Genomic DNA, 57,671 nt, shown 5'->3' on the forward strand with positions numbered 1-57,671 from the left:
ACGATTTCATCCGCGGTCTCGTGGGCTCTGATATGTGTAGAAGAGACAGGAACTGAAGGCCAGTTGGAACCAGCACCCACTACATTAGATGATGACCCATGAAAAACCCATTCCCCTCTACCCCAAGTTCTGGTCATGGAGTTACTTCCGGCTTCAAGCTTCCGGCTTCAAGCTAATAGCGGCATCGCCACGATCCAACAACAAAAGGAGCCGCCATGTTAGGCCACATCAGTTATGTCAGCGGTATCAGCGACACACCCCTGAAGGGGCAGACCATCGGCGACTGTTTCGACGATACCGTAGCCCGCTTTCCCGAACGCGATGCCCTGATCTGTCGCCATCAGCAACTGCGCTACAACTGGCGCAGCCTGCAAGACGCCGTCGACCGTGCGGCCCGTGCCTTGACCGCTCTGGGCGTCGAGAAAGGCGACCGAGTGGGCATCTGGTCACCCAATTGCGCCGAATGGACCATCACCCAGTTCGCCACCGCCAAGCTCGGCGCCATTCTGGTCAACATCAACCCGAGCTATCGCACTCACGAGCTGGAATATGCCCTTCGTCAGTCGGGCACCTCGACGTTGATCCTGCAGGGTGCCTTCAAGGGCTCGGACTACGTCGCGACCCTGGCCGAGCTGGTGCCCGAACTCGAGGACGCCGGAAGCACCTCCTCGCTGCACTCGCAACGCCTTCCCGAGCTGGCACGGGTCATCTGTCTCGACGATGAGCGCGCTCTGCCCGGCATGTGGCGCTGGTCAGCCATGCTCCAGCGCGCCGACGAGGTCTCCGTCGAACGCCTGGCCGAGATCCAGGCCAGCCTGGACTTCGACGAACCGATTAATATCCAGTACACCTCCGGCACCACCGGCGCGCCCAAGGGCGCCACGCTTTCCCATCACAACATCCTCAACAACGGGTTCTTCGTGGCCCGCACCATGAAGCTCGACGAAACCGATCGGATGGTGATTCCGGTACCGCTCTACCACTGTTTCGGCATGGTCATGGGCAATCTCGGCTGTGTCACCCACGGGGCCGCCATGATCTATCCCGGCGATGGCTTCGACCCTCTCACCACGCTCGAGGCCGTCAGCGAGGAAGCCGCCACCGCCCTCTACGGCGTCCCCACCATGTTCATCGCCGAGCTGGAGCATCCCGAGTTCGAACGCTTCGACCTCTCCTCGCTGCGTACCGGCATCATGGCCGGCTCCATCTGCCCCATCGAGGTGATGCGGCGAGTCATCGAGCGGATGCACATGCAGGAAGTCACCATCTGCTACGGCATGACCGAGACCAGCCCGGTGAGCTTCCAGACCCAGACCGATGCGCCGCTCGAGAAACGCGTGACCACGGTGGGCACCATTCACCCTCACCTCGAGGTGAAGCTGGTCAGCCCGGACGACGGTGCCGTGGTACCGCGAGGCGAACCCGGCGAACTCTGCACCCGCGGCTACAGCGTGATGCTCGGCTACTGGAACAACGCCGAGGCCACCGCCGAGTCCATCGATGCAGCCGGCTGGATGCACACCGGCGACCTTGCCACCATGGACGACGAGGGCTACGTGGCCATCGTGGGCCGCATCAAGGACATGATCATCCGCGGCGGCGAGAACATCTACCCGCGGGAGATCGAGGACTTTCTCTACACACACCCAGCCATCTCCGACGTCCAAGTCATCGGCGTGCCCGATGAAAAGTACGGCGAAGAGATCATGGCCTGGGTCAAGTTGAGCGAGGGTGAAACCCTCGACGAGGAAGGACTCAAGGCGTTCTGCCAGACACGCATCGCCCACTTCAAGGTTCCCCGCTACGTGAAGTTCGTCGACGAATTCCCGATGACCGTCACCGGCAAGGTCCAGAAGTTCAAGATGCGCGAGGAAGCCGTGCATGAGTTGGGGCTCTGAAGCTTGAAGAGCGCCGCTTCGCGGCTGGAAGCTGGAAGTAACCCCAAGGCCCAAACCAAACGGACCAGGTGGGGAGGCAGCTGATTTTTCTTCCAGCTTCAAGCTTATCGCTTACAGCTCCAGGCCGTGCCCGGGCACGGCCTGGTTAGTGCTCCCTCGTATGATTGAAGCGCACATCCGGCCAGCGCTCCTGGGTCATCTGCAGGTTGACCCGGGTCGGGGCAATGTAGGTGAGGTAACCGCCGCCGTCGATAGCCAGGTTGCCGCTGACCTTGCGCTTGAAGTCCTCCAGCATCTTGGGATCGTCGCACTGGATCCAGCGCGCCGTCTGCACGTTGATGCCTTCGTAGATGCAGTCGACCTTGTACTCCTGCTTGAGACGATGAGCCACCACATCGAACTGTAGGGTACCCACCGCACCGAGGATCAGGTCGTTGTTGTCCAGCGGCATGAACACCTGAGTCGCGCCCTCCTCCGAGAGCTGCTGAAGCCCCTTCTGCAAGGCCTTCATCTTCAGCGGATCCTTGAGGCGCACGCGCTTGAACAACTCCGGGGCGAAGTGAGGAATGCCGGTAAAGCGCATGTTCTCGCCCTGGGTGAAGGTATCGCCGATCTGGATGGTGCCGTGGTTGTGCAGGCCAATGATGTCGCCCGGCCAGGCCTCCTCCACATGGCTGCGATCCGAGGCCATGAACGTCAGGGCGTCGGCGATCTTCACATCCTTGCCGATCCGCACGTGCCGCATCTTCATGTGTCGTTCGTACTTGCCGGAACACACCCGCAGGAAGGCTACGCGGTCGCGATGGTTGGGATCCATGTTGGCCTGGATCTTGAAGACGAAGCCGCTGAAGCTGCCGTCCTCGGCCTCGACGACTCGCTGGTCGGTCTCGCGGGGCTGCGGGGACGGGGCATACTCGACGAACCCGTCGAGCATCTCGCGCACGCCGAAGTTGCCCATGGCTGTGCCGAAATAGACCGGCGTCAGCTCGCCCCTCAGATAGGCGCCGTGATCGAAGGTGTGGGACGCCCCGCGCACCAGCTCGACCTCCATGCGCAGTTCCTCGGCGGCATCCTCACCGAGGACCTTGTCGACCTCGGGATTGTCGAGCCCCTCGATCCGCTTGTCTTCGGGGATACGGTTGCCCTGTCCCTGGGTATAGAGGTGAATCACGTCATTGTAGAGGTGATAGACCCCCTTGAAGTGACGCCCCATGCCGATCGGCCAGGTCATGGGAGCACACTGGATGTTGAGCACCTCCTCGACCTCGTCCATCACCTCGATGGGGTCACGGATGTCGCGGTCCATCTTGTTGATGAAGGTCAGGATCGGCGTCGTGCGCAACCGGCACACCTCCATCAGCTTGATGGTGCGGTCCTCGACACCCTTGGCGCCATCGATCACCATCAAGGCCGAATCCACCGCCGTCAGGGTGCGGTAGGTATCCTCGGAGAAATCCTCGTGCCCCGGCGTGTCGAGCAGGTTGACGATGCGCCCGCCATAGGGGAACTGCATCACCGAGGTGGTCACGGAGATGCCCCGCTCCTGCTCCATCTTCATCCAGTCGGAAGTGGCATGACGATCGTCCCGCTTGCTCTTCACCGACCCCGCCATCTGAATGGCATTGCCGAACAAGAGCATTTTCTCGGTGATGGTGGTCTTGCCCGCGTCGGGGTGCGAGATGATCGCAAAGGTACGTCGAAGCCCGGTTTCATGGGCTTGCTTGGCGTCTGTCATTACAACGTGGCTCTACTTTGTACTTGCCCCTGTACTCCAATCCGAAAGCAGCCAGGCGAGTATGGATGAGGAATGCGCCGATTGTACCGGCAAGCCCGAGCCGGTGCTACGCTGCACCGAGCAGCAGACGCAATTCTCGTATCACTGCGCGGCGCCCAACCCACGGACAGGAGCCCACAATGCATCGACCCGGCCGGCAAGATGTGATGCTTGCCTTCCTGCTACTCCCGTTATGCGGCTCGCTTGCCGCCTGCGCCCCCGAAGCCACAATGCCGGAGCCACAACCAGCGCCTGCCGCCGCGACCACCCCCAGGGGCGGCGTTTCCGCAGGCGACCCCGCCTCGATCAGTGAACGCTACTTCCATCGGCTCGAGACAGGGGCATTCGATCAGGCCTATGACATCTGGGCCACGGACACCCCAACTCACGAGGGCGGACGCGATCTCTTCGCGACATCCATGCTTGCCTACCGGTCATTCGACGGCGAGGTGACGGGCGCTGCCCGGACGGAAGGTGCGGCGGGAACCCTCTATGCCAAAGTCCCGATTCGCGTATCAGGCACACGACGTGGCGAGCCGTTCTCGCATGCAGGCACGATGACGCTGAAGCGCTGCAACGATGTACCGGGCTGCAGCGAGCAGGCCCGGCATTGGCGCATCCACGCGATCGACCTGGATCGCGAATGACGCGCCCACCCAGCCGGTTGACGCGACCTGCATCCGCACCGACACCAATCGCTCACGCCACGTCAGCGTCTCTCGATACCCCTTGATGCCTCGTTGCCTTCCTCCCGACTCAGCACACCGACGACCTTCTGCTCCCGCGTCCACTTGCCCTGGGGCTTGTCGACATACTGGAAGCGTTCGTTGGTGAAGCTGCCCTGCAGGCAGAAGAAACGATAGGAGGCGCTGTCCACCGACGCGATATCCAGCACCCGATTGAAGACGCCGGGCCCGGTCATGTCGAAGACGCCGCACTCACGGTTACCGGCGATATTGTCATCGATCGCCTCGCACACGGCCTTCAATTCGGCCGTTCCTGGCCGACTGGCGATGAAGTAATTGGTCAATCCGCCCTTTCGGGAGCGCACGAACAAGGCCTCTCTCTCGGCCCCCAACACCCGGTCCAGCGGCCAGGTCAGATGGGCGTCGATGTCCATGTAGACGCCCCCTTGGGCATGCAGCACCAACACCCGCCAGAAATCCGCCTGGGCGGCACCGATCTGGAGGCGTGAATAACGTCGCAGCACATCGGCCGGATAATTCGCCTCGATGAAGTCGGCACGCGCCTCGGTCGAGACGAAGCGATACTCGAAGGTCGGCGCCATCAAGCGGTTGCAGAGATAATTCAGATAGACCGGCAGCGTCACCCGGTTCGTGAAGTTCGTCTGCCACAGGGTTCTCGGAATGACGGAAGGGCGGCGCGGCTGAATCAGGGGCGCGGCCTGTGCCGGCAGGGTGAAGCGCTTGTCGGGCAGCAACCAGTGAAAGGGATAGCTCAGCAGCTTGAAGACATTGCCCGTCAGCTTGATCAGACGACCGACGACGTGTCTCGACAACATGGCCCCGGCAAAAGGCGAATGCCTTGTCATGTCGTCGGCTCCCCATTGGCAAGGTTCTCGTTCTTCACTTTCCCTCTCCCTGGACGTCTCGCAGCGGCACTTCGGGCAGAGCTGTCACACCCCCGGAATACCGATCGGTCCCGGGGCATCCGGAATGGGCGAACACCCACTCACGACCTGCACCCCGAGGACGATGATCGCAAAACACCACAGTATACGCGAAATTGACATGGCGAGATTGCTACCCTTGCGCGATCTTGAACAAAACTTGCGGCCTTCACGCGCTCCAGCGTGACAGACCAATATGGCAGTTCCACGACAACTCGGGCGGATCGATCACGATCCGGACACCTCGACCACCGCCCCGCCCCTCATGGCTTCAGGGCCAGCCAGGGCGCTGCCCCGGCCCTGTCCAGCGCCTGCAGCTCGACACGATAGGTCAGGGCCAGACGCTCGACCTCGAGCACCTGGCTCGGCGCGCCATGCGCCACCCGCTTGCCCGCCGCCATCAGCCAGACCCTATCGGCGTAGGTTGCGGCCAGGTTGAGATCATGCAGCACGCAGACCACCGCCATGTGGCGTTCCACGGCCAGCCGCCGCAGCAGGCGCATCATGCGTTGCTGCTGGCCGATGTCCAGGGCGCTGGTCGGCTCGTCCAGCAGCAGCAGGCCGCCATCCCGGTTTTGGTCGCGACGCGCTGCAGCCAATTGGCACAGGGCCCTGGCCACCATGACCCGCTGACGCTCGCCCCCGGACAGGCTCAGCACACCTCGCTCGGCGAGGCAGGCCAGTTCCAGCTGTCGTATGATCTCCGCGACCGCTTCGGGTCCCGGGTCACCCCCCAGCACCACCAGGTCGCGCACCCGCCAGTCGAACCCGCTCGGCTCGAACTGGGCAACCAGCGCCCGGCGCCCGGCCAGCGCCGCTGGCGTCCATGCCTCCAGGGACCAGCCATCCAGGGTGACCGGCCCCAGCTGCGAATACCGAAAGCCCGACAGCATCGTCAACAATGTCGTCTTGCCGGCGCCATTGGGGCCGACGATGGCCAGCACCTCGCCAGGCGTCACGTCACCGTGCAGCGGCGACAGGCTGGGAAGATCGATCAAGCCAGCATGATGGAGACTCAGCATCCCTGCCTCCCGCGCAGCAGCAAATAAAGAAAGTACGGTCCTCCCAACAGGCTCGTCAGCAACCCCACCGGCATTTCTGCCGGCATTGCCATCACACGGGCCAGTCCATCGGCCACCACCAGCAACAGCGCCCCTCCCAGCATGGAAGCCGGCAACAGCAGGCGATGCCCCGGCCCCAGCCACAATCGGAGGCAATGCGGCACCAGCAGGCCGAGAAACCCGATGATTCCGCTCACCGCCACACAGACGCCGACGCCCAATGAAGTCGCGGCCACCACCTGGCGCGTCAGCCGCCGGCCATCCAGACCAGCGGCATGAGCCGTCGCCTCGCCGAGTTGCAGCAGGTCGAGATCCTGCGAGCGGCGCAGCAACACCAGCAACGCCGGCGGCACCAGCACGAGCGCCACCAGGGTTGCGCCCCAGAGCGAATGCGCCAGGCTGCCCATGCCCCACAGGCTGAGCTGGCGCAGCTGCTCGTCACTGGCCAGGAAGGCCAGCAAGCCGCCACCGGCGCCAGCCAGGGTATTGATGGCCAGCCCTGCCAGCAGCAAGGTGAGCACGGCACCGTTGCCCACGCGCCGCCGCGCCAGTCCGAAGACCAGCAGGCACACCCCGAGCGCGCCCAGAAAACCGGCCACGAACTGGCCATAAAGCCCGAAGGCGTCACTCGCGGGGAACAGCACCACCCAGACCGCCACGCACAGCCCCGCGCCACTGGCCAGCCCCAGCAGGGTCGGATCAGCCAGCGGATTGCGGAACAGTCCCTGCATGGCCGCACCACTGCCTGCCAGCATGGCGCCGACCAACACACCCAGCAGCAAGCGTGGCAGGCGAAGTTGCCACCAGACCTGCCAGTCCATCGCCGGTACTTCACCCATCACGAGCTCGAGCGGCGATAGGCCCAGCGAACCGGAAGCCGCGGCCCAGGCCAGGGCCAGCAGAAGGGCCACCGACAGGCCACCCAACGCGCCGAGTCGGCGCCTGAGGCGACGCCGCGGCACCCTATTCTGCCCGGTGCGTGGCAGCGTCATGTCCATGGCGGTGCCTCCCGCTCGAGCAGCGCCGTGTCGTCCCCGGCCAGCAAGGCATCGAGACGCTCGCGCAGTGCCAGCAACAGCGAAGGCGTGCGCGGCCCGAACCCGAGCAAACCCTGATCGTCGACCACCAGCAAGCGCTTGTCGCGACCGGCCGGCGTCATGTCGAGCCCCGGCATCGCCCATAGCGCGTCTTCACCGCCCAAGGCATCCAGCCCGCGGCGCGATATCAACACCAGTTGGGGAGCCTGGCGCGCCAGGGCCTCGGCACCGACCGGCTTGTAGCCTTCCATGCCCGAAAAGGCATTTTCGACCCCCACCGTCTCCAGCATTTCCTGTGCCGCGGTGTCTCGCCCCGCCACCATGGGCGTCATGCCACCATGGCTGAGGATGAACATGGCCCGAGTCGCCGGCAGTTCGGGCAGGGCGGCCAGCGCCTCGAGCTCATGATCCAGGGATGCGATCAGTTCACGCCCCCGTGCGTCGAGGGACAGTGTCCCGGCGACGGCCTTGACCTTGCCGGGAATCGACGACAGCGTGTCAGGGCTCTCGATCACCTCGACGCTGACGCCGGCGGCTCTCAACTGATCGAGAGTTTCCGCCGGGGCGGCATCGTCGCTGGCCAGGATATGATCCGGCTTCAGCGACAAGACGCTCTCCGCCGAGAGGCGGCGCAGATAGCCTACCGAGGGCAAGGCGGCCACCTCGTCGGGATACAGGCTGGTGTCATCCCGCCCTACCAGGCGGTCGGTCGCGTCCAGCGCCGCCACGGTTTCGGCGATATCGCCTCCCAGGACCACCCAGCGGTCATCGTCAGCCAGCGCCGGCATCGTCATGCACAGCCAGATGCCGAGCAGAACGGCCTGCCCGACCCAGCCTCTCGTCATTGTCATGCCACGGCCTCCCAGCGCGGAAATGCTTCCAGCAACCGCCGCCAGTCGGCGCGCTCCGCCTGCCCCTCGCGACGCTCGGCATAGAGCTGCAGGATCATCTGCCCTTGCTCATCGAACGCCTCGAGACTGGTCACCCCGCCGTCGGCATTGGGCTTGTGTACCCGCCATACACGTGAAATGGCGGCCTCGTCGAGTCGCAGGGCAAAGTTCGGATCGGAGACGCTCAGGCGACCATCACGCCATTCGGGCAACGGCAAGGCGCCGGTGCGAATCTGTACGCAGCCCGGGCTCGAGACGAAGCACATCAATGGCAAGCGTTGCTCACTGGCCCGGCGCAGCACATTCTCCACTGCCGCCGGCGCCAGGGCCTCGGTGAAGTGGCCTTCCATCAGAGCGTTGGCCTCGTGCCGCTCAAGGCCATGACGACGCAGCAGACTGAAGAACTGGTGCACATCGCGCATGGCCCCCCAGTCCTCGGCCAGTCCCTCGGTATCGGGCAGCTCCCGGATCGGACGCGGCATTTCCTGGGTGAAGGCCGGTTCTTCTTCGGTGGCGACTTCGAACAGCTTCGTCCAGCCCTCGCTCAGCGCCGTGTCCAGGGCGCGGCAGCTGTGCAGCATGCGACCATGCTGATCGAAGACCTGCACTTGCCAGTCGATCGAGCCACAGCGCGGACGTTCCCTGACCAGGCAAGCCCAGTGCCAATGGGAGAACAACAGCCGCAGGTCCAGCCCGCCCGGGGCCAGCAGCAGACCAGCGGCATCGCTGCCGTCCAGGCGTGGATAACGCCCTCGCTGGACCAAGGTCGCTGCCGGCGAGCACGTCCTCGCCTCGACCGCCCCCAGTGCCTCGAAGCGTCGCGCCAGTTCGCGAGGTGCCAGCGACAGCGTCCAGGTGTCGCGCCCGATGCGTGCCGCCTGCAGTTCTCCTGCGCTGATGTCCAGGCGACGTGCGATGCGTTCCACAGGCTGGGTCGACGACGTCTCGCGTACCGCGTCGAAGGCATCGAGAATCGCGCGGCGGCGCGCCGTACTGGAGATTCGAGAAACGCTCATGGTCGTGACCTCCCCTTTCACCATTGCAGATTGATGGATGCAAACAGGCTGCGCCCATCACCGAGTGCGCCACTGGGTCGGTACCACACCTTGTCGCCGAGGTTGCTCAGGCGCAGTGACGTGTTGAGGGCCGGCGTGACCTGCCAGGCCAGCTGCAGGTCGTGCAGACCGTAACCAGGCAACGTGCCCTCGCCATCCGGACGCTCATAGGAATTGGCGAAACGCCCCCTCCAGCCCAGCGTGAGCGCCTGGTCGAGCAGGTCCAGATCGGCGCCGAGCGTGGCTTCCAGCGGCGTTTCACTGCCCAGAGGCTCGCCGCTGTCCCGATCCTTGCCCGAGACCTCCGAAAGGCCGGCGAAGGCCCTCAGCTCAGGCCAATCGGCGGGTTCCCAGGCCAGGCGGGCATCGAAGCCCCAGAGCCGTGCGCGATTGACGTTGATGGCCTGTGTCGTGCCGGCGGCGATATCCACGTCGCTGTCGATGAAGTCATCGGCGCGGGTGTCGAAATAGCTGGCACGCAACGCCCAGTCGCCTCGCTCCCAGGCAACGCCACTCTCCCAGGTACGGCTGGTTTCCGGCTGCAGGTCGGGATTGGGAACCCAGTGGTTGTCGGGAAAGCAGAAACCCGGCGCAGGACAGAAGCCGGCGAAATGCCGCTGATCGGCATACAGTTCGGAAAGGCTCGGAGCCCGGAAGGCCTCGGCGTAGCCGCTATAGAGCATCAGCCCGCGCACCGGACGCCAGGACAGCCGCAGCCTCGGCGAGAGCTGGGTTTCCTCCGTCTCGCGACCGGCGGCATCCTCGGCGTCATAACGGTCATAACGCGCGCCCAGCCCCAGATCGAAGACACCGACGCCGCCCTCGGAAAGATGACGCCCGACCGTCAGGGTGTCCTCGAGATACAGGGCCTGGGTGTCGATATCGGCATGGGGAAAGCCCGAGGCTCCGCCTCCCGGTCGCTGGCTGGCACGATCCACCTCGGCGCCGTACACCAGGGTCTGGGTCAGCCAGCCATGCTCGATGCGGTGATATCCATCGCTCTGCAGCCCCCAGCGTTCCAGGGTCCGATTGGCATCGTCCTCGTCGATTTCCTGGCGGATGAGGCTCAGGCGCGATGTCACTTCGCTGGCAGCGGCGGGACGCCAGCGGTGGCCCAATTGCACGTTGTCGCTGGTCACCTGGCGTCGCCGAGGGTCGTCCTCGACATCGAGCTGCTGCGGGTTGGCTGGCTGGGTGGACGTCTCGTCATAGCGCTGCCACTGGGCGAACAGCCGATTCTCGTCATCGGGTCGCCAGCCACCCTTGAGCAGTAGACTATCGAGCTCGGCATCCTCGGGCGCCTCCTGCCCGCCGGCGCGACGGATATCTCCCGAATCGCGACGCCCCACGGACACCAGGCCATCCACTGGCCCGTTGGCCGTATCCTGCTCCCCGAAGGCGCTGAAGGCGCCCCCCAGCTCGTCGCGCCCGGTGGCACCGCCCAGCGACAGTCGCATGCCGCCGCGCTCGCCCGGCCGCAGCAGATCCGATGCCTCCACTGTCTCGAAGCTCACCACCCCGCCCATGGCATTGCTGCCATACAGACTGGACAGGGCGCCACGAGCGATCTGGACCTCGCGTATCAGCCAGGGGTCGATATAGAAAGTGCCCAGATGGCCGGTATTGATGTCCTGGCGGACACCATCGAGTCGCACCTGCACGCCATTGGAATCGAACCCACGAAGGCTCAAGGTCTGGCCGTTGCGGCGACCGCTGCCCGCCACATGCAACCCAGGCTGTCGTGACAGCACGTCCTCTATGCTCGACGCCGTGGACAGCGCCGGATCGTCCCGGTCGATGACATCCAGGATCAAGGGCGCACGGGACGGATCACCGGGCAGGCGCGTGCCGGTGACGGTCACGTTGTCCAGAGCTGCTGCGGATGTCTCGGGTGTTGCATCCGCCCCCGCCTGGGTGGCGAGGATCGGCAGACTCCATGCCATGACAGTGGCGATGGAATGAGTGGGTTTCATAAGCCAGGGCTCCCAGGCAGTTTCCTTGGTGGTTCGGATGGCTGGCTGGGAGCGGCGACACCGCACCTGGCTGGCATGCTCGAGCGTCGGGTCTCGAGCGACAGGATTCATAATGCGTCTCGTGATGATCGGCGGGGCTCACGTCGTCAGAATCAGCTTGCCCAACCGCGTTCGCCTCAGGACATAACGCCGCCCCTCGTGGTGAATGATGAGGCGACCGTCACGCCCCAGCAGCGCCTGACTGTCGATGGCCTTGGTATCCTCCTCTCGGCGCGTGACCGTCGACGGAGACTCTCTCCGAGAGTTCATGAGACGAAATCCCTTTTGTTAATGATAACGATTATCAAAAATGATTTATACCACTCTCCTCCTCACCCTTCAAGGGCGCCATGATTCCCACATCGTCTACTCAAGACACCGAGCCAAATCGCTATCAGCCTGATACACTTGCGATTTTGCGCGTGTTCATACACGTTCACATAGAATCGCGTCGGCAAGGCCTACCATGCCGACACATAGCATCATCCACGGTGGTGGCACGGCCAACCGCCGGCCCCGTGCGCCTCGGCGACGCGCGCCGGGCAGCCGATCACAAGCGATATGGAGATTGCCCTCTCGAAGCAGTGAGACCGCTCACGGTGCAGTGGATGCACAACGCAAAAGGTCAAGCATCGAATAACGCCCAAGCTACAAAGGATTGTCTTTTTGGCCACGACAGCCTCAGGAACCCTTGCCGTCGCGACCCGGCGCATGCTCGCTCTGCCGACGCTGCGCGCCTGCCTGCCCGAATTCCAGCGGCTTTGCCACCTTGGCTCGCCGAGTGCACGCCATGCCGGCGCGGTGGCCGGATGGGGCCTCAAGCCAAGTTCGCGCAAGGCCCGCGAGCATGCCAGCCGCCACCGGCTACCCTATGTGGCCATCGAGGACGGTTTTCTTCGTTCATGGGGGCTCGGTGTCGAGGGCTACCCGCCCCACAGTCTTGTCGTCGACGCCCTCGGCATCTATTACGACGCTACCCGCCCCTCGACGCTGGAGAACCTGATCCTGGCTGGCGATGCCCTGTCCGAGGCGGAGCTGGCCCGAGCCAGGCGAGGCATTCAGCGGCTGCGCGACCTGCGCCTTTCCAAGTACAACCATGCGCCGGACCGTCGCCTGTTCGAGGATGACCGCCCTCGCGTGCTGGTCGTCGACCAGACAGCCGGCGACGCCTCCATCGCCGGGGGCCTGGCCGAAGCCGACGACTTCGAGCGCATGCTGGATATCGCCCAGGCGGAACACCCCGAGTCGGAAATCCTGGTCAAGGTCCATCCCGACGTCATCGCCGGCAAGAAACAAGGGCACCTTCTGGAAGCCGGCAATCGGCCGGGCTGTCGCCTCATCGGCGAGCCCTTGAATCCCTGGTCGCTGCTCGATGCCGTGCATTGCGTGCATGTAGTCAGCAGCCAGATGGGCTTTGAGGCCTTGATGGCCGGCAAGCACGTTGTCTGCCATGGCGTGCCCTTCTATGCCGGCTGGGGACTCACCGATGATCGCCGACACTGCTCGCGTCGCGGCACCCAGCGCTCGCTGGAACAGCTCTTCGCGGCGGCCTATCTGCGCTATGCGCGCTATGCCAACCCCTATACCAGCCAGGCCACCGACTTCGAAGAAGCCCTGGAACTGATCGGCGACCAGGCACGCCAGCAGCATCGCTTGTCGGGGCGTTGGGTCACCTATGGCCTCTCGTCATGGAAACGCGGTTTCGTCGGCGACTTCCTCGGAGATCGCGCCGACGTCCGCCACCTGCGCCACGATCGTCCTCCGGAAGACGCCTCGCGCGACGAGCGAATCCTGTGCTGGGCCTCACGGCTGGACGCCGCCGCCGAGGAGCGTTGCCGTGCCCGGGGTCACACCCTCTGGCGCATGGAAGACGGCTTTCTGCGCTCCATCGGTCTGGGCGTCGACCTGGCGCGCCCACTCTCCCTGGTCCTGGATCCACTCGGCATCCACTACGACGCCAACCGCCAGAGCGAGCTGGAGCGTCTGCTCAACGAGACGACCTTCTCGCCCGCCCTGTTGCAACGAGCCGCCCGACTGCGCGAACGGCTGGTCGCTCTGCGCCTCTCCAAGTACAACGTCCCCGGCGCCCGACACCTACAGCGCCCCGAAGGCCGTCGCCTGCTACTGGTACCGGGGCAGGTGGAGAGCGACGCCTCCATTGCCCACGGAACGTTCGACATTCGCACCAACAGCGCCCTGCTCGCCGCCGTGCGCCAGGCCAATCCCGATGCCCACATCCTCTACAAGCCACATCCCGATGTGGTCACCGGCGCACGCCTCGGTGCCTTGAGTCGGGACGACGAGCGCCTGTATGACCTCGAGGTCGGCGATGTCGATATCGTCGATTTGCTGGACATGGTCGACGAGGTCCATACCATGTCCTCCCTGGCGGGATTCGAAGCGTTGCTGCGGGGACGACGCGTCGTCACCTACGGAATGCCGTTCTACGCAGGCTGGGGACTGACCGAGGACCGCCATACCTGCGCCAGGCGTCGTCGAGCGCTCGACCTGGACGCTCTGGTCGCGGCCACCCTGATCCTCTACCCGTTGTATGTCGACCCAGGCAGTCGCCGGCTCTGTAACGCCGAAACCGTCGTGGCCCTGCTGGAACAGCGCCGAGCCGAACACCCTCGCCCGGCGTGGCGAACGCACCTGTATCGCTGGTACCGCAATATCTTTATCGGAAGGCATTGACGTGAATTCGCCGAAACGCTCTTTCTTGTTCCTGCAGGGTGTCTGTTCGCCTTTCTTCCCTCGCCTGGCAAAGCGGCTGAGGGCCGATGGCCATCATGTCGCCAAGGTCCAGTTCGCCGGTGGCGACGTCGCCTACTGGTCACGCCATGCCGGCCCGAGCCACGCCTTTCGCGGCAGGCCGAGCGATTTGCCGGACTTCCTGGCAGGACTCTGGGAACGATACGCCGTCACCGACCAGTTGCTGTTCGGCGACCAGCGCCCCGTGCACCTGGCTGCCGCCGAGGCGGCCAGGCAAGTGGGCATTCGCAACCATGTGCTCGAAGAGGGCTACTTTCGCCCCCACTGGATCACCCTGGAGCGCGAGGGGGTCAACGGCTATTCGCTGCTACCGCAGGACGCGAGCTGGTACCTCGAGGTCGGCCGCCGCCTGCCCAAGCCGGCACCGGTCAAGCGCTTCCAGACCTCCTTCAAGCGACGCGCCACCCACGACGTGCTCTACCACCTGGCCGGCCTCGCCAACCCGGTGCTGTTCCCGCGCTATCGCAACCACGCACCGGTCACCGCGCCGATCGAATATGCCGGCTATCTCAAGCGCTTCACCCAGCTACGCTGGTGGAAGCCCCGCGATGCCGAACGCATCCGCGCCCTGACCGAGGGCAAGCGGCCCTACTTCGTACTGCCCTTGCAGCTCAATGGCGACGCCCAGATTCGCAATCACTCGAGCTTCGCCGACATGCCGGAAGTGATCGAGTACGTCATGGCCTCCTTCGCCCGCCATGCATCGGCGGACAGCCTGCTGTGCATCAAGAACCACCCGCTGGACATGGGCCTCATCAACTACGCTGGACTCATCGAGCGCCTCGAGAAGCGCTACGACATCGTCGGGCGTACCGTCTATCTCGAGTCCGGCGATCTCAACGTCCTGTTCAAGGCCGCCACCGGTATCGTGACGGTGAACAGCACCTCGGGTATCGTAGCGTTGGAGCACCGTTGTCCGACCATCGCCCTGAGCCGACCGATCTATCGGCTCGACGGCCTGACGTTCGAAGGGGGGCTGGACGAGTTCTGGCGCCAGGGCACGCCGCCGGACGAGGAACTGTTCCGCTGCTTTCATCGCACGGTCATGCATACCGTTCAGCTCAACGGAGGCTACTACTGCGACACCGGGATCGAACTGGCCGTCGACAATGTCGCGGCCAGGCTCGAAGCCGCCATCTCACCGCTCGAGGCCTTGCTATGACCGCACCCCGCAGCCTGTTGATCACCGGCGCCACCGGCGCCATCGGCAGCGCCCTGGCCCGACATTACGCGGCGCCCGATACCCATCTGATCCTGCATGGGCGCGACCTGGAGCGTCTCGATGCCGTGGCCGACGCCTGTCGCCAGGCGGGCGCCGATGTCGAGACAAGCCGCGTGGACCTGACCGATGACGCCGCCCTCACCGAATGGCTGGAACATCTGACACTGCCCGACATCGTCATCGCCAACGCCGGTCAGAACCTCCATGCCGAACCGGGATGCGAGATGGAAGACTGGGAGGCCACCAGCCGCCTGCTGGCCATCAACCTGCGCACGCCCATGGCCATGGCCGAGCGCCTGGCACCGCGCATGGCCGAGCGTGGCCACGGCCAGATCGTCTTCCTCAGCTCCCTGGCTGCCTGGCACGGTCTGCCCGTGACCCCCAGCTACAGCGCCAGCAAGGCCGGCATCAAGGCCTATGGCGAGGCCCTGCGCGGCTGGCTGGCACCACGCGGCGTGGGGGTGACCGTGGTCATGCCCGGCTATGTCAGTTCGCCGATGTGCGAGGCCATGCCCGGCCCCAAGCCCTGGGAGATCGACGCCCCGCGCGCGGCCCGCCGCATCGCCAGGGGCATCGAGCGCAACCGGGCACGCGTGAGTTTTCCCTTCCCGCTCAACCTGGGGTGCTGGAGCCTGGCAGTGCTGCCGGCAGGCCTGTCCCAGCGTCTGCTCGGTGTGATGGGTTACGGGAGGCCTTCATGACACAGGCGCTGCTCCTGCCCTGGTGCCTGGGCCTGCTCGGCACCTTCATCGCCGAAGCCGCGCTACGTCCTCCCACGACAGCCCCCTGGCGCCGTTCCCTGGCTGCCCTGGCCGTCCACCTGGGCACCTGGGGCGTGTTCTACGGGGGCTTCGTGCTGGTACTGCAACGGCCCTGGTTCGCCCTGGTTCTCTTCCTCGCCCTGCAGCTCGTGGTGGTGCAATCCAGCAATACCAAGTCGAAGACCCTGCGCGAACCCTTCCTGTGCCAGGACTTCGAGTACTTTCTCGACGCCATCCGCCATCCGCGCCTTTACGTGCCCTTCTTCGGCATCGGCCTGGCGATCGGCGCCAGCCTGGCGGGGCTGGCCACCATCATCGGCTTTCTGGTCATCGAACCCACGCTGTCCTCCCGCCATAGCGCGGGCGCCTTCCTGTTCGGGACGGTTCTGATCATCGCGCTGTCGATACTCCCCCTGGTCGCCGGGCTACGTTACCTGCCGGCCTGCCGGCTCGATCCCCTCGACGATACCCGCCGCCTGGGACTGTTCAGCGCGCTCTGGGCCTACGGCCTGATGGCACGACGCCCGCTTGAGGTATCTGCTTCGCCCTATGCGCCCGTGCCCGAGCCGGTACCGGACACCGCGCGACTCCCGCACCTGGTCGTGGTGCAGAGCGAGTCCTTCTTCGACCCGCGCCCCTGGCACGGCGGCCTGCGCGACGATCTGCTGCCCGAGCTCGACGCCCTGACCGAGCAGGCCCTGGCCCGGGGCCGTCTTCGCGTGCCGGCCTGGGGCGCCAACACGGTGCGCACCGAAACGGCGGTGCTGACCGGACTCGACCAGGACACGCTTGGCATTCACCGCTTCAATCCCTATCACCAGCTGGCACGGCGCTCGGTACCCAGTCTGGCGGCCGAGCTGCGACAGCTCGGCTATCGCACGGTCTGCCTGCATCCCTATGCGGCCAGCTTCTATCAGCGCGACCGGGTCATGCCGCGCCTTGGCTTCGATGACTTCATCGACATTCGAGCCTTCGGGCCCGACGACTACTGCGGCCAGTACGTCGGGGACCTGGCACTGGCCGACAAGGTTGGCAGTCTGCTCCATGAAACGGATAATGAGCCGCTATTCGTGTTCGTGATCACCATGGAGAATCACGGCCCACTGCAATTCGACAACCGGGCGGAGAACGCGGCCCGCGACCTGCTGGCCCCGGGCGCGCCGCCCCTGCCGGACGACTGCGGGGAGCTGGCCAGCTATCTGGCCCACCTGCGCAATGCCGATCGCATGGCCGGACGCCTGCGCCAGCAACTGGAGGCGATGCCCCGGGCCGGGCTACTGTGCTGGTATGGCGACCATGTGCCGATCATGCCCGAGGTCTATCGGCATTATGGCGAGCCGGACGGCGACACGCCCTATCTGTTGTGGTCGAGCCATGGCCGGACAGACCGGCCCCAGGCGTCCACGCCACTTGAGGCAGTGCAATTGAGTCAACGGATATGGCAGGCCGTCATCCACGAGGCGCAACGCGCCCATGACGGCTGGAACCAGGATCATCGGGAGCAAGCATGACAAGACGCGTGGCCATCATCGGTGTCGCCCACCGGATGCCGGGAACCACCCCGGAAGGCTTCTGGCAGGACCTGCGGGCCGAAAAGGACCTGGTCACCCAGGTAGCGGCCGACCGCTGGAGCCATGAGGTCTTCCAGCACCCCGACAAGCGCAACCCCGGCACCAGCGTGACCTTCGCGGCCGGCAGCCTGGGAGACATCAGTGGCTTCGACGCCGATTTCTTCGGCATCTCGCCTCGTGAGGCGGCCAACATGGATCCCCAGCAGCGCATGCTCCTGGAGCTGACCTGGGAGGCCATGGAAAGCGCCGGCGTACCGCCCTCGCAGTTGCGGGGCAGCCAGTGCGGCGTTTTCCTTGGCGTCGCGGCGCTGGACTATTCCTATCGATACACTGGCGACATGGGGGCCATCGACGCTTCCACCGCCACCGGCAACACCTCGAGCATCGCCTCGAACCGGCTCTCCTACCTGTTCGACCTGCACGGCCCCAGCATGTCCGTGGATACCGCCTGCTCCTCGTCGATGGTGGCCTTCCATCAGGCCTGCCAGGCAATTCGCAGCGGCGAGACGAGCATGGCACTGGCCGGCGGCATCAGCCTGCACCTGCATCCTTACGGCTTCGTCATCTTCTCCAAGGCCAGCATGCTGTCGCCCACAGGCCGCTGCCGGGTGTTCGATGCCGACGGCGACGGCTACGTGCGTTCGGAAGGCGCCGGCATGTTCCTGCTCAAGGAACACGACCAGGCCCTGGCCGACGGCGATACCATCCTGGCCGTGGTGGCCGGCTCCACCGTCAACACCGACGGCCACAAGCAGGGCCTCACGGTGCCCAACCCCGATGCCCAGATCGCCCTGATGCACCAGGTCTACGAGCAGGCCGGCATCGATCCCGACGAGATCGACTATCTCGAGGCCCACGGCACCGGCACCGCCGTGGGCGATCCCATCGAGACCCGCGCCATCGGCGAGGCACTGGCCAAGCGACGCAAGACACCGCTGCCCATCGGCTCAGTGAAGAGCAACCTCGGCCATCTGGAAACCGCCTCCGGCGTCGCCGGTCTGGCCAAGGCGCTCTACAGCCTGCGCCATCGCGAGGTACCGGCCACCATCGGCATCCGCCGCCCGAATCCCCGGATCGCGTTCGACGACTGGAACCTCGAGGTCGTCACCCAGGCCCGCGCACTGAAGCCGGAGGGTCGCCTGGTCATCGGCGTCAACTCCTTCGGCTTCGGCGGCGCCAACGCCCATGTCATCCTCGAGAGTCCGCCCGAGGCACCGGCGCCGCTCACGCCGCCCGCCTCCAGTGAGCCGCTGCCGCTGCGACTCTCGGCGCGGGGCGAGCCGGCCCTGCGGACCATGGCCGGCCAACTGGCCGACTGGTTGCGCGATACCGACAGCTCCCTCTACGACATCGCCGATACCCTCTATCGCCGTCGCGAGCATCATGCCGACGGCGCCCTGCTGTTCGCCACCGACAAGCAGGACGCCGCCGAGCGCCTGGCGGCCTTCGCCGATCCCGAGCGGGACCCGGGCAAGCGGCCGGTGATCCGCGGCCGGCGTCTCGAGGCCGCCCAGGGACCCGCCTTCATCTACGACGGCAACGGCTGCCAGTGGGAAACCATGGGCCGCGACCTGCTTGCCGACTCCAAGGTCTTCGCCGCCGCCATCGACGAGGTCGACGCGCTCTTCCAGCGTCACGCCGACTTCTCGCTGCGTGCCGAACTCAGGGGCGACAACGGCAGCGAGCGCTTCGTGCGCACCGAGATCGCCCAGCCGGCGCTGTTCGCCGTGCAGGTCGGCATCACCCGGATGTTCGCCGCCCAGGGCATCGAGCCCATTGCCGTCACCGGCCACAGCGTCGGTGAGGTGGCCGCCGCCTGGGCCTGCGGCGCCCTGTCGCTGGAAGACGCCGTACGCGTGATCTACCTGCGCAGCCACTTCCAGGGACTGACCCGCGGGCAAGGCGAAATGACCGCCGTGGGCCTCGGCGCCGAAGCCATTGCCACCTATCTGGAACGTCCCGAATATCGCGACGTCCATCTCGCCGGCACCAACAGTGCCCAGGGCGTGACCCTGGCCGGCCCTGCCGAGGCCTTGACCCGGCTGGAAGCCGAACTCGCCGCCCAGCGTCACTTCGCCAAGCGCCTGCCGCTGGACTACGCCTTCCACAGCCCGGCCATGGACCCCATCCGCGACGACCTGATCGCCGCTCTGAAAGGCCTTCGCCCCCGGCAATCGCGCATTCCCTACATCTCGACGGTGACCGGCGAGGAGCTCGACGGCGAGCGACTCGATGCCGAGTACTGGTGGAACAACATTCGCCAGCCCGTGCGCTTCGACGCCGCCGCTCGGGCGATCATTGCCGACGGCACCAATGTATTGATCGAGATCGGGGCCCACCCGATCCTCAAGCGCTACCTGAGCGAAGCGCTGCGCGAGGCGGAGCTCGATGGCCTGATCATCGGCACCCTGGAGCGCGACCTGCCCGGCCCCGTCTGCCTCGATCGCGCCATCGGCCAGACGCTGCTCTCGGGACTCGCCACCGACACCGACCACTGGTTCCCGGTGACCGGGCAGCTCGCCGAGCTGCCACGTTATCCCTGGCAACGCCAGTCCTACACGATGCCGAGCACTTCGGACGCCCTGGGGCTGCTGGCACGCCACTACGAACACCCCTTGCTGGGCTACCGCCTGGCACAGCACACCCTGACCTGGGAAAGCCAGCTCGATACCGGTCGCCAGCCCTGGCTGGCGGACCACGTGGTGGGCAACGCCGCCATCTTCCCGGGCGCCGGCTTCATCGAATTGGCCCTGGCCGCCGCTGCCAGCTGGCGCGAGGCGACGCCACTCGACGTCGAGGAACTCGAGATCCAGGCGCCCCTGATGCTCGATGGGCCGCACGGCCGGCTCACCCGGCTGGCCATCGCCCCCGACGACGGCCGCGTCACCATCCACTCGCGGGAACCGGCCGTCGGCGAGGAATGGCAGTTACATGCCACGGCCCGCATCATGAGCCAGAGCCGCGGCCTGATGCTCGAGCGAGTCGCCCCGGCACTCCCCGAGCGGGCACCGGACCTGGAGCTGAACGAGCACCTGGCGATGGCCAGCCGACTGGGCCTGGACTATGGTCCAGCCTTTCAGGCCATCGACCGCGCCTGGATCGAGGACGACGGCGTCATCGGCCAGGTGCACCTCACACCCGAGATCGAAGCACAACTCGCGCTGCAGCACCTGCATCCCGGCATCCTCGACAGCGCCTTCCAGCTGTTCCTGCCGTTGCTGGCCCGCGAGGGGCACGATACGCGAGGCATGGCCTATGTGCCGGTCCGTGTCGGGCGCATCCAGTGGACGCCGGAGGCCGGACACCCAAGCCTGGCGCGTGCCCGCCTGCTCAAGCGCGCCCCCTATTCCTTCACCGCCGACTTCGAGCTCTTCGACGCACAGGGCCGGGCCGTTGCCGTGGTCAGCGAGACCCGCTTCAAGGCAGTCCGCTTGACCCAGTCAGCCGAGCAGACGCTGAGCCATCTCGACGTGCGCCTGACACCGGCGCCACGCCCCGCAAACCGTCAGCCGGCGGACCTCTCCGCGCTCGAGGCCGCCATGCCCGGGCTGGTCGATGGCTATGCCGAGGCCACCGGACAGCGCTATGCCAGCGAAGTAGCGCCCTTGCTCGACCGGCTGGCCGAGGCCTTCGCCGCCGAGACCCTCGACGCCGAACTGAGCGATGGCGTCCTTAGCCAGGACCGCTACCAGGCCCTGGCCAGCACGCACCCGCAGGCCCGCCCGCTGCTCGACCAGTTGCTGCGCCTGCTGGAGGACGCCGGCCGGCTCGAGCGCCACGGCGATGGCTGGAAGCGCATCGAAAGCGACGACGAGGTCGACGCCACTACCATCTGGCGCCTGCTGGCCCAGGATTATCCAGGTCACATCGGCCCCATTCACCGGCTCGGGCGTTTCGGGCTCAACCTGCGCGACCTGCTGGCAGGCCATCGCGACGCCACCGACATCGGCCTCGACAGCGACCGCCTGACGCGCCTCAATCGCCAGTTGATCGGTCACGAGGGCTGGCGCGCCATCACCTCGCCGCTCGGCGATGCCCTGGCCGATACCCTGGCGCACCTGCCTGAAGGGCAACGCCTGACCTTGCTCGAGGCCGGCGTCAGCGCCCCGGCACTGGGTGAGCGCCTCGCCGAGCTGGTCGATCCCGATCGCTGCGACTACCACATCCTCACCGCCGGCGAGCTCGCCTGGCAGCATGCCGAGCAGTTGCGCGAGCGTCAGCCGCTGATCGAGGTCGAAGCGCTGGAAGCGCCGTGCGAGCGGTTGCCACAGGATGGCCCGGGCAAGGCCCAGTTGGCCCTGGTATCGCTGGATGTCACCAACCGTGACCTCAGCCACCGCCTGATCGAGTCCCTTCCCGAGCGCCTGGCACCCGATGCCCGCATGCTGCTGCTTGGCGTCGCCCCCTCCGCCTGGCTCGACACCCTGCTGGCCTCGCCGGGACTGACCGGTGACGGCACGACGCCCTCGGCCTGCGAGCCCGACGACGTCACCGAGCAGCTGGCCGCTCTCGGCGCCAAGGATGTTCTCTCGATGCCGCTGGAAGACGAGGCCGGCGCCTATCTCATTGCCGCCCGCCTGCCCGGCGAGATCGTGGAGACCGAGACACCGCCGACCGACTACCTGCTGATCGCCGATGATGAACATCGCGCGCTTGCCGAACGCCTCGCCGCCGACCTGGAACGCCGAGGCCATCGCGCGGCTGTCGGCGATACCAGCGAGGCCGACATGGCCCAACAGATCGTCGACCTGCGCAGCACCGGGCTGGAGCGCTGTCAGCAGGCGGTACGCTGGGCATCCGCGTTCGAGTCCCGCCACGACATGCCGACGCTATGGCTGCTCACACGGGACGTGGCCGATCTCTGGCGCGATGCCTCGGCCTCGCCGGCAAGCGCGAACCTCAGCGACGACGCCGCCCTCTGGGGCTTCGGACGCTCCCTGGCCAACGAGGCCCAGAGCTTCCAGGTGCGCCTGCTCGACCTGCCCGGCGGCGAGTTGGAAACGCACGCCTTCCAGGCACTGGGAGACGAGCTCGTCGCCCCCGATGACGAGACCGAAGTGGTCATCGACGCCAGAGGAACCCGCTTCGCCACCCGGCTGCGTATCCTGCCCGCGCCGGGCACGGCAACGGATGCGCCAGCACCCCCGCGCAGCGCCATGACACTCGGCTTCCCGCTGCCCGGCCAGTTGCGCCACCTGGCCTGGCAGCCGACCGACCTACCGGAACCCGGCGAGGGCGAAGTGGAGGTTCGCGTCGAGGCCACCGGTCTCAACTTCCGTGACGTCATGTATACCCTGGGCCTGCTCTCCGACGAAGCCATCGAGAACGGCTTCGCCGGCCCGACGCTGGGGCTGGAGTTCTCCGGGGTCGTCGAGCGGCTCGGGCCTGGCGTCGAAGGAGTCGCACCGGGCGACGCCGTGGTCGGGTTCGGTCCGGCCAGTTTCAGTGACCGATTGATCGCCAGCCACCACGCCATTGCGCCCTTGCCTACCGGTATCGATTTCGCCGCGGCGGCGACGATCCCGACGACCTTCTTTACCGTTTACTATGCGCTGAAGCATCTCGCCCGCCTCTCTCCCGGCGAACACGTGCTGATCCATGGCGCCGCGGGCGGCGTCGGGCTGGCCGCTATTCAGGTGGCACGCTGGCTCGGTGCCGAGATCCACGCCACCGTGGGCGCCGAAGAGAAAGGCGACTTCCTCCGCCTGAGCGGCATCGAGCGTCTCTACGACTCGCGCTCGCTGACCTTCGCCGAGGAAATTCTCGCCGATACCCACGGGCGCGGCGTCGACGTGGTCCTCAACTCCCTGGCCGGCGAGGCAATCAACCAGAACCTGCGCGTACTGCGCCCCTTCGGTCGCTTCCTGGAACTCGGCAAGCGCGACTTCTACGAGAACACCCATATCGGCCTGCGGCCCTTCCGCAACAACCTCAGCTACTTCGGCATCGACTCCGATCAGCTGATGAAGGCGTGCCCGGACCTCACCCAGACGCTGTTCGGCGAAATGATGGCGCTGTTCGAGGACGGCACCTTCACGCCGCTGCCCTACACCGCCTTCAGCAATCGCCAGGTGGTCGAGGCCTTCCGCTACATGCAGCAGGCACGCCAGATCGGCAAGGTGGTGGTGACCCAGGACCAGCCCCTGAGCCCCGCCCCCGACAACACCACGACCTCGGCCGCCCCCGAGCTGCCGGCCGAGGCCACCTACCTGGTCACCGGCGGCCTCGGCGGCTTCGGCCTGCGCAGCGCCCAGTGGCTCGCCGAACGTGGCGCCCGCCATCTGGTCCTGGTCGGCCGGCGCGGTGCGGCCTCACCCGAGGCTGCCGAGGGTATCGCCGCCCTCGAGGCCAAGGGCGTGTCCGTGGAAGCCGCAGCCTGCGATGTCGCCGACCGCGAGGCCCTGGCTGCGCTGCTCGAACGCTGCCGTGCCGAACACCCGCCGCTGAAGGGCATCATCCATGCCGCCGCAGTGATCGAGGACGGCCTGATCCGCAACCTCGATGACGAGCGCATCGCCCGCGTGCTGGTGCCGAAGATCGAAGGCGCTCGCCACCTGGATGCCCTGACCCGGGACGATGACCTGGATTTCTTCGTGCTCTATTCCTCGGCGACCACCCTGTTCGGCAATCCCGGGCAGGCCAGCTACGTGGCGGCCAACCACTGGCTCGAGGCCCTGGCCGCCAACCGTCGCGCCAGGGGATTGCCAGCCACCTGCGTGCGCTGGGGCGCCATCGAGGACGCCGGCTTCCTGGCCCGCAACACCCGAACCCGCGATGCCCTGCAGGAACGCCTCGGGGGCTCGGCATTGCGCGCCGACGACGCCCTCGAGGTCCTCGGCCGCATGCTGGCCGCCCCTGGCCCGAGCCTTGGCGTGCTGGAACTGGACTGGTCGGCCCTGGCGCGCTCGCTGCCCACCGCCGAGACACCACGTTTCTCCGAGATCGCCCGCTCCGCCGGCGACGAGGGACAACAGGACGATGGCGATCAGGACCTGAGCCGCCTGCTGGCCGAACTGTCCCCCGAGGAACTCCATGCCACGATCACCGACCTGCTCAAGGCAGAGCTCGCCAGCATCCTGCTGGTGGAGGAAGACAAGATCGACGTGCATCGTTCGGTCTATGACATGGGCTTCGACTCGCTGATGGGCGTGGAATTGATGACCGCCATCGAGTCGCGCCTCGGCGTCCGCGTGCCAGTCATGGTGCTCAGCGAGGCCTCGACCCTCGACAAACTCAGCGGCGTGCTGATCGACCGCCTGACGCGCGGCGATACCGATGACGACGATGACGACGCCGAGCTGGCCTCGCTGGCGGCACGCCACGGTGCCGATGCCGAGACCCTTGCCGACGCCCCTTCGGAGGAGACGACCACCCGATGAGCCAGGATGCGTCACGCCACGATCTCAAGCGCCAACTTCTCGAGGGAGCGCGCAAGCGCAAGCGTTCGCGCCCTGCGCCGGAACACGGCGAGGCATCCGGGACGTCCGCCGGCGAAGTGCCGGAACGGCTGACCCGCTTCGATGCCCACCCCGGCTATCAGCAGTTGACCATGATGCGCGAGGCGGCACGCCGCCTCGGCCTGACGGATCCCTTTTTCCGCTGCCATCAAGGCAACGCCGGCGCCACCAGCCGCATCGACGACCGGGACGTCATCAACTTCGCCAGCTACAACTACCTGGGCTTCTCCGGCGATCCTCGCGTCAACCAGGCCGCCATCGACGCCGTGCAGCACTATGGCAGCTCGGTGTCGGCCAGCCGCATCGTCTCCGGTGAGCGCCCCATTCACGGCGAGCTCGAGCGCGCCATCGCCGATACCTACCAGGTCGACGATGCCGTGGTGTTCGTCAGCGGCCACGCCACCAACGTCTCCACCCTGGGCTACCTGCTGGGGCCGGGAGATCTTATCCTCCACGATGAATACATCCACAACAGCGCGCTGGTCGGCGCCCAGCTCTCCGGCGCCCGGCGGATGGGCTTCGCGCACAACGACGCCGATGCCCTGGAAGATCTCCTGCACCGCCACCGTCCCCAGTTCGAGCGCGTCGTGATCGTCATCGAGGGGCTCTACAGCATGGACGGCGACCTGCCCGACCTGCCCCGATTCGTCGAGATCAAGCGCCGTCACCAGGCCTGGCTGATGGTCGACGAGGCGCATTCCTTCGGCGTGCTGGGCCGGAACGGCCGCGGCCTGCGCGAGCACTTCGACGTGCCGCCCGAGGCCGTGGACATCTGGATGGGCACCATGAGCAAGACGCTGGCCGGTTGTGGCGGCTACATCGCCGGTTGCCAAGCCCTGGTGGATACCCTGCGCCACCTGGCACCGGGGTTTCTCTACAGCGTCGGCATGCCCGCCCAGGTCGCGGCCCCGTCGCTCAAGGCGCTGGCGCTGATGCATGAGGAACCGCAGCGCGTCCGCCGCCTTCAAGCCATCTCGCGCTATTTCCTGGAACAGGCCCGCGCTCTCGGACTGGACACCGGCGAGAGCATCGGCGCCGCCGTCGTGCCGGTGATCATCGGCAGTTCGGCCCGCGCCGCCGGTCTTTCCCACGCCCTGTTCGAACGCGGCATCAATGTCCAGCCGATCCTGCACCCCGCCGTGCCCGAAAAGAGCGCGCGCCTGCGCTTCTTCCTCTCCTGCGAGCACACCGAACAGCAGGTCGACCAAACCCTCGAGATTCTCGATGAGGAACTGACGCGAACCTAGGCAGCGCCAGATCGTCAGTTGACAAGGCCCGGCTCACGCCGGGCCTTGTCGTTGCATGCACGCAAGTCCGTTCATCGATTTCCAGGGCATGCGTGACTGTCATACCCCCATGCAGACCCTTCGCTGTCATCCCCAAGGTGCGGGCCGTTAAGGTATCCAGCCATGCGCCGGAGACATTCCGGTGACAACACAATAAGTGGAGAGATGCCCATGCCCCATCACATGCGGCCCCTGGTTTTCTGGCCGACCTTTCTCATTCTGCTCACCGCCGTGATCGGCAGCCTGGTCGATCTGGACGCCTTTCTCGGCTTCACCAGTCAGCTCAACGACGCCATCCTGAAACGCTTCTCCTGGCTGTTCAGCCTGGGCAGCCTTTACCTGCTGGTACTCGCCATTGCGGTGTATGTCTCGCCGCTCGGACGCATCCGCATCGGTGGCAAGCATGCCGAACCGCTGCTGTCGAAAACCCGCTGGTTCTCCATCACGCTGTGCACCACCCTGGCGGTCGGCGTGCTGTTCTGGACCACCGCCGAGCCGCTCTACCACCTGATGGGGCCACCCGAATCGCTGGGCATGGAAGCCGGTTCTTCCGAGGCGGCGCTGTTCGCCATGTCGACCATGTTCCTGCATTGGACCTTCACGCCCTACGCCATCTACGCGGTCCCGGCGTTGATCTTCGCCCTGGCGTTCTACAACCGCCGGCAAAAGTTCTCCATCAGCAGTATGCTCGAGCCAGTCTTCGGCCCTCGCATCACCCGCTACTCGGGATTGATCGATGCCCTGGCGCTATATTCCCTGGTAGCCGGCATGGCCGCGACCCTCGGCACCGGCGCCATCACCCTGGCCGGCGGCCTCGGCCAGTACATCGAGGGCAACACCAATCCCCTGCGCCTCGGCCTGATCATCGCGGTAATCGTGGTCACCTTCGTGCTCTCGGCCGCCAGCGGCTTGAAGAAGGGCATCGCCCGCCTCTCGGCACTCAATGCCTGGCTGCTTCTGGTGCTCGGTCTATTCGTCTTCGTATTCGGCCCCACGGCGTTCATGCTGCAGATCGGCGTGGAGTCGTTCGGCGTCTACCTCGACAATTTCTTCACCCGCAGCCTGTTCACCGGCGCTGCCGGCGACGACCAATGGCCGCACTGGTGGTCGATCTTCTACTGGGCCATCTGGTTCGCCTGGGCGCCCGTGGCCTCGCTCTTCCTGGGACGGATCTCACGCGGCTACAGCGTACGCGACTTCCTGCGCATCAACCTGCTCTACCCGTCGTTGTTCGCCACCGTGTGGATCGTCATCTTCTCCGGCGCCACGCTCTACTTCCAGATGCGCACCGGGATCGACCTGCACAGCGTGCTCAACGACGAGGGCGTGGAGCACGTTCTCTACCGACTCTTCGGCGAGCTACCGCTGTCCGGTCTCTGGGTGCCGCTGCTGCTGTTCATCGCCTTCATTTCCTATGTCACAGCAGCGGACTCCAACACCGACGCCATCGGCAACCTCTGCACCCGTGGCCTGACCGCCGACTCCGACTTCAGCGCCGGCATTCCCATGAAGATCATCTGGGGCGTGGTGGTCGGCATCATCGCCTGGGTGATGACCAGCTTCGTCGGCATCGATGGCGTCAAGATGCTTTCCAACCTCGGCGGCCTGCCCGCCCTGGTGATCATCCTGCTCGCCAGCGGTTCCCTCTGGCACTGGTTACGCGACCCCAGCGCCCTCGAATGCCCCGACACTTCGATCAATCGCGAACCTCTCGACGCACAAGGCCAGCCGCAATGAACGTGAAGACCGAATTCCCGCATCGTATCCGCGAGATCGAGCACCTAGAAATCCCGCTCTCGGACGGCACCCGACTCGCTGCCCGCATCTGGCTGCCGGAAGGGGCCGAGGAGCATCCGGTACCCGCCATCCTCGAATACCTGCCGTACCGCAAACGCGACGGCACGGCGGTGCGCGATGAGCTGACGCATCCCTATTTCGCCGGCCACGGCTATGCGGCAGTGCGGGTCGACATGCGTGGTAACGGCGAATCCGAGGGGTTGATGGCCGATGAATACCTGCCCCAGGAGCAGGCCGACGGCCTCGAAGTGATCGACTGGCTGACCCGCCAGCCCTGGTGCAACGGCAAACTCGGCATGATGGGCATCTCCTGGGGTGGCTTCAATTCGCTGCAACTAGCAGCACTGAAGCCCGAGCCACTCAAGGCCATCATCACCTTGTGCTCCACCGACGACCGCTACACCGACGACATCCACTACAAGGGTGGCAACCTGCTGCACGAAAACCTGGGCTGGTCGGCCACCATGCTCAGCTTCTCGGCAGCACCACCTGACCCGGCCCTGGTCGGCGAAGTGTGGCGCGAACGCTGGAAGCAGCGTCTCGACAACATGCCGCTGCTGGTCGAGACCTGGATGAGCCACCAGACCCGCGACGCCTACTGGAAGCATGGCTCGGTCAACCAGAACTACGCCGACATAAAAGCCGCCGTCTATGCCGTCGGCGGCTGGGGAGACGGCTACAAGAACAGCGTGCCGCGCCTGCTGGAACACCTCCAGGGGCAGAAGAAGGGGCTGATCGGCCCCTGGATTCACAAGTACCCACACTTCGCCGTGCCCGACCCGGCAATCGGCTTCCTCCAGGAAGCGCTGCGTTGGTGGGACCACTGGCTGAAGGACATCGATACCGGCATCATGGACGAACCGGCCGGCACCTTCTATCTTCAGGATGCCTTGCCGCCCAAGTCCATGTACGCCGAGCGCCCGGGCGCCTGGGTGCGTACCGAGGGCTGGCCCTCGGCGGACGTCGAGCAGCGTCCGTATGCGCTGACCGATACTGGCCTGGTCGCCGGCGACGCGCCCCTATCAAAGGCCCGCACCGTCGACTCGCCGCTCACCGCCGGCAGTCATCAGGGCGAATACTGCGCCATCTGGTTCGGCCCCGACCTGCCGGGCGACCAACGCCAGGACGACGCCCTGGCGCTGTGCTTCGACAGCCAACCGCTCGAGGCGCCGCTCGACATTCTCGGCAAGCCACGACTGCGCCTGCGACTAGCCAGCGATCAGCCCTGTGGCCAACTCACCGTGCGCTTGAGCGACGTACGCCCCGATGGCCAGGTGGCCCGCATCACCTATGGCGTGCTCAACCTGTCGCTGCGCGATCATGACCATCTGGAGCCGCCGGTTCCCGGCGAGCCCATGGACGTGGATCTCGAACTCGACATGATCGGCTATCGCCTGCCCGCCGGGCACCGCCTGCGCGTGGCGATCGCTTCGGCCAACTTCCCGCTGCTGTGGCCGACTCCCAGGCGCGCCGCACTCACCCTGCAGCCTGGCCTGCAACGTCTCGAGCTGCCCACCTATCAGGGCAAGACTATCGCCAATCCCTTCGAGGCTCCGGAGAGCGCCCGTCCCGCCGATGTCGACACCCAGCGCAGCCCGGCGCCACGACGTACCATCCAGGAGGACGTGGCCAGCGGCGAAGTCACGGTGATCGTCGAGGACGACCTGGGCGCCATGACGCTGAACGACCACGGCTATCGGGTGGCGCAGTCCTGCCAGGAGCGCTACACCGCTCATCCGGAGGACCCGAGCCGGGCCCGTGCGGACATCACCTGGCACTACCGGGCCGGCCGCGACGAAGGTCCCGGTCGCTTCGATGTCAGCGTGGAAAGCCACTACCGTCTTACCTGCGACGAGACGACCTTCTTCATCGAGGCCGAACAGATCGCCCACGATGACGGCAAGGAAGTTCACCGCAAGCACTGGCGAACGGAAGTGCCGCGCAGAGCGATCTGACGATGCCTCCTGGCAGACATGATATCCTCGGCGCCACGACGAGTTGCCCATCGCCGAGGATGTCCATGAGCGGACGCGACGCCTTGCCCCCGCTGCAGTGCCTGAAGGCCTTCGAGGCCACCGCCAGGCATTGCAGCTTCACCCAGGCCGGCCGCGAGCTCAACCTGACCCAGAGCGCCGTCAGTCGCCAGATCAAACGCCTGGAGGAAGACCTGGGCCGTCCGCTTTTCGAGCGTGTTCCCGACGGCCTGCGCCCGACACCGGCCGCGGATCACTACTACCGGGTCGTCCGCCGCTTGCTGCGCGACCTGGCCGACGAAACAGCCCGTCTACGCCGACATGGCGACGACCACCAACTGACCCTGGCCACCAGCCCTACCATCGCCTCTATCTGGCTATCCCGGCACTTGCCCGAATTTCAGCGGCAGCATCCACACATCGAAATCCGACTGCTGACCATGGAGGATCCCTACCGGCTCGATCTCACCGAGTTCGACCTGGGGCTCTACTATCACCTCGAGGGGCAGGTAGATCCGCCCGGCTTGATGGCCGAGACGGTGTTTGACGAGGAAAATGTCATCGCCGTGTGCAGCCCTCACTATACCCGGCACCATGGCGAGGTCGGAACGCCCGAGGCGCTACTACGCCAGCACACCCTGCTGGTGCTCGAGGACCACTTCAACGACTGGTTGACCTGGCAGGATTGGTTCACGGCCCTGAAGCTGGCCTGGCATGAGCCGGCCCACTGCCTGCGTGCGAACAGTTATCAGGTCCTGATGAACGCCACCCTCGCCGGCCAGGGCATCATTCTGGGGTGGGAACAGCTGCTCGCCGACGAGCTGCGCCAGGGGCACCTGCTGCGAGCCCTGCCCCAGGCCTTGCCCAGCCACGGCAAGCTTTCTCTTCTTATACCCCAGCATCGCCACCTGACCCTAGCCAGTCGCACCTTCCAGCGTTGGCTAGCCTGCCTTTGAGGAAAAGCGTTCAAACCTCCCAAGGCGCGCATGACATTCCCCATTCGCTCATGTAAGCTCTAGCTCGTTCTTGGGGAGTAGCCTGCTTCCAGCGCTGGCCGCGCGGGAAGTCCTCGTGTCAACACACTCGGCAGGCATGCCGTGGCACGAGTGGCCGAAAGGTTGGCGAGACCAATGACGTCATGGCGCTGTTTCGACAGCGCTCACCGTCATGGCCTTTCAACCCCGGGAGCCCACCAGATGTCACTTTTCTCGACCTTCTTCCTCGCCTTCTCCATGTCCAGCGATGCCTTCGTGGCCTCGTTGAGCAAGGGCGCAGCCCTGGCCGAACGGCCCAGCATGCGCGATGCTCTGCGCACCGGCCTCATCTTCGGTATCGTCGAAACCCTGACACCCCTTCTCGGCTGGACGTTGGGCCTGTCGATGGCGCAATACGTCACCGCCTGGGACCACTGGATCGCCTTTGGGCTGCTTTCCCTGCTGGGCGCCCACATGATCCATGAGGGGATGCAAAACGAAAACGCCGAGGACAAGCCCCGGCGTTCGCCTTCATCGTTTCTGCGCCTGGTGGTGACGGCCCTGGCCACCAGCATCGATGCCCTCGTGATCGGCATCACTCTGGCCTTCATGGACGCCAACATATTCTGGACCTCACTTGCAATCGGCACCGCCACCCTGCTGATGACCACGCTCGGCGTCATGCTGGGCCGCGTGATCAACACGATGATCGGCAAGCGGGCGGAGATTCTTGGCGGCCTCGCCCTGTGTGGCATCGGGACCAGCATCCTGATCGATCACCTGGGGCTGCTGGCCTAGCAACGCCCTTGCTTGGCCAATCCCGGCGGACAAAACCCACCCCGGCCACGATCATGATCGTGGTAGCGATAATCGCGATGGCGTTTCCAGCGATCATGGTCGCGGTGACGGTAATCCCTGTCGCGCTTCCAGTCACGGTCGTGCCAGTCGCGATCATGATAGTACCTGTCATCATCGATCACGATGGCGGGCTCAGGGCTGATACGAGCAGGATGATAACTGCAGCCCACCAGCCCCATGACGATCAGGGTGCCGAGTAACGGGGACAACCAACGCATGGGGGAACCTCCCGATTGAATGATTGTCCTCATGCTAGCAGGCCATATGCAGCCTGCCCTGTGGCGGGATGGCGACACCCCATGGCAATGCGGTGTAAATCGCGGTCTTGCCGGTTGGCAGCGCTCCTCGGCCACCGTTGTGATGACGGCAGCAGCCGTAAGCCAAGCCGCCAGCCAGATATTCGGCACCCAGGATCATCAGGGCCATCCTCTCGCTTCGCCCGCGCTCCGGCAGCGTATCGAAGATCGGCATATTTGTTACAAATTGTAAATGACATTGAAGCCCAAACGGCAAGCGCCTCCCCCTCCTGCGTCAAGTAGGCCGACCATCTGGCACCATCTCGATCTATAACGTCAGGGCATAACCAGGTCTCATGGCCAACAGAGGTGCAGTGATGGGCCTTCGATCCCCCACCTTTTCTCATCAGTTAATTATTGTTTATTTTTATGCGGTTAGCTTAACAAATTCTCAATCAATGACTTTTTTTGAACAATCAATCAACAGCCTGCCGCCCCCTCTCATTCAACTTTAGAACTATAAAAAACAATATCTACTTATTTCTATTCGCAATATAAAAGCCATTAAAAAATCAGTGACTGCAAACCTTTTACCTTTGGCCTTGAAACAATTTACCCATTAATTCACAACAAAAAACACATTTCGTTAACATATGGATACAACTCTGCGTTGACGCCCCTCACCCCAAGCTATAGCTTCATTGACGAGAAAGGCCTACTTGGAGCGGGAGGTTCCGAGTGCCTAGGTGGAGAAAACAATCGATTCCAGATGCGAGAGCAATTTCTCACTCACTAAAATGAATGCGCTCGATACTGCATAGCATCAGAATTGACAATAAATCCGCCTCACACTAGCTTTCGTGCTGCCATGCCAGCTTTCCATTCTGTGTGCATGACAGTTGTGAAAGTAACAAGCAAAACTCCACTAAGCACTAACGTCAGGGGGATGAAGGATGGCTATTCTCGATCTAAATCTTGGGGGATCCGAGACGCGTACTATCTCAAACGAGGACGCGCAGGATGGCGATACCCTTAACATCACGGCATTGGGGTCGTCGGAACTAATCATTGATGGGGTGAGTGTTGGCATTCAGGACATTGCCAACATTGAGGCCGGTTCCACGCCCACTTTTACAGCCACCAATGGTGGCAGCCTGACGATGGACCAAGGGCTTCTGGACCTGAGCGCCCTCAATGACCTGTCCTTCGGTATTGATGGCAACAGCGACATCACGCTCGATGCTTCCTCAGTCAGCACACTGAGCGGGTTGAATGGGTACAATGTCAACTTTTCAGGCGCTGAAACCGGCTCTTTCACCTTCAACAAGCCCGATGTGGGGCTTCTCGACACCTACAATTTCAATGTTACTGGCATGGAGGCCGGCGACGAACTCAACCTTGGTGGTGAAAACTGGAGCTTGGATGAGGGTAGCATCCTAAATCCTCAAGACGCTTACCGAGATGGCGCCCTGCACCTGACCCAAGGCAATGCTGCGGTGGGTACCCAGGTAAACGCCAGCATCGAAATGACGCAGGCCGAGTATGAAGAGTTCGCGGCCAACCAGGACACTTACCTCTCCGGTGGCACCTATACACATAACTGCTTCGCGGCAGGCACCATGATCGCCACTCCCGACGGCGAAGTCGCTGTGGAGACCCTGTCGATCGGTGATCTGGTGCTGACCGATAACGGCGAAGCGGTGCCAGTGAAATGGATCGGTCGCCAGTCCGTTCACCGCCTCTTCTCAGCTGGCCATGCCCCTGTGCGGATCAAGGAAGGCGCTCTGGCACACGGCCAACCCAACCAGGATCTCATCCTCACCGCCAACCACGGCGTCATCATCGATGGCCTGGTGATCAACGCCGGCGCGCTGGTCAACCACGACACCATCGACTACCTCCCTTGGAGTGAGATGCCCGAGGCGATCACCTACTACCACATCGAGACGGACACTCATGAGGTGGTCATCGCCAACGGCACCGAAGCCGAAACCTACATCGACTATGTCGATCGTCAGGCTTTCGACAATTACGCCGAGTACGTGGCGCTCTACGGTATCGAGACCCGCGTGGTCGAGATGCCCCGCCATCGCATCTCGTCTCGCCGCTTGCTGCCCATGGCCGTACGCGAGCGCCTGGGCATTCAGGACGTGACTCAGGCCGCCAAGACCGCCTGAACCACCTGAAAAAGGCGTAACCCTCAACACCGACCAGGCATGGATGCCTGGTCGGTGTTTTTTTATCTGCCCGCGGGCCACGCGCGAAAGCCTGGGTGATACGACCTTGCACACAACAAACAAAAACGGCCACCGACTGCTCAAGCCGGTGGCCGTTTTGGTGACGGTGGCAGGCACATGCACTCTCATGGCCACCCACTGGACTAGTGCGGGATCATCATGCCCTAGGCGTTCACCTGGGCAATAGCGTCACTGCCCAAAGTGGTAGCGCACCCCCAGCGAGGGAATGTTGCTGCCGCCCCCATCATCACCGAAGGTGCCGTAAGCGGTTGACCGGTGGTGAAGGCGGCCATAGAGCGACCATGGCCCCCAGCTATCGGGCTGCACTTCCAGCTCGAAGATCATCGACGCCATCCAGTTCTCGCCCGAATCATCCAGCCGTGAGGTTTCCGACGTGTAGGAGACCCCGACACCGAGATAGGCCGTAGTATCGAGTACATCGTCCCAGGGGAAGGGTTCCCAACTGATCGATGGTGTCAGGAACGTCTCGAAATAGTGCTCGTCGCCGAAGATGTAGGACACATTGGCCTCGGCATATAGCTTGGAATACCCCCAGAAGTCCACCAGTTCCTTCTGCAGGCCGGTGCTGACGATGTAGTAGTCTCGGAAGTCCCAGACGAAGGGATTGAAGGCCTCGCCACTCTTGACCGTTTCATGCACCGCCTGCCCGGCATGGCCCCCCAGCGCCCATCCTTGTCCCCAGGGGGTGACGCTTACTTCATCCGCCCATGCCGTGCCCGAGGCACCAACGCCCAGAGCCAGCACCAATCCCGTGCCGACGGCACGAAAAGGCGATGACGTGCGGGAGCCAGAAAGTTGTTCGATCTTGTACATAAACACGAATCCTTGTCGAGTAATGAAAGTCATGTCGCGATGATGATTACCGTTGCCAGGCATCCTTGCCCTCGACACGATGCCAGGACGCCTTCACACCCCGAGCGGCAGCCCGCTCATCCTCACGGCGACGCATTCGTTGCAGCACACGATACTGCAGCCGATTCAGGCTTTCGAAGCCCAGTCCCGGCAAGGGAATAAAGGGATTGGTACGACTCATGCCCCACAGTGCCAAACGCGATGTCCCCGGCTGCGCATGGCCTCGGGCATGCACCCCGAACGTATTGGCGATCAGCAAAGTATTGCCCGGCACCTGGAAGCTCTGCGGTGGCTTATCGCCCAACCGCGCCGCCGCTTCCGGCTCGACACGGAACGAGCCTCGCGCGGTATAGCGGTCGGCATGCTCTCGCGCTTCCTGGCTCATGCGGTATTCCCAGGAAAGACGCTCGCGACTCAAGCGATTCGACCCGGGCACAAAGACGAAGGGCCCATTGAGATCCGACACGTCCTCCAGATAGAGCCAGAACTTCATGGTTGGCTGGAAGGTATCGACATGCAGGTTGGTCTGCGGGTCCGGTGGCGCCTCACTGACGCCGTTCATCACCTGCTCTGCGTGACAGATCGGCATGCGCAGATGACCGGCACAGAAGCGCATCAAGCGGCGAAAGGCCGGATCCTGCATCAAGGCGCGTGTTCGCGGCATGGCCTCGAGCACTTCCGGGGCGAGCAGCATGCGGCGGGTCCGGGCATCCCCCTGGATACACTGGCGCACTTCGCCCCGCCCTTGCCGCACTTCCTCGACCAGGGCGTGATACTCGTCTTCCGGCAAGTAATTCCGTTTGAGCACGAACCCCTGCTCGATGAACTGCCGACGATCCTCCCGTGGCACCCGCCATCCCAGCATCGCCATGCGCAGGCGCATCACCCCATGGGCCAGCGCGACACGGCCGACATGCAGCCCCCACCGGTTCAGCCGACGGCTACCGATCAGCGGATTGGCCACGAACGACTTGGTGCCGGTAAACAGCTCCACCATCCACCATGGCATTCGAGTGATTCGCTTGAACATAGGTTTATTCCTTAAACCACTGAACCGAGATGTTGCCAAAACACCGCAGTATGCCCTGTGTCTCCCCGCTCCCGGGCGACCCGGGCCGCGTTTTCTGCCATGCGGCGAGCCACCTTCGGCTGATCGACAAGGTATTCTAGTGCGTCATACCACGCTTGGGGCGTATCGTCGACCAGCAAACCAGTGACACCATGCTCGACGATGTCGGTGTAAGGCGGGCGTCGACTGTAGACCCCGACCCCGCCCATCGCGCTGATATCCAGAAACTTGATGAAGGACTTGCCTCGATTGAAGTCGGTATCAAGCAGTGGTGCAAGGCCGATGTGAATACGGTGCCGTTGCTGGTAGTCACGAAAACCCTTCCAGGACATGGCACTAGGTGAACTGAGTCGCTCAAGCCCCTGCAACTCGGCGGGGGTATGGCAACCCAGCATGATCTCCAGCGACACGCGAGACGACGTATCATGCAACCGCTTCAGGGCCGGTGCAATATGCTGCAAATCTTCCAGGTGCGCGCGTGTTCCATGAAACCCTACTCGGCAGTCCGGACCGTCGAAATGTGCAAAATCCGGCAACGGGGCGATCAAGGGAGGCGTCAATACTCTGACATCAGCGTGGTCGCCCGTGAATCTTGCTGCGAGACAATCGCTAGATGTCACCACCACATTCGCGAGGGCCAGCAAACGAGGTTGCATGGCAGCGACACGAGCCATACGACGCCGATAGGCAACCGGCAAACGGCTGTCCTCCGACGCAGCGGGGATATCATCATCGATCAAGTAGACGATATGCCCGAAGATCTCCCGGTGGCGCTCCAGCCAATGCAATACCCTGTCCGGTAGCGTACGACACAACACCAGATTCGCTCCCGGCTGACGCGACAGTATCCAGCGCGCCAGTCGCCAGCGCCATCCACGCACGTCCAACCGCCCTACATCGTGACCCTCTGAACGCATGACAGGCGCTGCCGATTCCAGGAAGTAGATGTCCTCGGTCGGCCTGGCGCCACCGCTCAAGAGCAGCCAACGTTCACGACTCATCGGCGGCCCCGTCTTCCACCACTCCCCTCTTCTCTGCCCACTCTCACCTGCCCCTCACCTCAACGTAAAGTCTTCGTGCACCAATGTCAGGTTGGGATTATAGGCAGGATCATGGTCCAGCTTATCTCCCCAGGTGCTACGCATATACGTGGCTTCGCCCAGGGCTCTTGCTCGCTTCTGCGAGTTATTGTCCGCACCACGGGAAATCGACTCATGATGATAGAGCTCTGCATGCGGGGTCCACAGGTTACGATATCCCGCCTCACGAACCCTGAGGCAAAAATCCACATCATTGAACGCAACGGGTAGATCCACCTCGTTCAGACCGCCGACCTCGTCGAAGACAGACTTGCGAACGACCAGGCAGGCGGCCGTCACCGCGGATAGGTTCTGCGTCAGGAAAAGCCGGGAGAAATAACCCGGCGAGTTACGACTGAAATACTTATGGGCATGCCCAGCTACGCCACCGATTCCCAGAATGACACCACCATGCTGGATCGTATCGTTCGGGTAGTAGAGCTTGGCCCCCACACAACCGATATCCGGCCGACACGCATGGCTGACCATTTCCCGCAACCACTCCGGGTTGATCGGTTCGATATCGTTATTCACCAGAGCCAGAATTTCGCCTTGCGCATAGGCGGCGCCAAAGTTATTGATCGCCGAGTAATTAAAAGGCTGGCTCCAACGCAGTACCCGCACCCTGGCATCACGCTGCTCAACCTCCTGCATATATGCCAAGGTTTCCTCACACTCACTATCATTGTCCAGAATCAGCAGCTCGAGGTTCGGGTAATCCGTGCGCTCCAGGATCGCATCGACACAAGGCCTCAGAATTTCAACACGATCGCGTGTAGGCACTATCAGGCTAACCTTGGGCACAGGATCCGGCAGCGGCCAATGGACCCGATACGTGTTGGGCAATGAACCATGCTCGGCCCTGGCGCCCGGGTAAGATACCGCCAAGGCACTTTGCACGGCTCTCAGCCCCGCCTCACTGGTGTAATCCTTCTGCCGGCTCGACAACGCCGTTGACCCCTTCCCCGCACGCCAGTGATAAAGCACATGCGGAATATGGATGACCTGATCCGCCCCCAAGCCAGCCGTGCAGCGCAGCACAAGATCATGGTCCTGACTGCCCTCATAACCTTCCCGGAAGCCACCTACCTCTCTAACCCGATCAGCGCGATACACCCCCAAGTGGGAAACATAGTTCTGAGCCAACAAGAGGTCTGGATTCCACTGAGCCTTGAAATGAGGATCGTAACGCTCCCCCTGCTCGTTAAGCTTGTCCTCATCGCTATACAGGACGATGGCCTCCGGATGACGGTGCAGGGCTTCCGCCACCCGAAACAGCGCTCGCGGCGATAGGCAGTCATCATGATCCAGCAAGGCGACATACTCACCCTTGGCCAGGGCCAACGCACTATTGCTTGCCGCACAGATATGGCCGTTTCCAGCACGATAGACAACCTGGACACGCGAATCCCGCTCGGCAAATGCCTCGAGTACTTCTCGCACACGAGGATCGGTCGAGGCATCATCGGCAATGCAAAGCTGCCAATTCGGGTACTGCTGCTCCAGCACCGAATTCAAGCATTCTTCCAGCCACTCCGGTTTAGGATTGTAAACCGGTACCAAAATCGAGATCAGAGGCTTGTAAGGAAGCTTCTCGATCACTCGACGGATCTTGTCCGGCCCCAGAACCTTATGATTCTTCAACCATTGGCGATAACTGCGCCTCGCCGTGACCCGCTCGAAGGTTTCTTCGTAATCCTTCAGGGCCAGATCGCGCCAATGCTTCCCCTGTTCACGAGCCTTGCGCTTGAGCTCCGGCAACACCTCGCCCTTGCTCATGGCACGCCACGAATAATGCATGTTAGCTAGCCGCTGCGCGAGGCGATCGTGGGCAAACCAAGGAGTCAGCCAAGCAATACGCAAATGACGAATGGAAAAGTTGCCCGCCTGCTCCATGGGGTCAAAACGTATTGCCTTGAGCTTCCTAGGCACATAGAACAGCCGCTTCGTGACCCTCCCACTCTTCAGAGGGAGATAAATACTCTGCTCTTGCTTGAAACCCTCTCCGAAGTTCATGTACAACCTGACAGCAACGCTCGGCTGATCATGCTCCATGGCAACTTCAAGCATGTTCCAGCCAGGAAGCGGCAAAGCTTGTCGAGTGTAGAACTGCGGATCATTGCCAGTTGCTCGCCAATTAAAGCAACTTTTTTCTTGACACTCTTCAATTTGATTTCGTGGTAAAATATGGACACCCGGATAAACGACTAAGGGTGTATGCTCTACTACTTGATGAAGCCTCTTAGATAGCTCATCAACCCCTTTCATATATGTAAAATCCATTCAGAGTGCCTAAAAGATTCTAGTCTTTTTCTATTTGCAAAACTTTCTTATGAATACGCTCTTTTATTCTCAAAATCCCCTTGCCATGAGGTCGTTTCTCACTCGCCCGCTCGATAACATAAAACGCATCTCTTAGGCACCCCATACGCTCAAGCGCAAGAGCAAACTCTCTCAAATAATCTGCATCTTTGGCACTGCTCTGAGCAATGACATTTCTCGCTTGATCTGACAGAACTTCATTGTAAAAATATGGCTCATGAAAATCAATATTCAACACCTCAAGGAGCCGATAAAAAGGATAACCCCCAGCACCTCTCCCTCTTAATTCTTTAGCCTTTTGCTTGATTGTTTCCAAAATATTAGGAGCCACCTGAGAAACATAATTTAACGGCTCCCAAAGGTCTAGCTGGTTTTCAAGCTTATCAGGATAAAAATCATACTTCTCATCCCAAACTTGCGAAAGCTTAGGGAAGCGTTCAATAACCGGGGACATTTGCGTTTGAAATCGATCAAGAAGCCTAACGCGGACCTCTTCCGGTAAATCATAGGCACGATAACTTCGCAAATGACTAGCGGAATCCGAGAAGGCTTGAAGCGCCCAGTCAACTTCATGAGATATCTGGCTTGGCAGATCAGCTAAAACTGTATTGAACAATCTTTTCAGCTCAAGCGCCGATGCCACATAGCTCCTATTAGTTATAGGAGAATCAGAAGATGAGCACAAATCACTTATTTCCTTCTGCTCCACACCTATAGCTTTAAGAAAAGAGGCTTCAATACTCCCTCCTCCCCTTTCCGGGGAAAAATAGGGAAGAAAACAACAATTTTTATCTCCAAAAGCATCAGCCCAAGCGAGTAATGGAAGTCCCGCTAAATGCCCCGTCGAGCGATCAAGAGACCAATCAACTTCGTAACTGAGCCGTCTAGTGCTCATATGCCGCTTTATTCCTTGGTTATGATTACCTATGAGATAATCAATAGGATTTCGCATATAAGCAATTATCCTAACATTACAATGGCCCGCTATCTCTTTCATCTCTGCATGCTTTCCATAGAAAGCCTCGGCGGAAAGTAATAACGTCAACCCTTTTCGGTCGGCCTCGCTCAGCCACTCATCAAATTTCTCCTTCGCCTTCTCAATATCATTTTTTACTAAACGGCCTGCTATTTGAGTATGTCCTCCAGACACACCATTCTTATCCATGGAATGCTCAGGATAGTAAAAGCCAAACTCCTTCAGCTTTTCATTATTGTTATTACAAAATCGTTGGAGCGCAGAAGAACCTGCTTTAGGAGCTCCTATATGAATAACAGCATTTTTCTTCGAAAAAAAATCGTCATCATTTCTTAAAGACCGAAGGCGAAAAAAATGTTTAATCACTGCCTTTTCCTTCAAGAGTCTTGATCTTCATTTTCATATTTTTTCGTGGCATTAGAGCGAGGCATTTCCAAATCATTGAACTGATGGATATCTGAAAGAAAATCAGATATCCTTTCGGGAGAATCTTTTTCTATATTATAAACCAAAAGCTCATTAGGTTTATCCTGAAAAAACCTTAGTACGTTAGCATGGTGTTGATAGAAGTCGATCTTCCAGATCTCTTTGATTCTCTCGCTGTTATTTATACCATAATGATATTTATACCAGTCTAAGCACCTTCCATTTGAATGCGAAGCTCTACTCCTGACCCACTTATCCACATCTCTAGTATTCAGAATAAATTTTGAGCCAGGATTCCATCGATAAATTTCCCTATAGAACTTATACGCCTCTACAAGAGGGAACTCACGTGAATTGACACACTCCATATCTAAAAAGCATCGATATTTTTCATACCCCTCTATAGGATTCTTAAACTGCCTGACGTTTCGCTCTATATTAACAGCAAGATTTCCTCCATCATAATGAAGAGACTTCAATCCATTTTTATTAAAAAAGTAATTCAAACTGCTTGTCCCGCACTTATTAAACCCTATAACAAAAACCTTTCGATTACTTGAGTCATACATAAATCAACTCCTTAAACTTTACCAGAAATATCACTTCTGTCGCATATTATACAAATCCTTGATAACCAATATAACATTCTCTAATGCTTTATTCGCGGTGTCCTCACACCACTTATCATTTCCCTCTTCCGGATAAAAAGTAAAATCATCATCAAAAATAAATTCATTGTTAGAAACATTGAATCTTTCATTCAGTTTTTTATTTGAATACCTAAAGTTATTGTAGAACTGAATAGCTTCACTTCTTGATGGTAGAAGCTTACCTTTGTTATCTAAAAAACCATTAATATACTTTGACAATTCAGACCTTGGATCAATTCCTGACTTAACTAACAAATGATTAATTTTTGTCCTCTCCCAGCCATAGCTTTCATTAGATGGCTTAGATTCATTTGGTATTTCGGACACTCCAATAACTGAAAATAGATGTTTTGTCAGGCTACCTGATTTCAAAATAGCCTCTTTCATAGGGTTAACGTAAATATTTTCATCTCCAAAAACATCTCCCCAATTTGAGATTCTTTTATGGTAATCAAGATACAAGTATATATTGTCTGTCACTTTCGGCAAGGCCAACGGAGGACCTGAATAAAAATCTTGCTCTGCTATAGTTTTTGTGGCCTGCTGATAATGTGAAACAGCGTGGACATCTTGACGCCTAACGTAAAAAAAAATAACTATCCTATCAAAAAAACAAGAGAGGGATTCTTTCAAATCTAGCAGCTCTTCCTTTCTGAATATCCAAGAGAAACACTCGGAAGATAATATTACATCATTGCCTTGAGAAAATTTTGCTATTGACTCAGAAAAACCTTTTTTTATTCTAACACCATCTTTCGACAGTACAGAGTGATCAAACCACCATGACAGATTCCCGCGTCGCTGTCGCTTTTGCTGGTCCCTCGAGTAAACATATATTCCATGTTTAGCAATATTTTCCTTATGGTCATGCAGGAACCTCTGAATTGTTGTAGATCCACTTTTATGATTCCCCGCATGTATATAAAGATTAGCCATAAAATCAGCCTCTCTCAAGCAACTTCTGTATTTCTCTAAGGTTTTCCCTAGACAGCAAAAGATTCATGGGATGAATAACTTCTCTATCATTATAATCCAATTTTGAAACATCAATATAGGAGCCGTCCGGGGAATGGGTTTGTATACAATGATATTCAACCCCTCTCTTCTTAGAAAGCTTATAATACTCAGAAGAAATATGCGAAGAAAAGAGTTCTATCAATTGAATATCAGAGTTACAAAAAACAGAATTTGCTAATCCTGCCCCATGCGGTGCGATAATAAGTTCTGCTTCAGACATGATCCTTGAAACATCCGAAACACTATGATCTTCACAATACAGTGTTTCAAATCCATATGGAATAATCAACTCCAAAAGCTGAGCTTCATTTAAAATCCTTCTCGTATTACCCTTAGATCTAGATATATATATACGCCGCTTCCCTTCACCTAAAGCACGCCTTTTATTCTTATCCAAAAAAACAGAATTAACAAATCCATCTACCCAGTCAGGAGTATAAAGCGAATGTCTACAAGAAGTAACCGTCGTAACCTTATCGCATGAAAAAATTTTTGGGGAAGAAGGAAAATCCAGAACCTTGCTAGCCGGAATCCCTAACTTATCAAAAGATTCCTTTTTAAATCTTGAGTTAAAGTAATTTACATAAACATAATCAAAATCATCCCATGAAAAACCAGCCCTCTTAACAGCGTCCACTTTCGGCAAAAGGTCAAGAAGCCAATGACTATATAAGTTAGCTCCGGGCGTCACCAAATCTAACACATGCCCACCAACTCTTTTTATTCTTTTTTTTCTACTGCTTATTTCCTTTATCGCTAAGCTAGAAGAAAGCTCACTTACTGGCTCTTCACTTTTCGAGCAAACAAAAGCTTTCCTAATACCTAGGTTCGCCAAGGCATTTTTAATAGTAAATACATTTACTGCTGGCTCTATCTCTTTCCCAATTGACACCCTCGGATGTTTGTATGGGAAATCATCAATATATGAGAGTTGTCGTTTTTCCCTAACTGACCTTGATTGGATATCCATTGGGCACCATAAAAATCTTCTTTACTTAGAAAGGGATTTTATCAAAGAAACCATAAGCTCTGTTTGAATAGCCATCTGTTTTTTCGTCATATCAACTGAGCTATGCTCATCGTCAGATGCAACCAGAGAATAGCTAAAGAGGCTCTCATAAGAGACTCCATTCAAAAACCTATTTGCTACTAATTCTGCATCTGATTTGTAGGACTCAATTATTTTTTTTGACGTTTTCTCTGATACAAATCCTGGCATTCTTTGAAAAGCCAACGCTTCTTTACTAAGATGAAGTGAAAGGGCTTCTTTGACTGATTCATCATGAATATCTTTAAATAGGCTGGGGCAATGCGAAAGAAGCTCACACAAAGCAGGATTTAAGCTTATATTGCTTTCCTGAAAGCTCAGATCAACCTCATCACAACCCACTTTTAATTTATTGAAAAAGTCACTTAATAAACCATTGCCAAGATAATGACCTTTTTTTACAAGAGAAACAGTAAGGTTTTCACGTCCATAGGTATTATGAAAAAATTCAGCAGCTATCTTAAATGAAGGATTTCCTGTTTTAATAGATTCATCAACAAACGAGTCAAAAGACTTTCCCTTTTTATAACCCCATTGTTGCCAAGCAGACAGCAAAAACTCGTCAAACGGCTTTATATAGTATACGACCTTCACCTCAGAGAAAAAAGACCTGAAAACGTAATGTATATTCGCACCAGAAGGCCTTTTAAGCTGATTTACCAGATTTTCAGCCGATATCAATAAAGTTTTATCTTCATGTTCCTTTTTTGACAGAATATTTCCTAGCTTCTCTTCTAAAATTTTGGTGTCGTTCTCCTCCATAACCTTCCTGAAAAAAGGCCGCGGTGTCTCTCCATTAGGATTAAACCCATCATCTCCTCTAACACGCATTTGAGGATCTGGTATCAAGTAACCAAACCTTTCCAAAGTTTTTCTATTTTTTATTATAGACTTTTGTATACTAGTAGAACCACACTTAGAGTGCCCTGGATGGAGTACTAACTTCATTTTTTGGCTCCAGACAATTTCTCTAGATCTACACCAGGCGGTAAAACCTTAATAGGCTTGTATTGAGCTTTTTGAAACTGGGAAACATCAATCCCATACTCATTTGCCAACATCTGATTGCCTTGTTTGAAGTAATCATCAAGGGCTTGCTGCTCAGGAACAGAAAACAATACGTGCCTATCTCGATCCGTCGGAATTTTTGCAGAAAGCGATATCACTTCATTCCGGATTCGGGAAAAACCAGCAGCATCGGTGGCCTTACGACCTCTCGCTTGCAGAACAGCAAGGCATCGAGTTGGCAAGGAAGGATTGACCGTTCTGTTGCCATTCGCATCCTTGTACTGAACGGGTATGGAGAACTTTTCAAAAAAGTCTTCTACAACAGACAGGCCATAAGGAATAACAGTGATATTGTTGGCGCCTACCACATCCGCCCACTGCTTAACATTCTGGTAAAAATTAAGCCAATGGATGTTCCGCATGGACAAAGAGAACAGCGATGCACCGTAGCGCACATTAGGGTCTTTAACCAGCTGGTTGAAAAGTGAAAGTAAAAGCTCCGATTGGGAGCGAACGGTGAAAATCACCTGGACACGCTCAAAATGCTGGGCAACAAACTCCTTGAACTTTGAATTATTGAAATAAAAGGGAGAAAGCTCAGAGGAAATCAAGACATCATGCGCCGGGGAACTCTCCATTTCCAGCCGAAGTGCCTCCAGGGCCTCAGCCGGCGTCATGTTACTTTGATAAGAACCGCTTCCCTGAAAAGAGAGTGCAAATGGATGATGTGAGTGATCAGGCCATTGCAAGCTTTGAGGGTAAAGCACCCCCTTGGCCAAAAAGTCGTCTTTTTGTTCCTGGATTTGTGCCTGGATTGCAGAAGTGCCAGTTTTTGACCAGCCAACATGCAAATAAAGTGTATCTTTTTTCATCATTCACCAATAAAAGGGTTGCGGCCAACCTGGCTAACCAGCTTTCCCCACTTGAGAATCTGATGCTCATCAAGTGCTTCGTCGCCTTGCAGTACGTCGGGAAAGCCCAAGGCCTGCCACTTATCCATCGGATGCAGGATATGGAAAGTTGTCAGACCAAGATCTCCCGGTAGCTGTGCATCGGCTACCACGTTGTCACCAATATGCAAATAACGCTGAATCCCTTCGTTTGCAAGGTCTTCCTTGACCATACGCCACATGGTGCCATTATCTTTACGCTTCTGCTCTTCACTCGAGACCAGAAGACGATATGGTACACTGACTCCGGCTTTCTTTAGCATTAAGCCTACCTGGCCACGCGTATAATAAGTATCGGATATCACCCATAGCTTGTGCCCAATACTACCGAGATGATTGAAAAGCTCGACCATTTCATCCTTTGCTCGGATCATTTTCAAGTCCAGCTCGAACTCTTCCTGCATCAAGTCCGCCGCCTCATGATCCGAGATGCCAAGAGCCTTTCCGACCTCACCGTATACGTCTTTTATACTGACATCGCCACTGAAGTCCGCTTTCTTTCTTAACGCCAATTCATAGCGATTACGGATCTTCACGAACTCTTGCGCCGAACCAACCAGACCACTGGTAGCTAGCTGCTGCCCTAATTTAAGCTTCGCGTAATCGGGAGCCGTATATTCCCGCCTCACCAATGTATCGAAGACATCAAAACTAATGCACTCATGCGCTTGAATGGCAGGCAAATGCTGATTGAGCCCGGAACCTTGATAACTGCTGAAGGTATAGGAATGATCACGAGTAAATTGCCCTGTTGGGGGGTAATAGAAAAATTCCCCATACCCTCTTTTTTGGGCAGCCTTGCCAAGCACTCGCTCCAGAGCATGCAACATGGAGCCATCGTTCGGCAAAGGCTCCTCGGGAAAATCCTCGTAGGTCCACTGCTTCGACAAAAGGTCTTTCAGTGCCTGCGGGCGCGCCCAGAACATTCCTCCAGCCGGATAACTCAAAAACCCACTCGTTCTGGGAAGGTCAAATTCTTCTTCCAAAGCCCTCACAAAGGGAACATTCATGGTCAGATGGTTGACCCACGTCGGCATCATCCAGAATGTCGTAGGATAATAGACCCCCAGTTCACTGTTATCAGCGAAGCTGTTCAAAATCCCGGACGTCACCGCCGGGTCTCGCAGTATGTACTCCGTCAGATAATCGGCCCATTGGGTCTGTTCTTTCCCAGAGTAAAGCGACTTTTTCGAATGCAGATGGCAAAAGAGATCATACTCCCGGAGTTTTTCTGCATACTCGACTAGCATCGGACCGAAGTTGCGGCCTCGATTGGGAACAACACGAATTTCCAGATTCTTGACTTTCGGGTGCTTGCCAAAGGTTCGCCTAGCATGTTCCACCAACGAATCGTTGGCCAAGGTCAAGAGTATGTCCAGCTCAATGGGAAAAGCATTTAGTGCTTGTGCGAACCGATCAATGAAGTCATCGTAGAAAATGTGCAAACAAGCAGCCACTTTCAACTCTTGAGCCGCTGCATTGACTTCACGTTCAGGCGTCAAGACATTGCGGGGCATCCAGCGCGGTGCATACGGTGCATAGCGCCTTCCTTCCTGCCTGCCATGCATCAAATAATGAAGAAGTGGGCTTACCTGGCCATGGAAGACATCCATGTAGGTACGATGATAGGTTTCATTGTCAAATGCAGGAGAGGGATTGACAGGTGAAAAACGAGACTTCCGCACATAATCCTTGAAAGCCTCAACGTTACTGGGGAATGTCCTACCATAGTGCTCCTGGTACCAGCTCGGATTGAAAAGCCCCAGCGATACGGCTTCTTCGGTCAGTTGCTCGTAATCGATGCCTTGTCCAGCGCCCGCTTTCAGCCTAGTGCTCAGCGACTTAATACTCTTGAACATACCCATTCCCGATTAGATGCCGAATATCTGAAGAGGGGTTACCATGCCATTGCCGGTAATATCATCATCGGCCGTGAACAGGTGCCAGGCGGCTTGCGGTATTGCCCCGGGGCGAGTGGAAAACACCTCGAACAAGGCTTCCACTTCCTCCTTGGTATAAGTAACGTCATTCTGTAACGCTTCTGTCACTGCCTCTATCGCACCTTCGAGTACGGTTTGAAGGTTCTGGTAGTAGCGCTGGCTGGATGCTTCCCTTCCATAGAAGAAGATGAACTCACCACCCTGTGCCTGACGAACGTCTACGACCTGTCCATGCGGCGCCGTCATCATGCATTCCAACAACAACGAGCGTTCCAGCATGGTGTAATTTTCCTGCCAGTTCACTCCTTCACGGAAAACCCCGGTCAGTTGGGCTGTATTGCTTCCAATTTCCTGCTTGCCTGGCTTCGTGGCAATGAAATACAGCCCTTCCGTATCACGCCCCAAGAACCTGGTGCAAAGCTTCTGGATCGAACCGGAATAGCCGACATCCAGCATCAAGGGAACAGGGTCCCCTTCCAGCCCTTGGCTTCGGAAGTAATGTTCCATCGCCTGACGTGTGGGCTTGACTTGTTGTTGCAAACGCTCATCGTGGGGCTTGAGCCATTCCCGCACTTCGTCGGCATTATCTGGTAACGTTACCCCGAACCCCAGTACCTCCGAAGGAATGCAGGCAAAGGCTTCATGCATCTGCAAACCAAAGCGTTTCATCATCAAATCGAGCACCGTACCCTTGAATTCCATTTTCAAGGCAACGGTATATGTCAATGACTCCCCAAGCATGGCCCGGAACAGCAAAGTCCGAGAAAGTTTCAAGTAAATCGGTTCATGGTCCAACCGAATGAGCTTTTCCTCGGAAAGGTGAGTCAGCAACTTATGGATCAACCAGCCTTCCCTGGCCAGGCACACAGGCAGTTTCCCTTCTGCATGCCGTTCCACCTCTCTTACATACTCGGTAAGCGAGGGCCCCAGGAAAGAAGCGCCAAATTCTTTCAGCGCGCAATATGTTTCTTTCATATCATCCCTGCTATATGAAATTCATGGTCAATCATGTGAATTTTGCCGCGAACTCGAAAGTATCACCTTGGGCATCCTTGTCGGATACGCGTGGAGCCTGCCCACTCACCAGAGGCCAGTCAATTGCTAGAGAAGGATCATCCCAACGGATGCAATATTCATCGCCGGGATTATAATAATCCGTGCACTTGTACTGAAATTCAGCTTCATCGCTGATTACATAAAACGCGTGCGCAAAGCCGGGCGGCACCCATAGCATCTGCTTGTTATCCGCGCTCAGTCGCGCTCCCACCCATTGCCCGAATGTCGGACTGCTCTGGCGCAGGTCAACGGCCACATCGTAAACCTCTCCTTGAGTGGCACGTACCAACTTGCCTTGCGGTTTTTCAAGTTGGTAATGGAGCCCTCGAAGAATACCGTGGCTGGACTTGCTATGATTATCCTGCACGAAGGTGTAGTTTCCACAGTGTTGCTCGAATTCGCTCTGGCGGAAGGTCTCCATGAAGAAGCCCCTTTCATCACCAAAAACCTGTGGTGTGAGTAGCACGACGTCCGGTATCTGTAGCTTTTCGAATTCCATAGGGTCCAATACACTCTGATGTTGAAAGAACAGGACGCCTTCAGTTATCGGCCTGCGAGGCTCTCCATTTGCTATCCTGACTGACCAGACGTTTCAGGTACTTGCCATACCCCGTCTTGGCCAGGGAATCTGCCCTGGCGAGCAAGTGGCTGTCGTCAACCCAACCTTGCATCCAGGCAATTTCATCCAGGCATGCAATCTTCAATCCCTGACGGTGCTCAATGGTTTGCACGTACTGGCTAGCTTCCATCAGGCTGTCATGCGTGCCGGTATCGAGCCATGCGAAACCACGGCCCAGTCGCTCCACGTGTAGGTCTCCACGCTCAAGATACGCATTATTGACACACGTAATTTCCAACTCGCCGCGAGCCGAAGGCTTGACAGCCTTCGCTATCTCGACAACGTCGTTGTCGTAAAAATACAGCCCGGTAACAGCATAGGGAGAACGAGGATTCTCGGGCTTTTCTTCTATCGACACCGCCTTGCCGGTGTCGTCAAACTCCACCACACCGAAACGTTCCGGATCCTTGACCAGATAGCCGAATACGGTCGCGCCACTTTCCTGCATTGCTGCGCGCTTCAACTGATCGGAAAAGTGCTGACCATGGAAAATATTGTCGCCCAGTACCAGGCAGACCGAGTCATTGCCGATGAACTCTTCACCAATGATAAAAGCTTGTGCCAGACCATCCGGTGAAGGCTGCTCGGCATATTCGAAGGTGACACCAAACTGCTCGCCACTTCCCAACAAATGCTCATACTGTGGCAGATCGTCCGGTGTGGAGATAATGAGAATCTCACGAATGCCGGCCAGCATGAGAACCGAGATGGGATAATAGATCATCGGTTTGTCATAAACCGGCAGCAATTGCTTGGATACCCCATAAGTAATGGGATGCAAGCGGGTTCCTGAACCACCAGCGAGAATAATGCCCTTCCGTGCCATAAAAAATACTCCCGTTTGTTATTTGCCGGATAGAAAATCCTGAAGGTGGCAACCAATGAGCCCCGATTATCCACACATCTTACGGGCTCGTCGACGTTCGGCCACCGTCAGGGAGGGGCTAGTGCTCCAGGTATTCCGCGAGTGTCAACATCAGCTGCGAACGCCAATCTGGCAGCGAAATGCCCAGGGCCTCTTCCAGCTTGTCCAGCGTTAATCGTGAATTGAGTGGCCGCGTAGCAGGCGTCGGATATTCCGAGGTCGGAATGCCTGCGACCTGAGAAGGGTCAACGACCAGTGTTTCTCCAGCTGCACTGGCTTGGCGGAATATCTCGCTGGCAAATCCATGCCAGCTCGTCTCGCCACGTGGAGCGAGATGATACAGACCGCTTTCCACACGTCCCTTGAGCAGGCCATGCAATGCCATCAAGGTCACGTCAGCAATCAATCTGGCCGGTGTCGGCGCCCCAATCTGGTCATTGACGATTTTCAGCGCACTGCGCTCACGGGCCAGCCGCAACATGGTCTTCATGAAATTGTGGCCACGAGCGCTGTAGACCCAACTGGTCCGCATGATCAGATGCCGACAGCCGCTTGCCTGTATGGCCTGGTCACCCGCCAGCTTGCTGGTGCCATATACCGAAGCCGGCCCGGTGGTGCTGTTCTCCCGCCACGCGGCCTGGCCATCCCCGGGATAGACGTAATCCGACGAGAAATGCACCAGGGGGATATCGAGTTCACATGCGTGACGTGCCAACTGTCCGGGCAACGCCGCATTGAGGCTATGGGCCAGCTCGGGTTCTTCCTCGGCCTTGTCCACAGCGGTGTAGGCCGCCGCATTGACGATCAAGGCGGGTTGTAGCTCATTGATATAGGCCGACACAGCCCTGAGATCAGCCAGGTCCAGCTCGGAACGCTTCGGTGCCACCACGTCACCCAGCACCGTCAATCGACGTTCCAGCTCGAACCCGACCTGACCCGAGCTACCAAGCAGCAGTAGCTTCATGTCAGTACTCCCAGACGTTCACCGCGGTAACTACCATCCTGTACACGCTGCCACCATTCACGGTTGGCCAGATACCAGTCGACAGTCTTGGCCAGACCAGTTTCGAATGTCTCGGCCGGCACCCATCCCAGTTCCCGCTCGAGTTTGGAAGCATCGATCGCATAACGCACATCATGGCCGGGCCGATCGGCAACGAAGGTAATCAGGTCACGATGAGAATCAGACGAGAGGTGCGAGGTGCCGACCCGATCATCGAGCAAGTCGCACAGCGTCTCGACCACCTCAAGGTTAGTCTTTTCGTTGTGCCCACCGATATTGTATGTCTCGCCAGTCTGCCCCTGCGTTGCCACCTTGATCAACGCCCGAGCGTGATCCTCGACATAGAGCCAGTCACGCACTTGCATGCCGTCGCCATATACCGGCAAAGGCTTGCCTGCAAGCGCATTCAGGATCATCAAGGGAATCAACTTTTCGGGAAAATGATAAGGCCCGTAATTATTTGAACAGTTGGTAATCAATGACGGCAGGCCATATGTCCGGTACCAGGCACGCACCAAATGATCGGAACTCGCCTTGCTGGCCGAGTACGGTGAGCTTGGCGCATACGGCGTGGTTTCCGTGAACAGCGCACCGCTCTCTTCCAGATCGCCATAGACTTCGTCGGTGGAGATATGATGAAAGCGAAACCCTTCCGCCTTCTGCGGATCACTGTCCTTGAGCTGCTGCCAGTAAAGACGCGCCGCTTCCAGCAATACCGTGGTGCCCACGACATTGGTCTGGATGAATTCAGCCGGTCCATCGATGGAACGATCAACATGGCTCTCTGCTGCCAGGTGCATCACCACGTCCGGCTGGAATTTCTCGAAGACACCTTGCATTGCCTTGGCGTCGCCAATATCCGCCTGCACGAAATAATAGCGTTCATTACTCTCGACGCTGGTCAAGGATTCGAGATTACCCGCATAGGTCAATTTGTCGATATTGACCACGCGATGTTCGGAATTGCCTATCAACTCGCGCACAACAGCAGAGCCGATAAAGCCAGCCCCACCGGTCACCAGAAAGGTTTTCATCATATGCAATAAATGCCGTAAAGAGTGAATGACGTACCGGGCAGCGAAGCCCTGCACTTACCAGGTAATCAAACAGACCTGGCCGCCTTGATGCGCTGATAGAACTGCCAGTAGTCCTCGGCCATCTGATCGATGCTGCGCTGGCCACTTTCCTGCCAATACCTTACATGCTGCTGGGCCTGCTGCCAGCGATCCGGCTGCACCGCCGTCTTGAGCGCAGTGGCCATGGCCTCGACTGTCAGCGGTTGAACCGCCCAACCCGCACCAGTCTCGCGCAAGCGCTCGCCTACCGCGCCGATATTGAAGCCAAGGACCGGCACACCCGACGACCATAATTCCGTCAAGGTATGACACCAGGTTTCAGCCCACAGCGACAATACAGCTCCCAGGTGCGGCCGGATACGAGCGACATGCCACTGAAACTCATCGCGCCGATAAACGCCGTGCACAATGACATTTTCCGGCCACGACCAATCCAGAGCGCTATCGATCGTTCCCAACACATGCCACCGAACATGCGACAGCGATGGCAGGCGCGCCAACTCGCTCAGTACCGCCGCTCCCTTGGCTTGCGTGATATGCCCGGGGACTAGAACACGTAGCTCCGGCGGCGCTTCCGCATTTGACTCGTGCGATGGACATTCAGCCAACATCACCTGGTGCACGAAATCGCGACCATGTTCGATCACTTCAAAAGGCCGATCAGCAAGAAATGGAAACACTGTACTCAGTAGTTTCCGTGCACTTTGTGACGTCGTAATGAAGGCATCGCAGCGTGCCAGCATGCCAGCAAACTGCTGCTGCCATGTATAAATTCCATCATGCTTGAGGGCAGGAATCTGTTCGCTGGTCCATAACTCCTGGGAGCATTCACCTCTCGATGCGGTACAGCGGCCGCCACAAAAGCGCCACTGTTCATCAAGCAACTTTACCGACGGGCACACCGTATAATAGTCATGAAAGGAGAGCACCACCGGTACACCACGCTGATTAGCAACCGCCGCTATTCCCAGCCCCTGCCAGGCCATATGGCGTATATGCACCAAGGATATGCCATAGGCACTCAACCAGGCCGACACCACCTCATCATACTCGACCGAACGATGAGGAAAGGCATCAATCGGCACATCCAGCGCATGGCGCTCGAGTGGGACATAAATGCCCGACCAGAAAAGATACAGCACCAGTTCCCGGCCTGTGCAGCGCAATACCAAGCATTCCGCACGCCCCTTCAGCGCCTGCATCAGATCCTGGTTGGTTTGAGGCGTACCACCGGATTGCAGCGACAGCACGAACAGGATGCGCTGGACATTCTCGGGTTGACTGCCCGGGTGAGTCCCGAACCATGCCGGAAGATCCTCCGGCACAGGGGACTCCGGCCAAATATCAACGCGCGACACCATGCGTTGCTCGGCCCGCCCTGACAGGAGGTAGTGAGCCAACGCATTCTGCCCCGCTCGCGCCACATCGGGGTTAGCTTCGAGATAGGCATCCGGATCGAATCGCGGACCCGGAGCACGGCCCCACTCAAACCCGTAAGTTCGGAAATGCGCCCAGGGGCTCATGCCACTGAGCGCGACATCCGGGTAGTGACGCTGATACCAGTTCGCATCAAACAGTCCAGAGGCGTTCAGGCACTCGGCCAGATGATCGTTCAAGCTGCCTCCTTTCAGGCAGGCTTGATCTGGCGGTTTTCATCGCGCCCATACAACAGATAGTGCGCCAGCGGATTCACCTTGCTGCGCGCGACATCCGGATACTGCTCAAGGTAGAAGCTTGAATCGAAATTCGGGCCAGGATCGCGCCCCTCGAAGCCTCCGAACATCAAATAGTGCTCGTAAGGTGCCTGACGATAACGTTCGACCTGCCGCAGGTCCGGATAGGCTTCCAGATACCAGGCACCGTCGAACAGCTCGCTCTGGCTGACCAGGTTCCGATACTCGAGCTGACGCGCTCGATCGCCATCGGTCAGCTCCACCGCTTGATACGCCGGGTCATCCTGAACAGCAGCGGCAGGTTCAGGGGCGCTCGCGGCGGCCTCCTCTTCCTGTGCGGCCTGCTCACGAAGCTCATTGAGCTGCTGTTGCAGCGTCTCCTTCTGAGCACGCTCCTCTTCCAGGCTACGGGTCAACTTCGCCAGCTCCTGGAAGCGCTTATCGAGTGACGCCTCAGCCGCTTGCAGTTTCTGCTCAAGCTCACGGATCCGCATTTCAGCCCCCTGGCCACCCGCTGAGGAAGTCATCGGTTCGCTCATCAATTTCTCCTGTTGACTTTTATACACCAAGCTTTCACTGGCTCGTTATTTATCTGCGAGACGCGCGGTTTACTGGGCAAACACGACGCCACATCCCTGTCAAAACCCCATCATGCCGTCAAACGCTTACGGCAACAACACCACCGGCACCTCGAAGGGACGCTGTTCTGGCCGACGCGGCAGGAAAAGATCTTCCGGACGGCGGGCCTGGGCGTGCCACGCCTGACTCGCCTGACGATAATCCGCCCTGGCCCCGTGAAACTGGGTTGCCAGATGAGTACGCCCCACCGAGGTCAGGGAGTTTTCTGCTTGCCGCCCGAACGCCAGCGGCACCCCCGGCAACACTTCTCCCACTGACTGGTTACCGAAGGCCGCCCGAATTCGGTAGTAATACTCGGTATCGGCCTCGGCCCGCACTTCATCCCAGTACCCCAGCACCTCGAAGACCCGGCGGCGAAACATCAGCGAAGAGACATTGCGATAGCTCCAGCCCTGCTCCATTCGCCAACAACTGAACACCAGCGCCGGACTGGTACGCACCCAATGCGAGCAGCAAGCCATCCAGTCGGGATGACGGATCAGCCCGCGCACTTGCGTAGCCAACTTATCGGGATGCGACCAGTCATCGCTGTCGTGAACTGTCATCATGTCGCCGCGCGCCTCGGCGATACCCCTGTTGCGCGCGGCGTAAGCCCCCTGGTTAACGGGCTGACGCAACACGCGAAACCGCGTATCACGCTCGGCAAAGGCCTCGGCCACAGAGGCCGATGTGTCATCGGAGGCATCGTCCACCACGATGACTTCCAGCGCCACATGACGCTGCCCCGCCAGGCTACGTAGTGCAGTCGGCAAGGTCTCTTCCGCGTTGTAGACCGGCACGATCACGCTGACCAGCGGTGAAGCGTCACTTCCCATGCTGTCGTCGACAGGCCCTCGCAGGTTGTCCAGAGCAGGGGCATCCGTCGTATCGACCAGCCCGACGGTGCTCAACCCCTGTTGTTTCCAGACGCTGTTGATCCACGCCAAGCGTTGTCGTTGCCACTCGGCTTGCAGAGCGCCTGGCGCTTCCGGCAAGCATTCCCCCTGCCAGGCCAACAGATTCGCCACTGCCAACTGTGTATCGGCCAGTGCCGCCGCTTGACGCTGTAAAGCCGACATGGCCTGCCAGGCCATGGCCAGCCGGCCGCTCCGGCCGAACGCTTCCACAGCCAGCAGCAAGGGGCCCACATGTCTCGGCAACGCCTGTTCGCCTGTCGGACGACCCGCCAGGCAGTTTGCCGCCGCCTGCCAGTCGCCCTGCCCGGCATGCCAACGTGCCGCGACAAAGCCTGCCAGAGAGGCCTCGGGCAAGTCTCCTGTCTCCCGCAATGTCTCCAGCGCTTGAAGGCAGTGCTCGGGAGAGACTCGCCGTGCCCACAGGGCCTCATCCCAGGCATGAGCCTGTAGCTCGCAGGGCAACCGCCCTTCCGCTTCACCGTGAGTGATGAAATGCAGCAGTGGGCTCATGCGAACCTGAGCGACATCCGGATACCGGCCCAGATACCACTCGGGATCGAAGTTCGGGCCCGGGTACCGACCCCAGCTCTCGCCCAAGCGCAGATAGTGCGTCTCCGGTGAGATACCGGACCACGCCACGTCGGGGTATTGCGTCCTGTACCAGTCCGCATCGAACCAGGGGGATCGCTCGAGCAGCGCTATGCCCTTATCAAGAAAATCGGAAGGCATTCACTCAACCGTCACGCTCTTGGCCAGGTTACGCGGCTTGTCCACGTCGGTTCCCTTGGCCAGCGCCACGTGATAGGCCAGGAGCTGCAAGGCCACCACGTGCAACACCGGGCTGAGAAGGCCATAGTGCTCCGGCATGTGCAGCACTTTCACGCCATCGCTGGAGTTCATGCGGCTGTCGCCGTCAGCGAACACATAGAGCTGGCCGCCGCGGGCGCTGACCTCCTGCATGTTGGCCTTGAGCTTTTCCAGCAATTCATCGTTGGGAGCAACCACCACAACCGGCATCTCGGCATCCACCAAGGCCAACGGTCCATGCTTGAGCTCGCCCGCGGGGTAGGCTTCCGCATGGATGTAACTGATCTCCTTGAGCTTGAGGGCGCCTTCCTGAGCGATGGGGTAATGACGCCCCCGCCCCAGGAACAGCGCATGATGCTTATGGGCGAACTCCTGCGCCCATTCCGCAATCTGCGGCTCCAGGGCCAGTACACGCTCCACGGCCACCGGTAGATGACGCAACTCGGCAAGCAAGTCCTGTTCCCGGTCAGCCTCTATACTTCCATTCTCGGTGTCTGCCGATAGCATGCCATTGGCTTTGGCCAGCAACAGAGTCAGCAGGAATAATGCCGAGAGCTGCGTGGTGAATGCCTTGGTGGAGGCCACGCCAATCTCCGGGCCGGCACGCGTGATGAAACGCAGCGCCGTTTCCCGCACGATGGCCGATTCCGGCACATTGCAAATCGCAAGTGTTCGGGTGTGTCCCAGCGACTTGGCATGTTGCAGGGCAGCCAGCGTGTCGGCCGTTTCGCCCGACTGGGAGATCACCACGACCAACTGCTTCGAATTGGGCACCGAGGTGCGATAGCGATATTCGCTGGCCAGCTCAACGTTGCATGGCAAGCCTGACAGCTGCTCGATCCAGTATTTCGCCGTCATGCCGGCATAACTGGAAGTCCCGCAAGCCAGGATCAGCACACTGTCCACTTCGGCCAGCACCGTCTCGGCATCGGCTCCAAAGATTCCCGGATGCAGCCGGTTTGCCCCGGCAATCATTTCCAGCGTATTGCCCAGCGCCTGCGGCTGCTCGGCGATTTCCTTCTGCATGAAATGGCGATATTCGCCCAGTTCCACGGCATCAGCACTAAGGCTGGAAAGCGTGACATCACGCTCCACGGCATTGCCCTGGCCATCGACCAGCTCGATGGAATCCCGCGTCAGGCGGCCTACATCACCATTCTCCAGATAGACCATGCGAC

General features: G+C 59.7%; 43 protein-coding genes and 1 riboswitch (1 of these 44 running past the window's edge). Of the genes, 13 read left to right on the forward strand and 30 right to left on the reverse strand.

Annotated features, from left to right (window positions below; all coding sequences use genetic code 11):
• Nucleotides 1-215: 215 nt before the first annotated feature.
• On the forward strand, nt 216-1,898 hold the full coding sequence (locus tag A9O65_RS06135) for an AMP-binding protein (protein ID WP_064701626.1): 1,683 nt from the start codon (nt 216-218) through the stop codon (nt 1,896-1,898).
• A 145-nt stretch (nt 1,899-2,043) separates the two neighbouring features.
• Here the strand turns inward: A9O65_RS06135 and A9O65_RS06140 are convergent, their stop codons facing one another.
• On the reverse strand, nt 2,044-3,633 hold the full coding sequence (locus A9O65_RS06140) for a peptide chain release factor 3 (protein ID WP_064701627.1): 1,590 nt from the start codon (nt 3,631-3,633) through the stop codon (nt 2,044-2,046).
• Between the two features lie 179 nt (nt 3,634-3,812).
• Between A9O65_RS06140 and A9O65_RS06145 the strand changes: the two genes are divergently transcribed.
• A complete protein-coding gene (locus tag A9O65_RS06145; protein ID WP_064701628.1) occupies nt 3,813-4,319 on the forward strand; it encodes a hypothetical protein in 507 nt (168 codons plus the stop codon).
• 62 nt (nt 4,320-4,381) lie between these two features.
• On the opposite strand, the gene A9O65_RS06150 is transcribed toward A9O65_RS06145, so the two are convergent.
• The 7 genes from A9O65_RS06150 to hemP all read right to left on the reverse strand — a co-directional run bounded on the left by A9O65_RS06150 (nt 4,382) and on the right by hemP (nt 11,627).
• Entirely contained in the window at nt 4,382-5,224 is an 843-nt protein-coding gene (locus tag A9O65_RS06150; RefSeq protein ID WP_064698305.1) for a glycosyltransferase family 32 protein, read from the reverse strand.
• Between the two features lie 341 nt (nt 5,225-5,565).
• Nucleotides 5,566-6,324, reverse strand: coding sequence for an ATP-binding cassette domain-containing protein (locus tag A9O65_RS06155; RefSeq protein WP_064701629.1), 759 nt, complete (start codon nt 6,322-6,324; stop codon nt 5,566-5,568).
• A complete protein-coding gene (locus tag A9O65_RS06160; protein ID WP_367888824.1) occupies nt 6,318-7,361 on the reverse strand; it encodes a FecCD family ABC transporter permease in 1,044 nt (347 codons plus the stop codon). Before A9O65_RS06160 ends, A9O65_RS06155 begins: the two co-directional genes overlap by 7 nt.
• Nucleotides 7,352-8,251 (reverse strand): heme/hemin ABC transporter substrate-binding protein, encoded by a 900-nt coding sequence (locus A9O65_RS06165; RefSeq protein WP_064701630.1) that lies wholly within the window; start codon nt 8,249-8,251, stop codon nt 7,352-7,354. The genes A9O65_RS06160 and A9O65_RS06165 overlap by 10 nt, the downstream gene beginning before the upstream one ends.
• Nucleotides 8,248-9,306, reverse strand: a complete 1,059-nt coding sequence (locus A9O65_RS06170; RefSeq protein WP_064701631.1) for a ChuX/HutX family heme-like substrate-binding protein — start codon at nt 9,304-9,306, stop codon at nt 8,248-8,250. Before A9O65_RS06170 ends, A9O65_RS06165 begins: the two co-directional genes overlap by 4 nt.
• Before the next feature lie 17 nt (nt 9,307-9,323).
• Entirely contained in the window at nt 9,324-11,318 is a 1,995-nt protein-coding gene (locus A9O65_RS06175) for a TonB-dependent receptor domain-containing protein (protein ID WP_064701661.1), read from the reverse strand.
• Nucleotides 11,319-11,456: 138 nt separating this feature from the next.
• Entirely contained in the window at nt 11,457-11,627 is a 171-nt protein-coding gene (gene hemP / locus A9O65_RS16900; RefSeq protein WP_073292044.1) for a hemin uptake protein HemP, read from the reverse strand.
• A gap of 441 nt (nt 11,628-12,068) precedes the next feature.
• On the opposite strand from hemP, the gene A9O65_RS06180 reads away from it, so the two are divergent.
• The 10 genes from A9O65_RS06180 (at nt 12,069) to mntP (ending at nt 31,968) form a co-directional block, all read left to right on the forward strand.
• Nucleotides 12,069-14,051, forward strand: coding sequence for a capsule polysaccharide biogenesis protein (locus tag A9O65_RS06180; protein WP_074749341.1), 1,983 nt, complete (start codon nt 12,069-12,071; stop codon nt 14,049-14,051).
• Nucleotide 14,052: 1 nt separating this feature from the next.
• The gene (locus A9O65_RS06185) at nt 14,053-15,291 is read left to right on the forward strand and encodes a capsule polysaccharide biogenesis protein (protein ID WP_064701633.1); all 1,239 of its coding nucleotides are present in this window, start codon (nt 14,053-14,055) and stop codon (nt 15,289-15,291) included.
• Nucleotides 15,288-16,052: an SDR family NAD(P)-dependent oxidoreductase gene (locus A9O65_RS06190; protein WP_064701634.1), complete on the forward strand. Its 765-nt coding sequence runs from the start codon at nt 15,288-15,290 to the stop codon at nt 16,050-16,052. Before A9O65_RS06185 ends, A9O65_RS06190 begins: the two co-directional genes overlap by 4 nt.
• Entirely contained in the window at nt 16,049-17,623 is a 1,575-nt protein-coding gene (locus A9O65_RS06195; protein WP_064701635.1) for an LTA synthase family protein, read from the forward strand. The genes A9O65_RS06190 and A9O65_RS06195 overlap by 4 nt, the downstream gene beginning before the upstream one ends.
• Complete coding sequence (locus tag A9O65_RS06200; RefSeq protein ID WP_064701636.1) at nt 17,620-25,062, forward strand: type I polyketide synthase; 7,443 nt, start codon at nt 17,620-17,622, stop codon at nt 25,060-25,062. Before A9O65_RS06195 ends, A9O65_RS06200 begins: the two co-directional genes overlap by 4 nt.
• Nucleotides 25,059-26,387 carry an aminotransferase class I/II-fold pyridoxal phosphate-dependent enzyme gene (locus A9O65_RS06205; RefSeq protein WP_064698295.1) on the forward strand — a complete coding sequence of 443 codons (1,329 nt, stop codon included), beginning with the start codon at nt 25,059-25,061 and terminating at the stop codon, nt 26,385-26,387. The genes A9O65_RS06200 and A9O65_RS06205 overlap by 4 nt, the downstream gene beginning before the upstream one ends.
• A 210-nt stretch (nt 26,388-26,597) precedes the next feature.
• Nucleotides 26,598-28,163: a BCCT family transporter gene (locus A9O65_RS17470; RefSeq protein WP_064701637.1), complete on the forward strand. Its 1,566-nt coding sequence runs from the start codon at nt 26,598-26,600 to the stop codon at nt 28,161-28,163.
• On the forward strand, nt 28,160-30,178 hold the full coding sequence (locus A9O65_RS06215; protein WP_064701638.1) for a CocE/NonD family hydrolase: 2,019 nt from the start codon (nt 28,160-28,162) through the stop codon (nt 30,176-30,178). The genes A9O65_RS17470 and A9O65_RS06215 overlap by 4 nt, the downstream gene beginning before the upstream one ends.
• Nucleotides 30,179-30,243: 65 nt before the next feature.
• Nucleotides 30,244-31,152 (forward strand): LysR substrate-binding domain-containing protein, encoded by a 909-nt coding sequence (locus A9O65_RS06220; protein ID WP_064698292.1) that lies wholly within the window; start codon nt 30,244-30,246, stop codon nt 31,150-31,152.
• Nucleotides 31,153-31,212: 60 nt separating this feature from the next.
• Nucleotides 31,213-31,387: riboswitch (yybP-ykoY riboswitch) on the forward strand.
• A 5-nt stretch (nt 31,388-31,392) separates the two neighbouring features.
• Complete coding sequence (gene mntP / locus A9O65_RS06225) at nt 31,393-31,968, forward strand: manganese efflux pump MntP (RefSeq protein ID WP_064701639.1); 576 nt, start codon at nt 31,393-31,395, stop codon at nt 31,966-31,968.
• On the opposite strand, the gene A9O65_RS17165 is transcribed toward mntP, so the two are convergent.
• The gene (locus A9O65_RS17165; protein WP_064698290.1) at nt 31,965-32,246 is read right to left on the reverse strand and encodes a hypothetical protein; all 282 of its coding nucleotides are present in this window, start codon (nt 32,244-32,246) and stop codon (nt 31,965-31,967) included. The two genes, mntP and A9O65_RS17165, sit on opposite strands and share 4 nt — an antisense overlap.
• A gap of 34 nt (nt 32,247-32,280) precedes the next feature.
• Nucleotides 32,281-32,499, reverse strand: coding sequence for a hypothetical protein (locus tag A9O65_RS06235; protein ID WP_064698289.1), 219 nt, complete (start codon nt 32,497-32,499; stop codon nt 32,281-32,283).
• A gap of 718 nt (nt 32,500-33,217) precedes the next feature.
• Between A9O65_RS06235 and A9O65_RS06240 the strand changes: the two genes are divergently transcribed.
• Complete coding sequence (locus A9O65_RS06240) at nt 33,218-34,441, forward strand: Hint domain-containing protein (RefSeq protein WP_074749340.1); 1,224 nt, start codon at nt 33,218-33,220, stop codon at nt 34,439-34,441.
• Between the two features lie 249 nt (nt 34,442-34,690).
• Here the strand turns inward: A9O65_RS06240 and A9O65_RS06245 are convergent, their stop codons facing one another.
• From A9O65_RS06245 to glmS, 20 genes are all read right to left on the reverse strand, one after another.
• Nucleotides 34,691-35,335, reverse strand: coding sequence for a hypothetical protein (locus tag A9O65_RS06245; RefSeq protein WP_064701642.1), 645 nt, complete (start codon nt 35,333-35,335; stop codon nt 34,691-34,693).
• 46 nt (nt 35,336-35,381) lie between these two features.
• Nucleotides 35,382-36,404: a phytanoyl-CoA dioxygenase family protein gene (locus A9O65_RS06250; RefSeq protein WP_064701643.1), complete on the reverse strand. Its 1,023-nt coding sequence runs from the start codon at nt 36,402-36,404 to the stop codon at nt 35,382-35,384.
• Nucleotides 36,405-36,415: 11 nt separating this feature from the next.
• Nucleotides 36,416-37,420, reverse strand: coding sequence for a glycosyltransferase family protein (locus tag A9O65_RS06255; RefSeq protein ID WP_258027404.1), 1,005 nt, complete (start codon nt 37,418-37,420; stop codon nt 36,416-36,418).
• A gap of 78 nt (nt 37,421-37,498) precedes the next feature.
• A complete protein-coding gene (locus tag A9O65_RS06260) occupies nt 37,499-39,805 on the reverse strand; it encodes a glycosyltransferase family 2 protein (protein WP_139180703.1) in 2,307 nt (768 codons plus the stop codon).
• A gap of 19 nt (nt 39,806-39,824) precedes the next feature.
• Nucleotides 39,825-41,186, reverse strand: a complete 1,362-nt coding sequence (locus A9O65_RS17170; RefSeq protein WP_139180702.1) for a hypothetical protein — start codon at nt 41,184-41,186, stop codon at nt 39,825-39,827.
• Between the two features lie 11 nt (nt 41,187-41,197).
• Nucleotides 41,198-41,815 (reverse strand): sulfotransferase, encoded by a 618-nt coding sequence (locus A9O65_RS17175; RefSeq protein WP_139180701.1) that lies wholly within the window; start codon nt 41,813-41,815, stop codon nt 41,198-41,200.
• Nucleotides 41,816-41,845: 30 nt separating this feature from the next.
• A complete protein-coding gene (locus tag A9O65_RS17180) occupies nt 41,846-42,832 on the reverse strand; it encodes a hypothetical protein (RefSeq protein ID WP_139180700.1) in 987 nt (328 codons plus the stop codon).
• A 4-nt stretch (nt 42,833-42,836) separates the two neighbouring features.
• Nucleotides 42,837-43,883 carry a glycosyltransferase family 61 protein gene (locus A9O65_RS16905; RefSeq protein WP_082920123.1) on the reverse strand — a complete coding sequence of 349 codons (1,047 nt, stop codon included), beginning with the start codon at nt 43,881-43,883 and terminating at the stop codon, nt 42,837-42,839.
• Nucleotides 43,884-43,904: 21 nt separating this feature from the next.
• On the reverse strand, nt 43,905-44,909 hold the full coding sequence (locus tag A9O65_RS17185) for a hypothetical protein (RefSeq protein WP_139180699.1): 1,005 nt from the start codon (nt 44,907-44,909) through the stop codon (nt 43,905-43,907).
• Nucleotides 44,906-45,841: a hypothetical protein gene (locus A9O65_RS06270; RefSeq protein ID WP_139180698.1), complete on the reverse strand. Its 936-nt coding sequence runs from the start codon at nt 45,839-45,841 to the stop codon at nt 44,906-44,908. The genes A9O65_RS17185 and A9O65_RS06270 overlap by 4 nt, the downstream gene beginning before the upstream one ends.
• Nucleotides 45,841-47,778, reverse strand: coding sequence for a rhamnan synthesis F family protein (locus A9O65_RS06275; RefSeq protein WP_064701648.1), 1,938 nt, complete (start codon nt 47,776-47,778; stop codon nt 45,841-45,843). The genes A9O65_RS06270 and A9O65_RS06275 overlap by 1 nt, the downstream gene beginning before the upstream one ends.
• A 12-nt stretch (nt 47,779-47,790) precedes the next feature.
• On the reverse strand, nt 47,791-48,834 hold the full coding sequence (locus A9O65_RS06280) for a hypothetical protein (protein WP_064701649.1): 1,044 nt from the start codon (nt 48,832-48,834) through the stop codon (nt 47,791-47,793).
• Between the two features lie 31 nt (nt 48,835-48,865).
• Nucleotides 48,866-49,414, reverse strand: a complete 549-nt coding sequence (gene rfbC, locus A9O65_RS06285; RefSeq protein WP_064701650.1) for a dTDP-4-dehydrorhamnose 3,5-epimerase — start codon at nt 49,412-49,414, stop codon at nt 48,866-48,868.
• Between the two features lie 40 nt (nt 49,415-49,454).
• A complete protein-coding gene (rfbA, locus tag A9O65_RS06290) occupies nt 49,455-50,360 on the reverse strand; it encodes a glucose-1-phosphate thymidylyltransferase RfbA (RefSeq protein WP_064701651.1) in 906 nt (301 codons plus the stop codon).
• A 118-nt stretch (nt 50,361-50,478) separates the two neighbouring features.
• The gene (rfbD, locus tag A9O65_RS06295; RefSeq protein WP_064701652.1) at nt 50,479-51,363 is read right to left on the reverse strand and encodes a dTDP-4-dehydrorhamnose reductase; all 885 of its coding nucleotides are present in this window, start codon (nt 51,361-51,363) and stop codon (nt 50,479-50,481) included.
• Nucleotides 51,360-52,439, reverse strand: a complete 1,080-nt coding sequence (gene rfbB, locus A9O65_RS06300) for a dTDP-glucose 4,6-dehydratase (protein ID WP_064701653.1) — start codon at nt 52,437-52,439, stop codon at nt 51,360-51,362. The genes rfbD and rfbB overlap by 4 nt, the downstream gene beginning before the upstream one ends.
• A gap of 65 nt (nt 52,440-52,504) precedes the next feature.
• Nucleotides 52,505-54,094, reverse strand: a complete 1,590-nt coding sequence (locus tag A9O65_RS06305) for a glycosyltransferase (RefSeq protein ID WP_064701654.1) — start codon at nt 54,092-54,094, stop codon at nt 52,505-52,507.
• Nucleotides 54,095-54,105: 11 nt separating this feature from the next.
• Nucleotides 54,106-54,690 (reverse strand): hypothetical protein, encoded by a 585-nt coding sequence (locus tag A9O65_RS06310; RefSeq protein WP_064701655.1) that lies wholly within the window; start codon nt 54,688-54,690, stop codon nt 54,106-54,108.
• A 126-nt stretch (nt 54,691-54,816) separates the two neighbouring features.
• Nucleotides 54,817-56,415, reverse strand: a complete 1,599-nt coding sequence (locus A9O65_RS06315) for a glycosyltransferase family 2 protein (protein WP_254783136.1) — start codon at nt 56,413-56,415, stop codon at nt 54,817-54,819.
• Nucleotides 56,416-57,671 carry the 3' portion of a glutamine--fructose-6-phosphate transaminase (isomerizing) gene (gene glmS / locus A9O65_RS06320; protein ID WP_064701656.1) on the reverse strand. 622 nt of this gene lie beyond the right edge of the window, so the window shows 1,256 of its 1,878 coding nt (coding positions 623-1,878); its start codon lies off the right edge, out of view — the gene reads right to left on this strand; it ends in the stop codon at nt 56,416-56,418.

It is taken from the genome of Halomonas caseinilytica, from assembly GCF_001662305.1.
Taxonomy (GTDB): domain Bacteria; phylum Pseudomonadota; class Gammaproteobacteria; order Pseudomonadales; family Halomonadaceae; genus Halomonas; species Halomonas caseinilytica.

What these genes read in the sequence shown, in the direction of transcription:
- A9O65_RS06315 (WP_254783136.1), bottom strand. Translation starts at nt 56,415, where the DNA reads ATGCCTTCCGATTTTCTTGATAAGGGCATAGCGCTGCTCGAGCGATCC.
- A9O65_RS06145 (WP_064701628.1), top strand. Translation starts at nt 3,813, where the DNA reads ATGCATCGACCCGGCCGGCAAGATGTGATGCTTGCCTTCCTGCTACTC.
- A9O65_RS06140 (WP_064701627.1), bottom strand. Translation starts at nt 3,633, where the DNA reads ATGACAGACGCCAAGCAAGCCCATGAAACCGGGCTTCGACGTACCTTT.
- A9O65_RS06155 (WP_064701629.1), bottom strand. Translation starts at nt 6,324, where the DNA reads ATGCTGAGTCTCCATCATGCTGGCTTGATCGATCTTCCCAGCCTGTCG.
- A9O65_RS06240 (WP_074749340.1), top strand. Translation starts at nt 33,218, where the DNA reads ATGGCTATTCTCGATCTAAATCTTGGGGGATCCGAGACGCGTACTATC.
- rfbB (WP_064701653.1), bottom strand. Translation starts at nt 52,439, where the DNA reads ATGATGAAAACCTTTCTGGTGACCGGTGGGGCTGGCTTTATCGGCTCT.
- A9O65_RS06180 (WP_074749341.1), top strand. Translation starts at nt 12,069, where the DNA reads ATGCTCGCTCTGCCGACGCTGCGCGCCTGCCTGCCCGAATTCCAGCGG.
- A9O65_RS06250 (WP_064701643.1), bottom strand. Translation starts at nt 36,404, where the DNA reads ATGTTCAAGCGAATCACTCGAATGCCATGGTGGATGGTGGAGCTGTTT.
- A9O65_RS06235 (WP_064698289.1), bottom strand. Translation starts at nt 32,499, where the DNA reads ATGCCGATCTTCGATACGCTGCCGGAGCGCGGGCGAAGCGAGAGGATG.
- rfbA (WP_064701651.1), bottom strand. Translation starts at nt 50,360, where the DNA reads ATGGCACGGAAGGGCATTATTCTCGCTGGTGGTTCAGGAACCCGCTTG.
- A9O65_RS16905 (WP_082920123.1), bottom strand. Translation starts at nt 43,883, where the DNA reads ATGGATATCCAATCAAGGTCAGTTAGGGAAAAACGACAACTCTCATAT.
- A9O65_RS06175 (WP_064701661.1), bottom strand. Translation starts at nt 11,318, where the DNA reads ATGAAACCCACTCATTCCATCGCCACTGTCATGGCATGGAGTCTGCCG.
- A9O65_RS06195 (WP_064701635.1), top strand. Translation starts at nt 16,049, where the DNA reads ATGACACAGGCGCTGCTCCTGCCCTGGTGCCTGGGCCTGCTCGGCACC.
- hemP (WP_073292044.1), bottom strand. Translation starts at nt 11,627, where the DNA reads ATGAACTCTCGGAGAGAGTCTCCGTCGACGGTCACGCGCCGAGAGGAG.
- A9O65_RS06205 (WP_064698295.1), top strand. Translation starts at nt 25,059, where the DNA reads ATGAGCCAGGATGCGTCACGCCACGATCTCAAGCGCCAACTTCTCGAG.
- A9O65_RS06165 (WP_064701630.1), bottom strand. Translation starts at nt 8,251, where the DNA reads ATGACAATGACGAGAGGCTGGGTCGGGCAGGCCGTTCTGCTCGGCATC.
- A9O65_RS06170 (WP_064701631.1), bottom strand. Translation starts at nt 9,306, where the DNA reads ATGAGCGTTTCTCGAATCTCCAGTACGGCGCGCCGCCGCGCGATTCTC.
- A9O65_RS17470 (WP_064701637.1), top strand. Translation starts at nt 26,598, where the DNA reads ATGCCCCATCACATGCGGCCCCTGGTTTTCTGGCCGACCTTTCTCATT.
- A9O65_RS06220 (WP_064698292.1), top strand. Translation starts at nt 30,244, where the DNA reads ATGAGCGGACGCGACGCCTTGCCCCCGCTGCAGTGCCTGAAGGCCTTC.
- A9O65_RS06275 (WP_064701648.1), bottom strand. Translation starts at nt 47,778, where the DNA reads ATGTTCAAGAGTATTAAGTCGCTGAGCACTAGGCTGAAAGCGGGCGCT.
- mntP (WP_064701639.1), top strand. Translation starts at nt 31,393, where the DNA reads ATGTCACTTTTCTCGACCTTCTTCCTCGCCTTCTCCATGTCCAGCGAT.
- A9O65_RS06160 (WP_367888824.1), bottom strand. Translation starts at nt 7,361, where the DNA reads ATGGACATGACGCTGCCACGCACCGGGCAGAATAGGGTGCCGCGGCGT.
- A9O65_RS17185 (WP_139180699.1), bottom strand. Translation starts at nt 44,909, where the DNA reads ATGAAGTTAGTACTCCATCCAGGGCACTCTAAGTGTGGTTCTACTAGT.
- rfbD (WP_064701652.1), bottom strand. Translation starts at nt 51,363, where the DNA reads ATGAAGCTACTGCTGCTTGGTAGCTCGGGTCAGGTCGGGTTCGAGCTG.
- A9O65_RS06190 (WP_064701634.1), top strand. Translation starts at nt 15,288, where the DNA reads ATGACCGCACCCCGCAGCCTGTTGATCACCGGCGCCACCGGCGCCATC.
- A9O65_RS06280 (WP_064701649.1), bottom strand. Translation starts at nt 48,834, where the DNA reads ATGAAAGAAACATATTGCGCGCTGAAAGAATTTGGCGCTTCTTTCCTG.
- A9O65_RS17165 (WP_064698290.1), bottom strand. Translation starts at nt 32,246, where the DNA reads ATGCGTTGGTTGTCCCCGTTACTCGGCACCCTGATCGTCATGGGGCTG.
- A9O65_RS06135 (WP_064701626.1), top strand. Translation starts at nt 216, where the DNA reads ATGTTAGGCCACATCAGTTATGTCAGCGGTATCAGCGACACACCCCTG.
- rfbC (WP_064701650.1), bottom strand. Translation starts at nt 49,414, where the DNA reads ATGGAATTCGAAAAGCTACAGATACCGGACGTCGTGCTACTCACACCA.
- A9O65_RS06245 (WP_064701642.1), bottom strand. Translation starts at nt 35,335, where the DNA reads ATGTACAAGATCGAACAACTTTCTGGCTCCCGCACGTCATCGCCTTTT.
- A9O65_RS17175 (WP_139180701.1), bottom strand. Translation starts at nt 41,815, where the DNA reads ATGTATGACTCAAGTAATCGAAAGGTTTTTGTTATAGGGTTTAATAAG.
- A9O65_RS06150 (WP_064698305.1), bottom strand. Translation starts at nt 5,224, where the DNA reads ATGACAAGGCATTCGCCTTTTGCCGGGGCCATGTTGTCGAGACACGTC.
- A9O65_RS06200 (WP_064701636.1), top strand. Translation starts at nt 17,620, where the DNA reads ATGACAAGACGCGTGGCCATCATCGGTGTCGCCCACCGGATGCCGGGA.
- A9O65_RS06310 (WP_064701655.1), bottom strand. Translation starts at nt 54,690, where the DNA reads ATGAGCGAACCGATGACTTCCTCAGCGGGTGGCCAGGGGGCTGAAATG.
- A9O65_RS06260 (WP_139180703.1), bottom strand. Translation starts at nt 39,805, where the DNA reads ATGGATTTTACATATATGAAAGGGGTTGATGAGCTATCTAAGAGGCTT.
- A9O65_RS06215 (WP_064701638.1), top strand. Translation starts at nt 28,160, where the DNA reads ATGAACGTGAAGACCGAATTCCCGCATCGTATCCGCGAGATCGAGCAC.
- A9O65_RS17180 (WP_139180700.1), bottom strand. Translation starts at nt 42,832, where the DNA reads ATGGCTAATCTTTATATACATGCGGGGAATCATAAAAGTGGATCTACA.
- A9O65_RS06270 (WP_139180698.1), bottom strand. Translation starts at nt 45,841, where the DNA reads ATGAAAAAAGATACACTTTATTTGCATGTTGGCTGGTCAAAAACTGGC.